General features: G+C 28.6%; 52 protein-coding genes and 1 pseudogene. 21 read left to right on the top strand and 32 right to left on the bottom strand.

The features are described from left to right. Positions 1 to 84: 84 nt before the first annotated feature. The 6 genes from CAMP5060_RS06290 to CAMP5060_RS06265 all read right to left on the bottom strand — a co-directional run bounded on the left by CAMP5060_RS06290 (position 85) and on the right by CAMP5060_RS06265 (position 8,416). Entirely contained in the window at positions 85 to 2,193 is a 2,109-nt protein-coding gene (locus tag CAMP5060_RS06290) for a polyribonucleotide nucleotidyltransferase (protein ID WP_214100440.1), read from the bottom strand. Between the two features lie 133 nt (positions 2,194 to 2,326). Beyond that, a complete protein-coding gene (locus CAMP5060_RS06285; protein WP_214100441.1) occupies positions 2,327 to 2,983 on the bottom strand; it encodes a phosphoribosyltransferase in 657 nt (218 codons plus the stop codon). Next, complete coding sequence (locus CAMP5060_RS06280; RefSeq protein WP_337218090.1) at positions 2,983 to 5,019, bottom strand: LPS-assembly protein LptD; 2,037 nt, start codon at positions 5,017 to 5,019, stop codon at positions 2,983 to 2,985. The genes CAMP5060_RS06285 and CAMP5060_RS06280 overlap by 1 nt, the downstream gene beginning before the upstream one ends. Further along, complete coding sequence (locus CAMP5060_RS06275) at positions 5,009 to 5,467, bottom strand: RDD family protein (RefSeq protein WP_214100443.1); 459 nt, start codon at positions 5,465 to 5,467, stop codon at positions 5,009 to 5,011. The genes CAMP5060_RS06280 and CAMP5060_RS06275 overlap by 11 nt, the downstream gene beginning before the upstream one ends. Then, positions 5,464 to 6,714: a phosphoribosylamine--glycine ligase gene (gene purD, locus CAMP5060_RS06270; protein WP_337218089.1), complete on the bottom strand. Its 1,251-nt coding sequence runs from the start codon at positions 6,712 to 6,714 to the stop codon at positions 5,464 to 5,466. The genes CAMP5060_RS06275 and purD overlap by 4 nt, the downstream gene beginning before the upstream one ends. A 262-nt stretch (positions 6,715 to 6,976) precedes the next feature. After that, positions 6,977 to 8,416, bottom strand: coding sequence for a hypothetical protein (locus tag CAMP5060_RS06265; protein WP_214100445.1), 1,440 nt, complete (start codon positions 8,414 to 8,416; stop codon positions 6,977 to 6,979). Positions 8,417 to 8,528: 112 nt separating this feature from the next. On the opposite strand from CAMP5060_RS06265, the gene CAMP5060_RS06260 reads away from it, so the two are divergent. Continuing rightward, positions 8,529 to 9,080 carry a class I SAM-dependent methyltransferase gene (locus CAMP5060_RS06260; RefSeq protein ID WP_087700070.1) on the top strand — a complete coding sequence of 184 codons (552 nt, stop codon included), beginning with the start codon at positions 8,529 to 8,531 and terminating at the stop codon, positions 9,078 to 9,080. Here the strand turns inward: CAMP5060_RS06260 and guaA are convergent, their stop codons facing one another. Next, positions 9,081 to 10,616: a glutamine-hydrolyzing GMP synthase gene (gene guaA / locus CAMP5060_RS06255; protein WP_039628132.1), complete on the bottom strand. Its 1,536-nt coding sequence runs from the start codon at positions 10,614 to 10,616 to the stop codon at positions 9,081 to 9,083. Positions 10,617 to 10,625: 9 nt separating this feature from the next. After that, complete coding sequence (gene nhaD / locus CAMP5060_RS06250) at positions 10,626 to 11,984, bottom strand: sodium:proton antiporter NhaD (RefSeq protein ID WP_087700072.1); 1,359 nt, start codon at positions 11,982 to 11,984, stop codon at positions 10,626 to 10,628. Between the two features lie 134 nt (positions 11,985 to 12,118). Here nhaD and CAMP5060_RS06245 point away from each other — a divergent pair, with 134 nt between their 5' ends. From CAMP5060_RS06245 to CAMP5060_RS06235, 3 genes are read left to right on the top strand one after another with little or no spacing between them, the layout of a single operon-like run. Further along, positions 12,119 to 12,592, top strand: a complete 474-nt coding sequence (locus CAMP5060_RS06245) for a hypothetical protein (RefSeq protein ID WP_087700074.1) — start codon at positions 12,119 to 12,121, stop codon at positions 12,590 to 12,592. Next, positions 12,585 to 14,378 carry an excinuclease ABC subunit UvrC gene (gene uvrC / locus CAMP5060_RS06240; RefSeq protein WP_261545244.1) on the top strand — a complete coding sequence of 598 codons (1,794 nt, stop codon included), beginning with the start codon at positions 12,585 to 12,587 and terminating at the stop codon, positions 14,376 to 14,378. The genes CAMP5060_RS06245 and uvrC overlap by 8 nt, the downstream gene beginning before the upstream one ends. Continuing rightward, on the top strand, positions 14,375 to 15,394 hold the full coding sequence (locus tag CAMP5060_RS06235) for a hypothetical protein (RefSeq protein ID WP_087700077.1): 1,020 nt from the start codon (positions 14,375 to 14,377) through the stop codon (positions 15,392 to 15,394). The genes uvrC and CAMP5060_RS06235 overlap by 4 nt, the downstream gene beginning before the upstream one ends. Here the strand turns inward: CAMP5060_RS06235 and recR are convergent. The 3 genes from recR to CAMP5060_RS06220 are packed head-to-tail and all read right to left on the bottom strand — an operon-like array spanning position 15,381 to position 17,855. Next, on the bottom strand, positions 15,381 to 15,953 hold the full coding sequence (gene recR / locus CAMP5060_RS06230; RefSeq protein WP_087700079.1) for a recombination mediator RecR: 573 nt from the start codon (positions 15,951 to 15,953) through the stop codon (positions 15,381 to 15,383). The genes CAMP5060_RS06235 and recR overlap by 14 nt on opposite strands. Position 15,954: 1 nt before the next feature. Then, complete coding sequence (locus CAMP5060_RS06225) at positions 15,955 to 17,187, bottom strand: ArsS family sensor histidine kinase (protein ID WP_087700082.1); 1,233 nt, start codon at positions 17,185 to 17,187, stop codon at positions 15,955 to 15,957. Next, on the bottom strand, positions 17,184 to 17,855 hold the full coding sequence (locus CAMP5060_RS06220; RefSeq protein WP_087700084.1) for a response regulator transcription factor: 672 nt from the start codon (positions 17,853 to 17,855) through the stop codon (positions 17,184 to 17,186). Before CAMP5060_RS06220 ends, CAMP5060_RS06225 begins: the two co-directional genes overlap by 4 nt. Positions 17,856 to 17,968: 113 nt before the next feature. Between CAMP5060_RS06220 and dnaJ the strand changes: the two genes are divergently transcribed. After that, positions 17,969 to 19,090: a molecular chaperone DnaJ gene (dnaJ, locus tag CAMP5060_RS06215; protein ID WP_087700085.1), complete on the top strand. Its 1,122-nt coding sequence runs from the start codon at positions 17,969 to 17,971 to the stop codon at positions 19,088 to 19,090. On the opposite strand, the gene CAMP5060_RS06210 is transcribed toward dnaJ, so the two are convergent. The 8 genes from CAMP5060_RS06210 to gatC are packed head-to-tail and all read right to left on the bottom strand — an operon-like array spanning position 19,087 to position 25,313. Continuing rightward, positions 19,087 to 19,869, bottom strand: a complete 783-nt coding sequence (locus CAMP5060_RS06210) for a shikimate dehydrogenase (RefSeq protein ID WP_337218088.1) — start codon at positions 19,867 to 19,869, stop codon at positions 19,087 to 19,089. The two genes, dnaJ and CAMP5060_RS06210, sit on opposite strands and share 4 nt — an antisense overlap. After that, positions 19,866 to 20,672 (bottom strand): SPOR domain-containing protein, encoded by an 807-nt coding sequence (locus CAMP5060_RS06205; protein ID WP_087700089.1) that lies wholly within the window; start codon positions 20,670 to 20,672, stop codon positions 19,866 to 19,868. Before CAMP5060_RS06205 ends, CAMP5060_RS06210 begins: the two co-directional genes overlap by 4 nt. Before the next feature lie 19 nt (positions 20,673 to 20,691). Further along, positions 20,692 to 21,237, bottom strand: coding sequence for a DUF1882 domain-containing protein (locus CAMP5060_RS06200; protein ID WP_337218087.1), 546 nt, complete (start codon positions 21,235 to 21,237; stop codon positions 20,692 to 20,694). Then, positions 21,234 to 22,475 (bottom strand): serine hydroxymethyltransferase, encoded by a 1,242-nt coding sequence (locus CAMP5060_RS06195; protein ID WP_337218086.1) that lies wholly within the window; start codon positions 22,473 to 22,475, stop codon positions 21,234 to 21,236. Before CAMP5060_RS06195 ends, CAMP5060_RS06200 begins: the two co-directional genes overlap by 4 nt. Then, positions 22,476 to 23,978: a lysine--tRNA ligase gene (gene lysS / locus CAMP5060_RS06190; RefSeq protein WP_087700096.1), complete on the bottom strand. Its 1,503-nt coding sequence runs from the start codon at positions 23,976 to 23,978 to the stop codon at positions 22,476 to 22,478. 11 nt (positions 23,979 to 23,989) lie between these two features. Beyond that, complete coding sequence (locus CAMP5060_RS06185) at positions 23,990 to 24,445, bottom strand: Fur family transcriptional regulator (protein WP_039617809.1); 456 nt, start codon at positions 24,443 to 24,445, stop codon at positions 23,990 to 23,992. After that, entirely contained in the window at positions 24,435 to 25,004 is a 570-nt protein-coding gene (locus CAMP5060_RS06180; RefSeq protein WP_087700098.1) for a CvpA family protein, read from the bottom strand. The genes CAMP5060_RS06185 and CAMP5060_RS06180 overlap by 11 nt, the downstream gene beginning before the upstream one ends. Before the next feature lie 21 nt (positions 25,005 to 25,025). Next, entirely contained in the window at positions 25,026 to 25,313 is a 288-nt protein-coding gene (gene gatC / locus CAMP5060_RS06175; protein WP_039625566.1) for an Asp-tRNA(Asn)/Glu-tRNA(Gln) amidotransferase subunit GatC, read from the bottom strand. 149 nt (positions 25,314 to 25,462) lie between these two features. Here gatC and CAMP5060_RS06170 point away from each other — a divergent pair, with 149 nt between their 5' ends. From CAMP5060_RS06170 to pyk, 6 genes are all read left to right on the top strand, one after another. Next, positions 25,463 to 26,008, top strand: coding sequence for a hypothetical protein (locus CAMP5060_RS06170; protein WP_337218085.1), 546 nt, complete (start codon positions 25,463 to 25,465; stop codon positions 26,006 to 26,008). Further along, positions 26,005 to 27,000, top strand: a complete 996-nt coding sequence (locus CAMP5060_RS06165; RefSeq protein ID WP_337218084.1) for a hypothetical protein — start codon at positions 26,005 to 26,007, stop codon at positions 26,998 to 27,000. The genes CAMP5060_RS06170 and CAMP5060_RS06165 overlap by 4 nt, the downstream gene beginning before the upstream one ends. A 1-nt stretch (position 27,001) precedes the next feature. After that, positions 27,002 to 27,334, top strand: coding sequence for a hypothetical protein (locus CAMP5060_RS06160; RefSeq protein ID WP_087700103.1), 333 nt, complete (start codon positions 27,002 to 27,004; stop codon positions 27,332 to 27,334). Continuing rightward, on the top strand, positions 27,321 to 27,944 hold the full coding sequence (locus tag CAMP5060_RS06155) for a type III pantothenate kinase (protein ID WP_087700105.1): 624 nt from the start codon (positions 27,321 to 27,323) through the stop codon (positions 27,942 to 27,944). Before CAMP5060_RS06160 ends, CAMP5060_RS06155 begins: the two co-directional genes overlap by 14 nt. Positions 27,945 to 28,053: 109 nt before the next feature. Continuing rightward, positions 28,054 to 29,400: an FAD-dependent oxidoreductase gene (locus tag CAMP5060_RS06150; RefSeq protein WP_337218083.1), complete on the top strand. Its 1,347-nt coding sequence runs from the start codon at positions 28,054 to 28,056 to the stop codon at positions 29,398 to 29,400. Positions 29,401 to 29,412: 12 nt separating this feature from the next. Next, positions 29,413 to 30,864: a pyruvate kinase gene (gene pyk, locus CAMP5060_RS06145; protein ID WP_337218082.1), complete on the top strand. Its 1,452-nt coding sequence runs from the start codon at positions 29,413 to 29,415 to the stop codon at positions 30,862 to 30,864. Positions 30,865 to 30,871: 7 nt separating this feature from the next. Here the strand turns inward: pyk and gmhA are convergent, their stop codons facing one another. Genes gmhA through CAMP5060_RS06125 form a run of 4 tightly spaced genes read right to left on the bottom strand, consistent with a single transcriptional unit; the run spans position 30,872 to position 34,253 of the window. Further along, positions 30,872 to 31,432: a D-sedoheptulose 7-phosphate isomerase gene (gene gmhA, locus CAMP5060_RS06140; RefSeq protein ID WP_337218081.1), complete on the bottom strand. Its 561-nt coding sequence runs from the start codon at positions 31,430 to 31,432 to the stop codon at positions 30,872 to 30,874. Further along, entirely contained in the window at positions 31,422 to 32,795 is a 1,374-nt protein-coding gene (gene rfaE1 / locus CAMP5060_RS06135; RefSeq protein ID WP_261530201.1) for a D-glycero-beta-D-manno-heptose-7-phosphate kinase, read from the bottom strand. The genes gmhA and rfaE1 overlap by 11 nt, the downstream gene beginning before the upstream one ends. After that, complete coding sequence (gene rfaD / locus CAMP5060_RS06130; RefSeq protein ID WP_087700115.1) at positions 32,788 to 33,741, bottom strand: ADP-glyceromanno-heptose 6-epimerase; 954 nt, start codon at positions 33,739 to 33,741, stop codon at positions 32,788 to 32,790. Before rfaD ends, rfaE1 begins: the two co-directional genes overlap by 8 nt. Continuing rightward, entirely contained in the window at positions 33,738 to 34,253 is a 516-nt protein-coding gene (locus tag CAMP5060_RS06125; protein ID WP_214126364.1) for a D-glycero-alpha-D-manno-heptose-1,7-bisphosphate 7-phosphatase, read from the bottom strand. The genes rfaD and CAMP5060_RS06125 overlap by 4 nt, the downstream gene beginning before the upstream one ends. A 129-nt stretch (positions 34,254 to 34,382) precedes the next feature. Between CAMP5060_RS06125 and CAMP5060_RS06120 the strand changes: the two genes are divergently transcribed. Further along, complete coding sequence (locus tag CAMP5060_RS06120; RefSeq protein WP_087700117.1) at positions 34,383 to 34,688, top strand: c-type cytochrome; 306 nt, start codon at positions 34,383 to 34,385, stop codon at positions 34,686 to 34,688. Between the two features lie 11 nt (positions 34,689 to 34,699). Here CAMP5060_RS06120 and ccoS read toward each other — a convergent pair whose 3' ends face one another. Further along, complete coding sequence (ccoS, locus tag CAMP5060_RS06115; protein WP_087700119.1) at positions 34,700 to 34,909, bottom strand: cbb3-type cytochrome oxidase assembly protein CcoS; 210 nt, start codon at positions 34,907 to 34,909, stop codon at positions 34,700 to 34,702. Next, on the bottom strand, positions 34,906 to 37,251 hold the full coding sequence (locus CAMP5060_RS06110; RefSeq protein ID WP_337218080.1) for a heavy metal translocating P-type ATPase: 2,346 nt from the start codon (positions 37,249 to 37,251) through the stop codon (positions 34,906 to 34,908). The genes ccoS and CAMP5060_RS06110 overlap by 4 nt, the downstream gene beginning before the upstream one ends. A 175-nt stretch (positions 37,252 to 37,426) precedes the next feature. On the opposite strand from CAMP5060_RS06110, the gene rho reads away from it, so the two are divergent. Both rho and CAMP5060_RS06100 read left to right on the top strand, forming a co-directional pair. Beyond that, complete coding sequence (gene rho, locus CAMP5060_RS06105; protein ID WP_087700123.1) at positions 37,427 to 38,731, top strand: transcription termination factor Rho; 1,305 nt, start codon at positions 37,427 to 37,429, stop codon at positions 38,729 to 38,731. A 2-nt stretch (positions 38,732 to 38,733) separates the two neighbouring features. After that, positions 38,734 to 40,266 carry a DNA polymerase III subunit gamma/tau gene (locus tag CAMP5060_RS06100; RefSeq protein WP_337218079.1) on the top strand — a complete coding sequence of 511 codons (1,533 nt, stop codon included), beginning with the start codon at positions 38,734 to 38,736 and terminating at the stop codon, positions 40,264 to 40,266. On the opposite strand, the gene cfrA is transcribed toward CAMP5060_RS06100, so the two are convergent. Continuing rightward, complete coding sequence (gene cfrA, locus CAMP5060_RS06095; RefSeq protein ID WP_337218078.1) at positions 40,263 to 42,353, bottom strand: TonB-dependent ferric enterobactin receptor CfrA; 2,091 nt, start codon at positions 42,351 to 42,353, stop codon at positions 40,263 to 40,265. The genes CAMP5060_RS06100 and cfrA overlap by 4 nt on opposite strands. Before the next feature lie 158 nt (positions 42,354 to 42,511). Here cfrA and exbB point away from each other — a divergent pair, with 158 nt between their 5' ends. Genes exbB through CAMP5060_RS06080 form a run of 3 tightly spaced genes read left to right on the top strand, consistent with a single transcriptional unit; the run spans position 42,512 to position 43,975 of the window. Next, complete coding sequence (exbB, locus tag CAMP5060_RS06090; RefSeq protein WP_039625543.1) at positions 42,512 to 42,943, top strand: TonB-system energizer ExbB; 432 nt, start codon at positions 42,512 to 42,514, stop codon at positions 42,941 to 42,943. Beyond that, positions 42,936 to 43,325 carry a TonB system transport protein ExbD gene (gene exbD / locus CAMP5060_RS06085; protein ID WP_087700129.1) on the top strand — a complete coding sequence of 130 codons (390 nt, stop codon included), beginning with the start codon at positions 42,936 to 42,938 and terminating at the stop codon, positions 43,323 to 43,325. The genes exbB and exbD overlap by 8 nt, the downstream gene beginning before the upstream one ends. Further along, complete coding sequence (locus CAMP5060_RS06080) at positions 43,322 to 43,975, top strand: energy transducer TonB family protein (RefSeq protein WP_337218077.1); 654 nt, start codon at positions 43,322 to 43,324, stop codon at positions 43,973 to 43,975. The genes exbD and CAMP5060_RS06080 overlap by 4 nt, the downstream gene beginning before the upstream one ends. Before the next feature lie 10 nt (positions 43,976 to 43,985). On the opposite strand, the gene CAMP5060_RS06075 is transcribed toward CAMP5060_RS06080, so the two are convergent. The 5 genes from CAMP5060_RS06075 to CAMP5060_RS06055 all read right to left on the bottom strand — a co-directional run bounded on the left by CAMP5060_RS06075 (position 43,986) and on the right by CAMP5060_RS06055 (position 47,570). Beyond that, entirely contained in the window at positions 43,986 to 44,438 is a 453-nt protein-coding gene (locus CAMP5060_RS06075) for a DUF411 domain-containing protein (protein WP_337218076.1), read from the bottom strand. A gap of 22 nt (positions 44,439 to 44,460) precedes the next feature. Further along, positions 44,461 to 44,925, bottom strand: a complete 465-nt coding sequence (locus tag CAMP5060_RS06070; protein ID WP_337218075.1) for a hypothetical protein — start codon at positions 44,923 to 44,925, stop codon at positions 44,461 to 44,463. Positions 44,926 to 45,038: 113 nt separating this feature from the next. Continuing rightward, a complete protein-coding gene (locus CAMP5060_RS06065) occupies positions 45,039 to 46,307 on the bottom strand; it encodes a citrate transporter (RefSeq protein WP_214100461.1) in 1,269 nt (422 codons plus the stop codon). A 12-nt stretch (positions 46,308 to 46,319) separates the two neighbouring features. Continuing rightward, complete coding sequence (locus tag CAMP5060_RS06060; protein ID WP_087700138.1) at positions 46,320 to 47,294, bottom strand: asparaginase; 975 nt, start codon at positions 47,292 to 47,294, stop codon at positions 46,320 to 46,322. A 75-nt stretch (positions 47,295 to 47,369) separates the two neighbouring features. Next, positions 47,370 to 47,570 carry a hypothetical protein gene (locus CAMP5060_RS06055; RefSeq protein ID WP_039628089.1) on the bottom strand — a complete coding sequence of 67 codons (201 nt, stop codon included), beginning with the start codon at positions 47,568 to 47,570 and terminating at the stop codon, positions 47,370 to 47,372. Between the two features lie 143 nt (positions 47,571 to 47,713). Here CAMP5060_RS06055 and CAMP5060_RS06050 point away from each other — a divergent pair, with 143 nt between their 5' ends. Then, positions 47,714 to 48,358 (top strand): S24 family peptidase, encoded by a 645-nt coding sequence (locus CAMP5060_RS06050; RefSeq protein ID WP_337218074.1) that lies wholly within the window; start codon positions 47,714 to 47,716, stop codon positions 48,356 to 48,358. Positions 48,359 to 48,362: 4 nt separating this feature from the next. Here the strand turns inward: CAMP5060_RS06050 and CAMP5060_RS06045 are convergent. Continuing rightward, positions 48,363 to 48,718, bottom strand: a pseudogene (locus CAMP5060_RS06045) (phage tail tape measure protein); the annotation flags it as partial. Between the two features lie 41 nt (positions 48,719 to 48,759). Here CAMP5060_RS06045 and CAMP5060_RS06040 point away from each other — a divergent pair. The 3 genes from CAMP5060_RS06040 to CAMP5060_RS06030 all read left to right on the top strand — a co-directional run bounded on the left by CAMP5060_RS06040 (position 48,760) and on the right by CAMP5060_RS06030 (position 50,784). Further along, positions 48,760 to 49,065: a hypothetical protein gene (locus tag CAMP5060_RS06040; RefSeq protein WP_337218073.1), complete on the top strand. Its 306-nt coding sequence runs from the start codon at positions 48,760 to 48,762 to the stop codon at positions 49,063 to 49,065. Positions 49,066 to 49,905: 840 nt separating this feature from the next. Further along, the gene (locus CAMP5060_RS06035; protein ID WP_337218072.1) at positions 49,906 to 50,622 is read left to right on the top strand and encodes a hypothetical protein; all 717 of its coding nucleotides are present in this window, start codon (positions 49,906 to 49,908) and stop codon (positions 50,620 to 50,622) included. A 3-nt stretch (positions 50,623 to 50,625) separates the two neighbouring features. After that, positions 50,626 to 50,784, top strand: a complete 159-nt coding sequence (locus CAMP5060_RS06030; RefSeq protein ID WP_337218071.1) for a hypothetical protein — start codon at positions 50,626 to 50,628, stop codon at positions 50,782 to 50,784. Positions 50,785 to 51,068: the final 284 nt, after the last annotated feature.

The raw sequence follows: 51,068 nt of genomic DNA, 5'->3' as shown, positions 1-51,068 counted from the left end.
CAAAAAATGAAATTATGCCAAAAGAATATTCTTTTGTCAAGATATAATACAAAATTTTGAGCATATTTTTAATATGCTCAAAATTTAGGCTAAATCTAAAGAGACTTTTCCGTTTTTAATTTCCGCAACCTTAACTTTAATTTCATTACCTACTTCTAACTTTTCTTTAATCTTAGAATTATGCAATAAACCATCCACGCCATCTTTAAGTTCTACAAAAACTCCAAATTCTACAACTTTTTGAACTTTTCCTATAAATTCTTCTCCGATATCAAATTTAGGCATTTCTTTTCTATCGCGTTTTTTATTAGAGCCTTTGGAATGGAGCAAATTTAATATATATTCTTTGCTTTGAGAAATCAAATCATGATTAACTCCTGCTATTTTAACTTCACCTTTATCTCTATCTAAGTCAATATTAACTTCAAATTTTTCGATGATTTCTTTTATAGTTTTACCACCTTGACCTATGATATCAGGGATTTTGTTCGGATCTACATTAAAGATCTCAATCTTTGGCAAAATAGCTTCATTAACAATGATGTTTCTATCAGCTTCTTCCATTAGTTTTAAAATATGTTCTCTAGCTTCTTTTGCTTGATATAAAGCTTCTTTTAAAACCTGTTGCTCTATACCACCAAGTTTTATATCCATCTGCAAAGCGGTGATTCCTTCATAACTTCCTGCCACTTTAAAATCCATATCTCCATCGTGATCCTCAAGCCCCATAATATCTGTTAAAATAGCATATTTTTCATCTTCAAAAACAAGCCCCATCGCCACACCTGCTACTAGTTTTTCACTTTTTATTCCTGCAGCTCTTAAAGCCAAAGCACCACCACAAACAGTAGCCATAGAACTAGAACCATTGCTTTCTAAAATTTCAGATACCAAACGAATGGTATGAGCATAATCTATATCTACGCTAGGATGTAAAGCTCGTTTTGCTAAATTTCCATGCCCTAGTTCTCTTCTACCAGGAGCTTTTATAGGGCTAGCTTCACCTACAGAAAAACCTGGAAAATTATAATTAACCATAAATTTTTCACAAATTGGATTTTTTTCTGTTAGCAAATCTGACATTTGAGCATCATTATCATTTCCTAAAGTTGCAACAACTAAAGCTTGGGTTTGTCCTCTAGTAAAAAGACAAGATCCATGAGCGTTTGGTAAAATATTTGTTTCTATGTCTATTTTCCTAACATCTTTCAAACCTCTACCATCTGCTCTTTTATTTTCATTAATAATTTGATTTCTAATAAGTTCTCTTTTACATACATGCAAAGCTTTTTCAATATCTTCAAATTTCCATTCATTTTCGATGGCTATTGCTTCGCTTTCAATTTCTTTTGCAATTTGCAAAATTTCACTCGCTCTTTCACTTTTTGCCATTTGATTAATAGCAATTTTAAGTTTTGTTATATAAGTATTTTTTATATAATCAATAATTTGAGCATTATCTAGCTCTATTTTAAACTCAAGTTTGGAATTTTTTCTATAAGCAGCAAATGTTTTTTCATATTCATTGGAGCCACGTAAAATTGCATTACCTGCAAAATCTAAAGCTTTTAAAGTATCATCTTCACTTAACTCATTCATACAATGTTTATTGTTTTGATTATTTGCCAAAGCTCTCATTTCTATCATTAAAAGCTCATCTTTCACACCTGCTACATAAAGATCTAGGGTGCTATTTTTTAGCTCACTGTTGCTTGGATTTAAAACAAATTCATTATTTATACGGCCTATTCTTACACCACAAACTGGCGCTTTAATAGGAATATCACTTAAATATAAAGCAACACTTGCAGCATTTAAGCTCATTACTTGTAAATCTACCTCAGGATCAGCAGAAAGAACCATAACTACAATTTGGGTTGGATAAGCATAGCCTTTTGGAAAAAGAGGTCTTAAGCTTCTATCTATAATCCTTGCACTTAAAGTTTCATTATCACCTGGTTTAGTTTCTCTTTTTACATAGCCACCTGGAATTTTACCTGCTGCATAAGCTTTTTCTATATATTGCACCGTAAGAGGTAAAAAATCCTCTTCTACCATTTTTTCTTCTCTTGCTACAGTTGCTAAAACTACTGCATTTTTTTCTTGCATTAAAACTGCACCTGCGGCTTGTTTTGCTACCTTATCGGTATCAAATATTTCAATATGATTATTGATATTTATTTCATGTCGCATGATTTTTCCTTTAAATTTTTATCATAGACAAAACCAAATAAGCTTTTTAAATTTTAAAAATTAAAACTTAAAAAGCCTGTTTTTATTTTGCCTATAAATTTATATCTAAACAACAAATTGTTTAGATATAAATTTACTTTTTTAAAGGAAGATAATATTTACTTTCTTCTAAAATATCTAAAATTTCATGGGCTTGCAAAATCGTTTTATTTTTAAAATAGAACTCAATATTCACAAAATGATCAATTTTTTGCGCGCAATAAACCTCATCTACAAAAACACTAATATAATCATACACATCGCTTGGCATTAAAGCAGTGGCATAAATAATGCTATTTACTTCTTCTTTTAGCAAACTTTTAATACATGAAGAAGCAGTAATCCCACTTTCACAGCCCTCATGCAGCATTAAAATATTTTTTCCTTTTAAACCTTTTAAAAGATTTCCTTTTCTATAACGATATACATTTTTTAAAATTTTTTCTTCATAAGTCCTGTTTGCCTCACCATAAATATAATCTAAGCTTATATCAAAAGCTTTAACTAAAGCCTTATTGTAAACAAGCTCTTTTGTCTCGCTAATCATAGCTATTTGACACTCATCATTATTAGGAGCTTTAATTTGCTCTGTGAATAAAAAATCATATGGAATTTCTAATTTTTGTGCCAGCGCATCAACAAAAACTATAGATTTTAAAGAAGGTGTAATGATAATATAATCTTTTAGTTTATTCAACGGCAATATATCATATAATCTCTCAAGTGCATCTTTTTCATCTTCAAAAAACATTATATAGACCTTTCATTCTCTTCCAAAGAAAAATCATAAGAAACTCCGCCCAATGGATAAAAATTAAACATAAAATATACACCGCTTTGATCTTTGGCGCTAATCCCTCCGCTAGTAAGCTTAGGTGAAATATCTTTACGATACATCAAAGAATAATTCCAACATTTTCTTTGATAAGTATAACCCACCTCCCATTTATCAGGATTTTTATCTAAATCAAACCATAATCCACCAAAAATTTGATAATTAGTGTTTATATCATATTGGGCTTTAGTTCCCAAAAAGTTATATTTTTCCTTTTCATAAATTCTATAAGCATGATTTAGGCTAAATTTCCATTTATCATAATCAAATAATACTTCACTAAAAACTTTATCAAAACGACTATCTACTCCTGAATATTCTGCTTCATTTCTAAAGCTTATATAATCATTGTAAAAATATTCTACAATATTATCAAAACCACCAAAACTACCTTCTTTGGTAAAATATTTTAATTTTAAACTATGGTATAATTTTTTTTTGCCTAAAGTATTATAAAAATACTGAAACATTGAAAAATTAAATTGTTCAGGATTGTTATCAATATTTATAAAATCTTCTGTTATTTCTCCAGACTTGGCTCCAGGTAGAAAATAATTAACTCCTAAATACAAAGTATGATAAAAATTTTCATATGGCTTAGAAAGATCTGTATATAAAGAAAAATTATGAGAATTTTGAAATAAGTGCTCTTGGTTTTTAATATCTGTATTGGAATAATCCACAAAATTAGCATAAACCCTTTCGGTAAAGGTAAAATTTAAAAAATCATCCATAAAACTTGTATGATAAATTAATGGTAAATCAAAATCTAAAGTTTTAGCATAAATACCAGTATGTCTATAATATCTATGAAAAGAAGCATCTAGACTATACTGTATATAATTATCAAAAAAACCATTTAGATATCTATGATATTGAAAAGATGGATATTCTTGCAAAGTATCTTTATTGCTAATTTTAGAAGTATCTATATAATACTTTGCATAAGCACCGTAATAATTATCATCATCTGATAAAAAATAATTTATTTTAGAAGTGACCAAAGAAGCTTCTGTTTTTGCGCTAGAACTCAAATTCATATAATCAACATCATTTAAATAAGTAGCATCAACCCATAAACCTTCTTGAAATTCATCACTCAAAAGACTTTTAAACAGAGCTTCACTTGAATATTTAATTTCTAAACCATAGTGTTCTTTGTTTTTTAAATTTTCTTCTCTTTTATAGCTTGATTTTTCTCCAAAAATACCACCACTAATTTCGCCTTGAGAATAAGGACTATCGATAAATCTTAAAGTTGAATATAGTCCATAACCTCTTTTTGTTCTAATTTGAGGTTCAAATTGTATATCTGCATTATCATCAATAACATAATAGATTGGTTGATTATAATATAATCCCTCGCTTTGTTTTAAAACTACCTGAGGAATTAACAAACCACTTTTTCTTTTGGTATCCACACTAAAACCAAAATACGGCAAATACATCACAGGAGTATTTTTAACATATAATCTTGCATTATAAAGATGCAAAAAATTAGTTTCTTTGTTTAGTTTTCCTTCATCAAAACGAATCTCCCAATCAGGATTTTCAACATTACAACTAGACACAACAGACTTTTTACTTATTATAAATTTATCATCAATTTTAGCTTGATGGCACTGCAACCAAACTTCCAAATCATTATTTGAAAAAAATAAATTTTTAAAAGCTGTTGTATTATCTTTGAGATTAATTTTAGTATAAGTAGAATTAGTTCTTTCTTTCTGTCCTCTTAAGATATTTATATCACCAAATAATTCTAAATCTTTAGTTGTTTCATTAAATTTAGCCTCGCTTGCAGTTATTAAATACAAATCAGAAACTACAACTACATTATTTTTTGCTTCTATAATATCATTTTTTTTTACAACATCTAAAGCATAAATATCTACTTTAGAAGCATATAAACTTCCTATGCAAGCCAAAGAAAGTAATATTTTACGCAAGATCTATCACCACTGTTTTTGCTGCATAATCATGCCAAGTTTTTAAAACAATGTTACTCAAAGCCCAAGCAAAACCTAAACCATATAACATATCACTAACTTGTCTTATACCTGCCCTTAAGGCACTTTGGGTAAAATTTGGCTTATCTAGTAATTCTTGATCAATCACCATAATTTTCAAAAGTATTTTTCCTAAAGTTGCACCATATAAATAAGTAAACAAGCTATGATACACAAACTGCAAAATCAAAATTCCACTAGCAAAACGCATTAAAAGATTATGAATTTCATCATAAGTTTGCATAGAGTCAATCTTATCAAATAAAATAATACTCACAATAGCTAAAATCACAAAACTATCAACAATATAAGCTAAAAATCTTTTTTTAAAACTTGCTAATTTTAGCTCTTCTTTTTCTAATTTATCAAATAATTCTTGATTTGCACTCATTTAAGAACCTGAAAAGCAATATCTTTTCTATATTGTTTTCCTTTAAAATGGACATTTTCACAAAGTAAATAAGCATTTTTTTGAGCTTCTTCAATGCTTTTTCCAGTTCCCACACAAACCAATACGCGACCACCACTAGCATATAATTTATCATCTTCCAAACTTACACCAGCATAAGAAATATGAGAATTTTGCGGGATATTGTCTATCTCAATCAAGGCTTTTGGTGAGTCCTTGTAAGGATAATTTTTACTTGCGCAAACTACGCCCACAGCAAATTCGTTTTTAATTTTTATATGAGCATTGGCAAGATTTTTATTCACACATGCTAAAAATAAATCCAAAGGATTTTCTATCAAAGGCATCAAAACTTCACACTCGGGATCGCCAAATCGCACATTATATTCCAAAACATAAGGTTTATTATTTACAACCATCAAACCTATAAATAACACACCGACAAATTCAGCACCTTCTTCTTTCATGCCTTTAAGAGTCGGTGTTATTATATCTTTTTTTACTTGCTCTAATAAGATTTCACTTGCTAAAGCACTTGGAGCATAAGCCCCCATACCACCTGTATTAGGTCCTTTATCGTTATCTAATAATCTTTTATGGTCTTGCGCAACAGGTAATAATACAAAATCATTTCCATCACAAACCGCAAATACACTTAATTCAAAACCATCGAGATATTCTTCAATTACAACAATTTTTCCAGCTTCGCCAAAACTTTCACCACTAAGCATATTTTTAGTAACTTCCAAAGCTTCTTCGTGACTTTGCGCTATAATTACTCCTTTACCTGCACACAAACCATCTGCTTTCACAACAATAGGAGGTGTTAAACTCATAATAAATTTCTTAGCTTTTTCATAATCTGTTGTATTTAAAAATTTAGCTGTTTTAATTTTATATTTTTTTAAAAAACTCTTCATATAAGATTTTGAAGCTTCAAGCATAGCAGCAGCTTTAGTAGGACCAAAAATAGCAATATTATTTTCTTTAAAAAGATCTACTATACCTTCTGCTAAAAAATTTTCACTCCCAACTATACAAAGATCAATCTCAGATGCCTTTGCATAAGCTGTAATCACCTTAGGATCTTTCATATTAAGATTAGTCCCTATTTTAGCAGTAGCACCATTTCCTGGAGCAAAATAAAATTCTAAATTATCATTTGTTTTTTGAAGAGCCAAAGCGATGGAATACTCTCTTGCACCGCTTCCTAATATTAAAATTTTCATTATTTTCCTTAAAAGTGTTGCAAAAACCCAAATGGCCGGAGTATAAGTGTCTGACCCTCAAAAAGTCAAAGTATACCATTAGGTGATTTTTAAAGGCTGCAGCTTCTCGCTTTTTTCAAAACTCAAACGAAGTCACAGAACACAGTAAATCACACATCACAGCTTATAATTAATGTGTTGGATCCTCTTTAATACCATATCGAACCATTTAGGCAATATAATTATAACTAATAAAACTTAAAAATAGGGCTTAAAAGGATTTTTATAAAATTTTAAATTTAGTTTTAGAATCTTTTTTTAAGAAATATTTCCCTTCTAAAATAACGTCAGCAACAGGTGCCCATATAGTCTTCTCATCTACATAAACTATATCAAATTCAGTATTTTTCATCAAACCTTGGTAATTTACTTTTTTAGGTGCATGTTTAACTACATAATAAGGATTCATTGCAAAAATTTGAATCTTCATGCTAACATATAAATCAGGATTAGAAGTAACTACTAAAAAACTCTTTTCGCATTCCTTTCTTACTTTTTTAACATAAGAAAATAAAAGCTGATCATTTGGGTTTAGTGCATGTTTGTTTAATCTATTTAAGTAAAGTTCAGCAAAAGAAAGAGTACAAAAAGAAATTTCACTTGCTGTTTTAAAATAAGAATTTTTTATACTTGTCGATTTTAAAGATTTTTTCCAAATTTCTATATCTAGTTTTGTAGCACAAATATTCAAGCCTTGCTTAATTTTTTCAAAAAGTTTTTCTCTTGCCATATTAAAACTATTACTAAAAATAGTAAGATTTTTTTCATAAAAAGACTTTTTCATCGCCTCTAATTTTTCTACACTTTTTGTAAAATAATCCGCTTCATTTTTAATTTCTATTAATTTTTGTTTTTTACTTTGTATTAACTCTTCAAATTCTTGGCGTTTTTTACCATTTTCAGATTCCAATCTTGCTTGTTTTGATTTTATATCTGTAATTAAAGTACTCATTTGACGATCAAGTGCTAATTTCCTATTTTTCCTATTATCAATTGAAGCCAAAAGAGCTTGATAATGACATTGATGAGATAAAAATACCTCATCATACAAACGTTCCATATTAATATGTTTTTGCTTATCTTTCATATCTTTATATGCCATTTCAAGGTGTACTATGATATTTTTCATTGCAGAAAAATCAGCTTGATTGATGGTATTATCTGAGAACAACAAAGTATCTAAAGCCTTATATAAGAAACGTTTCATAGCAAAAAAATCTATAATATATGGCACTTCATCTGTATTAATATCTTTTACTGCATTAATTGACAAGGTTTCATTATAAAAATACCTTTGAATAGCTTGTGGAATGGTTAAATTTAATGTGATTTTATCAAGATTATCATAATCAGTTTCTCTATAAAGTTCTTGAACATAAGCATCACGTCTTGTTAATCTTAAATCTTCTAATTCATCATCACTATCTGTTTTCCAAAAATCTCTTTCTTTAATAAAATCATTATCTGTAAATTCTTGGAATTTAGAAGGTCTTAAATCAGTAATATGCTTTCCATCGGATCTAAATTCAACAAACATACCAACCGTTGGCATACTTCTTTTATCATGCCATGCATGTTTATTAAATTCAAAAAATGTTTTTGCTAGATTAATTACTGTTCCTCTCCCAGTAGCATCCACGTAAACCATTATTTTTCCGTGCATATCCAAATCCTTGATCTAAAGAAAAATTAAATTCTTATTTTAACTTTGTTTTTATAAATTTACAATAATATTTTAGAATTTCTTCAAAACAAATATTTTAGGTATTTTATTTATGTTTTTATATCAATATTTTAAAAACCCAAAACAAACAGGAGCGTTTTGTGCAAGCTCTAAAAAATTAAGCAAACTCATAACTTCCCATGTTAAACATGCAAAAAATATCGTTGAAATAGGACCTGGCACAGGAAGTTTTACAAAATATATTCTCAAGCAAAAAAATCATAATGCAAGTTTTTTTGCCGTTGAAATCAACCCTCACATGGCAAAAAAATTAAAGCAAAATATAAAAAATATAGATATAGAAATCAGCTCAGCAGAATTCTTGCCTAATATGCTAGAAAAAAGAGCGATCAACAGCGTTGATTTGATCATCTCAGGAATTCCTTGGGCTTTATTAAATTCCAAAGAGCAAGATTTATTATTAAAATCTATCCATGATGCTTTAGAGGAAAACGGTTGTTTTGCAACATTTGCTTATATACTCCCAACACCAAAAGGAAGGGCTTTTAAGAAAAAACTTTTTGCTACTTTTAGCAAGGTAGAAATTTCACCTATCATTTGGCAAAATCTTCCCCCTGCTTTTGTATATTTTTGTACTAAATAATCATTCCCATTCAATCGTTGCTGGCGGCTTACTAGAAATATCATACACCACGCGATTGATTCCTTCTACTTCATTAATAATACGGCGCGAAATATTTTCTAATAATTCATAAGGCAAATGAGAAAAAGTCGCAGTCATACCATCACTTGCATTAACAACACGCACACAAACTGCGTTATCATAAGTCCTATTATCTCCCATTACACCAACACTTTGTACGTTTAAAAGCACACAAAAAGCTTGCCATGTCTTATCATACCAACCACTACTTTTTAATTCTTCAATCAAAATAACATCTGCTTTTCTTAAAAGCTCCAAACTAGGCTCATTTACCTCACCCATTATACGTATAGCAAGACCTGGCCCTGGGAAAGGGTGACGATAAACCACATCTTTACTTAAGCCAAGCTCCATTCCCAAAGCTCTTACCTCATCTTTAAAAATTTCCTTTAAAGGCTCGATGAGTTTTAAATTCATCTTTTCAGGTAAACCACCCACATTGTGATGAGATTTTATAGTTTTACTAGCTCCTACGACCGAACTTTCAATAATATCAGTATATAAAGTCCCTTGCGCTAGATATTTTACATCTTTATGTTTTTTAGCTTCTTCTTCAAAAACTTCTATAAAAGTATTTCCTATGATTTTTCTTTTTTGCTCAGGATCTCTCACCCCTGCCAAACGACTTAAGAAAATTTCTCTAGCATCAATACTAATTAGATCAATACCCAAAGTATGTCTAAACATATACTCAACTTGTTCTTTTTCACCGCTTCTTAAAAGACCATTATCAACAAAAACAACCACTACTTGATCTTTAATTGCACTTGCTAACAATGCAGCCACTACGCTACTATCCACTCCACCACTTACTGCACAAAGTACTTTATCATTTCCTACTTCTTCTTTGATTTTTTGTGCTTGAGTTTTTGCAAAAGATCCCATATTCCATACACTATCACAATTACATGCATACTTAGCAAAATTTTTCAAGATGCTTTTTCCAAATTCACTGTGTTGCACTTCAGGATGAAATTGTAAAGCAAAAAATTTACGCTTCTCATCTCCAAACACACAAAATGGACTATTTTCACTAGTTGCTAAAACCTCAAAACCTTGTGGTAAATTTTCAACCTTATCAGAATGGCTCATCCACACTGTTTGCTTTTTAGGTAAGTTTTTAAACAAATCACTATCATTTTGAATATCTATAGTTGCTTTACCATATTCTTTATGACCTGCTGGAGCGACATTTGCTCCAAAATGATGTGCCATAAGTTGCATACCATAGCATATCCCTAAAATAGGTATATTTAAATCAAAGACACCCTTATCACAAAAATAAGCATCATTTGCATATACACTAGCTGGTCCACCACTTAAAATAATACCCTTAGGCTCTTTAGCCTTAATCTCATCTAAACTCACATTAAAAGGTAAAATTTCTGCATACACACCCTGCTCTCTTAATCTTCTAGCAATGAGTTGTGTGTATTGTGAACCAAAATCCAAAACTAAAATATCTGCTTTTTTCATCTAACTCCTTTATAAATTTAACAATTGAAATTGTACATACCAAACTATAATAGATATTATATAACCAACCAAAATCGTCCATGCATATTTTAAATGAGCATTAAAAGTATAAATTCCTTTCATTTTACCCATTACTCCTACTCCGGCAGCCGAACCAAAACTTATTAATGATCCCCCTATTCCTGCTGTAAGAGTTACTAAAAGCCATTGAGTATCATCCATGCTTGGATTTGCTTTTAATACCGCACTCATAACCGGAACATTATCTACAATAGCAGATAAAAATCCTACGCCTATATTAATACTAGTAGCTCCAAATTTTGCATAAAGATCAGAAGCGTAAGCAAGCCAACCAACAAAATGCAAGGCGCCAACTGCAGATAAAATACCAAAGAAAAACAATAAAGTATCCATCTCTATACGCGTCATATAATGAAAAATATTTAAGTCTTTCTTTTTTTGCTTTCTATTAAAAAAATATACATATAAGCTAAGCAAAGAAAGGCCAAATATCATACCCCACATCGCAGGTAAATCGCAAATACTATGAATAAATACTGCTAAAGCAATAGTTAAAAAACCAAGTACAATAAAAACTTTACCACCTGGTTTAATCTCAATTTTTTCTAGATTATTTTTGTGAAAATTTGGCTCAATATTAGGCACATAACGCGATAATAAATAAGCAGTAAGCAACCAACCAATAAAAGAAGCAGGAAAAAGAGCAAAAAATTCAAAAAATGTAGCTTTTTTTGCCGTCCAAACCATTAAAGTAGTAATATCACCAAAAGGCGACCAAGCTCCACCTGCATTAGCCGCCACTACAATATTTATAGCACCCGGGATTAAAAATTCTTTGTTATGCTTATCTATGGTTAAAAGCACGGTAGATAAAATCAAAGCAGTTGTAAGATTGTCTGCAATTGGGGAGATAAAAAAAGCTAAAATTCCTGTTAGCCAAAATAACTTTCTATAAGTATAACCCTTGCTCACAAGTTTGTATTTTAAAGTTTCAAAAACTGATCTTTCTATCAAAGCCTCTATAAAAGTCATAGCAGCTATTAAGAAAAAGACAATTTGTGCAATTTCTAAAATAAGGTGGTTAACACTTTCTTCAAGTATCTGCGTATCTAAATCATTCATTACCATATATATACCTATGATAACAAAAGACAAAGTTCCTATAAATAAAGCGGGTTTGGTTTTATTAATATGATATTTTTCTTCTGCTGCAATAAAATAATAGCCTAATATAAAAATTATTAAAACGCCTATACCCAAAGTACTAAAAGCTAAATTTAACTCATGTGTTTGACTAGCTAATAAAAAACTAACGCCAAAACAGAGTAAAAAAAGTATTTTACTCATATTTCACTCTCCAAAGATTGGAATTTTTTAATCTCTTTTACACTACCATTATTATCTTTTATTTCATAAAACGGAGCAGCTTTATAGCCACACGCACTTAACAATATTAATAAAAAAAATGTTACAATAATCAAATGAAAGTTGAAAATAAAATTAAAACAAGTCATGATGTTATCAATGCACTTGCCAATTCTGAAAAATATAAACATTATAGACCTTTAAAAGTACTTTTACAATATAAAGAGTTTTTAAATTTGTTAAACCTTAATCACCAACAAATGATTACTAAACTCTTTATAAAAAATAATACTTTGGTTATTTTAGTTAAACACCACATTGCATATATGGAGCTTAATCACGATAATACCAAAAAAATGATTAAAAGTCTCATAAAAAACTATACTTTAGCTAAGCCAATGAGTAATTTTGCAAAAGTAGAAAACATAAAAATACTTAATGATAAAAACTTTACATCTAAAAATAGTATTTTTATTGAACATAAAAATACTCATCTAGAACTTTCTAATGGAGATTTTAGAAACCATTTTAAAAATCCTATTTTATATAATAAATTTGAAGAACTGCGAAAGCTTATAAAAAATGCTTGAAAACGAACTCAAGACTTTACCCAATTTACCTGGCGTGTATCAGTATTTTGATATACAAGGTAAGCTTTTATACGTAGGTAAAGCCAAGAATTTAAAAAACCGCGTTAGAAGTTATTTTAATTTCACTCCAAATCTTTGCCCAAATCCCAACAATAGTTTAAGAATTCAAAAGATGATCAGTCAGACTCATCATTTAGAATTTATTACCACAAAAAGTGAGGCCGATGCTTTAATATTGGAAAATTCTTTTATAAAACAGCTTCATCCAAAATACAATATACTATTAAGAGATGATAAAACCTACCCTTATATTTATATAGACTTAAATGAAGATTTTCCAAGATTTGAAATTACAAGAAAAATCATCAAAAAAAATAAAATAAAATATTTTGGTCCGTTTTTTAAAGGAGCAAAAGAGCTTTTAAATGCTTTGTATTTATCATTTGAACTAAGACAAAAAAAATCTTGCAAAGAGCTTTGTCTTTTTTATCAAATTAAGCGTTGCAAAGGACCATGTGAGCAAAAAATTTCTAAGCAAGAATATGAAAAAATTATCCAAAAGGCTACTCAAGCTCTTTTAAATCCTCTATCTTTAACAAAAAAATTAGAAAATAAAATGCTAGAGTATGCAAAAAACGAAAACTACGAAGAAGCAGCTATTATAAGAGATCAAATCAAAACAATAGAAGATTTAAGCGTAAAAATACAAATAGACCTTGCAAAATTAGAAGATTTTGATGTTTTTGCCATATACCATGAAGCAAATATACTCTCTATGGTGCGTTTTGTCATCAATAATGGTAGGATAATTAGCTCAAACCATAAAGTGCTAACCCTAAATCATCAAGATGAATTTGACTTAAATGCGGTATACAAGCAATACATATTAGAAAATTACACCCAAGATAGCCCAATAAATTCAACCCGAATTTATACACATGAAGAATTTGAAGATATGAATCTTTTGCAAAATTTACTTAGCGAGAGATTTTCTAAAAAATTTCACCTTAAGACTCCAAAACTTGGTGAAAAAAAGGCCTTGTGTGAGCTTGCATTAGAAAATGCAAAAATAAATATACAAAAACACTTAAAAAGTGATGATTATTTATTTTTAAAAGAATTAAAAGAATTTTTTAACCTACAAAATTATCCTAATCATATAGAAATTTTTGATAATTCTCACATGCAAGGTGAAGCAAATGTCGGTGCTTTGGTAGCCTATAAAGATGGAAAATTTGACAAAAGTTCTTATAGGCACTACCATTTATCCTATAAAAATGATTACGATCAAATGCTTCAAACTCTTAGTAAAAGAGCCATGTCGTTTGATAAAAATCCTCCGCCTGATTTATGGTTAATTGATGGAGGAGATACTTTATTAAAGCTAGCAAATAATATCATCAAAAGTTCTGGAGCAAATGTAGATATTTTAACAATTTCTAAAGAAAAAATAGATACAAAAGCTTATAGGGCAAAAGGAAATGCAAAAGATAAAATTTATACTCAAGAAGGCAAAATTCAACTTTCCACCGATGATAAAAAATTACAATTTTTACAAAAATTGCGCGATGAAGCACATCGCTTTGCAATTAGTTTTCATCAAAAAACAAAAAGAAAGCAAGATTTGCAAAGTTCTAAGCTAATGCAACTTGGAATTTCCCAAGGATATATTAAAAAATTTTTAGATTATTATGGTAGTTTTGATAAGATTAGTAAAGCTAATTTTGATGAGTTAAAATCACTTTCTAATGCAAAAATAGCCAAATTAATCAAGGATAATTTATGATATTACTTATTAGTCTTTTGACTTTAATTTTATGCTTTTTAAATTATTATTTTTTATACCCTATTGACCAAAAACTATTCTTCGTTTATACCTTTGTGAGTATTTTGATTTTTATCATTGCGTGTATTTGTATAACTCTAAAAAATCAGAAAATCAAAAAAAATAAATTTTTAACTCAGGAGATTGAAAAATATTTTTCTTTGCCAAAATCAAATTCTTTGGAAGAGTTAAAGGAAAATTTAAAACTATTATTTGATTCAATCAACAAGCAATTACAAGATCAAAAACTACAAAATAAACTTGTACAAAAAAATTTCCAGTATCTTATTCAAGGTTTAAGTTATTTACAAGCAGATAATTTATCTACACTAAAGCCAATTTTACAGCAATATCACCACAATAAAATTTCCACAAATAATTGTTTTGAAAATATTCATGTGGGTATTATAAACAACAATGTTATTGAAAATTTTCTTTTACAATGTATATTATTAAATATAGGAATTAGCAGTGAAATTATAAATGATTATAAAGAAAGAAATTTTACTTTTATTATCTCAAAAGAAAGAGTTGATGATATTTTAAATTTTACTTTTACTGAAATTTACACTGAAGACATAATTAATTTTTTAAATGTTAATTTTGCGCAAGAGAACTATAGAAAAGAAAATTCTAATGTTTTGATTTTTAAATCTACTAGTTTTGAAAATAATCTTATTTTAAATATAACCAATCAATTTTGTCCAAATAATCAAGCTGTAAACAATTTAAGTGATTTTAAAAAGGCTTTACAATTAAATTTCAAATTGATTTTAATAGATTATGAAGTTATTAAATTTGATTTAATACATATTAGCCAAATACTACATGAATACAAAATAAAAAATCCCAAAAATACCATTTTGCTTTTTTCCAAAGATAGGATTAAAAACTGTGACTTTGCCAATATGGTCTTAAATGACATTAACAAAATTGAATGGTTAGCACTGTTAAAAAAATACATCAATCAAGCTTAGTTCTATGATTTACTGCCTTATGCAAAGATATAAAATCCACATTTTCTAAACTTACACCACTTGGAATACCTTGGGCTATTTGTGAAAAGCTTAAATTTAAATCTTTTAGTTTTTCCTCTATAAAAAAAATAATAGCATCAGAATTTAATCCTTGTGTGAAAGCAAAAAATATTTCTTTTACATTTTTACTTTCAATTATTAATCTTAATTTTATAATATTATCCTCACTAGTATTCTCTAGTACAAAATAAAGTCCATCATAACTTCCACTATCTTCTAAAACCAAAACATCTTTTGGATCTTGTACTATACAAACTATATTATTATTTCTTTCTATATTAGAACATACTTCACATAATTCATTTTCGCTTAAAGATCCACATTGGATGCATTTTTTAATTGCTCTAATAGATTCTTCAATATGATAAGCAAGTTTTGAACCAAGTAAAGGATCTTTTATACACACATGATATGCAAGCCTTAAAGCCGTTTTTTTACCTATAGTGGGAAGAGCAGAAAAAATCTCTACTAACTCATTGAATTTTTCTATACCCTTCAAGCTATTTTAACCTTGAAAAAACAATTTTGAAGGTGTGATATCCATCTTCATAACTATAGGTTAAATTATAACCATGAAGATTACAAATATTATTAATAATATAAAGTCCTAACCCCATGCCCTCAACTTGGGTATTTTGTTCTCTTACAAATGGCTTTAAATAATAATCAAAAGTTTTTTTAAGCTGCACACCCTTATTTCTAACAATTATATAATCTCCAGAACATATAATTTCACAGCTTTTATCATCAGAATATTTAATAGCATTATCAATTAAATTTTTAAGCATTAAAGAGAAGAGTTCTAAATCTGCCACAATCATAACATCATCTTTATATACAATCTTAACCTTCTGATAAAAATCATCTCTCATCAAATAATCTTCAGCTTGTTCTAAAATTAAACTAAGATGGTAGGTTTGCAAATTGAGTTGACAATTTCTTGATAAAACCTTTTCAATCTTTCCAAATTCATCAATCAATAGTTCAAGCCTTTCAAAAATCGCCACCAAGCGATCTTTTTGTTTTTGGTTGTCTAACATCTCACAAACTATCCTACCCTTTCCAATAGGTGTTTTAAGTTCATGCATAATCATTCTTAAAAAAAATTGTCTAGATTTTACAAGTTCTTGTATTTTATTAATTGCGTGATCAAATTCAAAAGAAATTTCAGAAATTTCATCATTAATTTGAGAATACTCAGATAAAGGTTCTATTTTACCTGTACTAATATTTTTAATTTTTTTCTTTAAAATTTTTAAAGGTGTTAGTGATTTTAATACAGAAAAGTATAAAAATATAATTAAAATCAAACTGAAAAAAAAGCTAAGCAAAAACAAATATTCTAAACGTGTGGAAGAATTTAATTCATAAAGCCATCTTGTTTTATCTTGCTCAACATAAAAGTAAATTTGATTATGATAAACAATAGAAGCAAAGTTGCCATATAAAGAATTGATTCTAAAAACCTTTTCACCTTTTGTAACAATATGTTTTATACTACGCTCACTTTCAACCAAGACAAAGGACTTAGAAAGAAGATAATCATGAACAGAAAATTTCTCCTTTCTTTCCAAATTATAAATAATCTTTTCGATAATATCTTTTTGTCTATTTTGCTCACTTGTTAAATACGAATCAATTTGAATTTTTCCAAGCAAAACAAATAATGCACAAACAAACAAAAAAGCTGTTGCAAAAAGAGCAGTAATCTTAAGATTAATTGTGATTTTCATCCTATCAACTTATACCCTATTCCTCTAACAGAAAAAATATGCTTTGGTGCTTTAGAACTATCACCGATCTTAGTTCTTAACCTACCAATAATTACATCTAGACTTTTGGAATCTTTATCTTTTAGGCTTTTACAATGATACACAAGCTGCTCTCTACTTACTGAAAAGCCATGCTGTCTTATCATATAACTTAAAATTTCATACTCAGCAGGTGTTAATATTAAAACTTCATCATTATAACTTATCTCATGTCTTTTTTCATCAATTTTAAATGCTGAATTGATTATTTTTTCAGGAGTTTCATTAGTTCGCTTAGAACGACGAATCAAACTCATAATTCTTGCATGCATTTCTTTTGGATCATATGGTTTTGGTAAGTAATCATCTGCGCCTATTTGAAGGCCTACAATTTTATCACTTAAATCACTTCTAGCTGAAGAAATAATAATAGGAATACTATATTTTTCCCTTATTTCACGACAAACTTCAAGACCATCAAGTCCAGGTAAAGTTAAATCAAGAATTAAACAATCATAGTTTTTTATACCAGCACTCATTCCCAAATATGGATCTTCATAATTAGTAACTTTTATATTAAACTGGGCCAAATATTCTGCCAAAAACTCTGCAAAATCTGGATCATCTTCGATCATTAAAACATTAATCATCTCTACCCCTTTAGTGAAAATATGTTACAAACTTAACATTATAACACATAATTTAACTATTCATTTATTTTTTTGCTAAAATTACAATATTAATTTTTCAAGAGAGGAAAAAAGTGGAACTTAATTACTATGAAATACTAGAAATTTCTCAAACTTCAGATAAAGAGACCATAAAAAAAGCTTATAGAAAAATGGCATTAAAATATCATCCTGATAGAAACCAAGGAGATAAAGAAGCGGAAGAAAAATTTAAACTTGTTAATGAAGCCTATGAGGTGCTTAGCAACGATGAAAAAAGAAGCATATACGATAGATATGGAAAAGAAGGACTTAAAGGGCAAGCAAGTGGATTTGGCGGTTTTGGAGATGTTGATTTAGGAGATATATTTTCAAGCTTTTTTGGAGAAGGATTTGGTTTTGGCAGTTCAACACGTAAAAAGGAAAAAGAAAACAAATACCCCCATGACTCAAAGATAACAACAAAAATTAATTTTAAAGAAGCTGTGTTTGGTTGTAAGAAAAAAATTGATTTTACCTATAAAAGTTTTTGCAAATCTTGCAAAGGAAGTGGCTCAGAAAATGGAAAATTAAATACTTGTTCTCATTGTGATGGGAAAGGTCAAGTTGGTATTAGGCAAGGCTTTATGACCTTTGTACAAACTTGTGATCATTGTAAAGGTAGCGGTCAAATTATAAAAGATAAATGCAAAATATGTCATGGTAATGGTTATGAAGAAATTAAAGATTATATAGAACTTGATATACCAGAAGGTATAAATAGCGGTATGAGTCTTAGAGTGCAAAACAAAGCCAACGAGCTTCCAAATTATTCTCAAAGAGGTGATTTATATATCAAAATCATTGTAGAAGATGATGATAAATTTATCAGACATGATGATGATATCTATACTATAGTACCTGTATTTTTTACTCAAGCTGCTCTTGGAAAAACTATTAAAGTTTCTACCATAAGAGGAGAAGCTGATCTTAAGCTTCCAATAGGTGCAAAAGATAAGCAAAAATTTGAATTAACTAATGAAGGTGTTAAAAATATTCACAATGGAAAACTTGGTTCGCATATTGTACAAATTGAAATAAAATTTCCAAAAACTCTCACCGAAGAACAAAAAAATCTATTGTTACAACTTGAAAAAAGCTTTGGCTTGGCAGATGAAGAAGCTTTTATAGAACAAGAAAGCTTGTTTGATAAAATCAAATCCTGGTTTAGTCATTAAGGAAGTTTTAAAGCCATCTCCATGGCTTTAAAAATTTCTTCTGTTTTTTGACATTCCAAAAACAACTCAAAAGCAAAAACACCTTGCCATAAAAGCATTTGTGTACCATCTTTTATTTTCAAGCCATTTTCTCTTGCTAATTTTAAAAAAGGTGTATTTTTACCATAAATCACATCAAAAGCATATTTGGCTTGTTGAAAAACACCTTTTAAAATCCCTTCTTGACAAGGTAATTTTTCATCATTTAAGCCTGCGCTAGTTGTATTAATAATTAAATCAAATTTTTCATTTAAGTCAAGTTGATCATATAAAAAACACAGATAATTACTTAAATTTTCAAACCTAGCATTAGAGCGATTTGCTATTGTGACTTTAATATTCTTAGATTTTAAAGCATATGCCAAAGCCTTGGCTGTACCTCCAGCACCCAAGATCAAGGTATTTTCAACAGAAGAAAAATCTTCAATCGCTTTTAAAAATCCTAGATAATCTGTATTATAAGCATAAATTTTATTATTTTTATTCAATAAAGTATTAGCAGAGCCTATATGCATAACGCTTTCATCTTTAAAATCAGCGATTTCGCAAGCTACTTCTTTAAAAGGTATGGTAATATTAGCCCCATCTAACTTCTGAATAGTTTCTTTTAATTTTGTTTTATCTTTTAGGTGACATCTTATATAAACTGCATCCTTTTTGAGAGCTTGCAAGGCATTATTATGCATTCTTGGGGATTTAGAATGCATAATAGGATCGCCTATAACTGCAAAAATTTTCATTTTACTCTAAATGTAAAAGCACCTTTTGCAATTTTAGAACGTACTTTTTCTAATTCAGCCTTTAATTCACTTTCTTTATAAGGCCCAACTAAAACTTTTGTTAACTCTTTACCATTTACTGTTGTTTTATAAATTTTGTAATCATATCCATTTTCTTTAAGTATATTCAATTCTTTTGATTTAGGATCCAAACTATTTAAAGAAAAAACTTGAATATACGCACCTACAGGAAGTTGCGTTTGAACACTTGGAGTTTTTATACTCTCAAACAATTCATTTGTATTGCTTTGCTCTGGAGCTTTTGGCTTTTCAACTACATTATTTTTTGGTTTTTCAGAAGGTTTTTGAATTGGTTTTTCTATAGATTTTTCTACAGGCTTAATCTCTTCTTGTTTTTCTTCTACCTTAGTTGACTCTTCTTTTGATTCTACTGTAGCAATTTGATCTAACACACTATTATTTGGAACTTCTTGCTTTTCCTCTATAGTAGTATTTGTATCAACCAAAGAGCTTTCTTCTTTTAATTTTCTAGCCAAAGCTTCAAATTCATCTTCTTCTTTAGTACTATCTGTAATAGGTAAAGAATTAAAATTATTTTCATAAGCAGCTTGTTCTTGTGGTTCTGATGGCATTTGCAAAGTTTTTTCTTCACCTGGATCATTAATTAGCTTCATTACTATCATAACAACTAAAAATACAATGATTAAAATAATCGATCTAAGTAAAATTTTTTTGAGTTTTTCGCTTTTATTGCTTTTTTGCAAAATAATATCATCAAATTCGTTTTTATTGTTTTCTTCCATTTTTCATCCTTTCAAAAAATTACATATGTTTAGACCAAGAAGCACCACGTTCTTTTTGATAAACTTCATAGGGTAGGGTTAAAATATTAAATTCTCTAGGTATATCCATACTAGGAAAAACTTTCCACTCTATAGGCATTTTTTGAGAAAAAAGTAAAGATAATTTTGAACCCAAAGAACAAGCCTCATTAAAGGTTGTATGTCCTTTATGGATATATAAATGCAAATGATTATTAGTTCTTGTTCTATAAGCAGTAAAATTAATAAAACCTTCTTCTCTTAAAATAAGTTGTGCTCTATGCCAAAAACGCTCCGCATTAAAACCATTATAATCAAATACAATATTTTCAACTTTATCAAAACTATTGATCAAAGAATGTGCCACGATTATCTTTTTTTCCATATGCTCTTGTATAACACTAGCAGTTAATGGAGCATTGACTTTCTCAAATTTGTCAAAGAAAATTCTACCCTTGTATTCGTATTTATTTACTATAGTATCACGCTTTATATAATAATGGCTTGTAACCATTTTAATTAAAGCTAAATCCATTGTTGTAATCAAAATAAAGCCCTTTCATAAATAATAAAATTACTTGCTAAATCCTTCAGTTTAACCTTGATTTCTTCTTGTAATTTAGTATTTTGTATATCATCTAAAATATCAGCTATATAATTTGCAACAGTAGCAATTTGCTCTTCTTTAAAGCCTCTTGCCGTTAAAGCTGCTGTCCCAAGTCTTAAACCACTCGTTACAAAAGGACTTCTAGTTTCACCCGGAACAGTATTTTTATTAGCTGTAATACCTGCTCTTTCTAGCGCTAAATCTGCATCCTTACCGCTAAATTCTTTATTTAAAAAACTTAATAAAATCAAATGATTATCAGTGCCACCACTGACTAAATCATATTTTCTATCTATTAAAACCTGTGCTAAAGTAGCAGTATTTTTAATAATTTGCTTAGCATAAATTTTCCACTCATCACTTAGGTTATATTTAAACCCAACAGCCTTAGCAGCAATTACATGCATTAGTGGACCACCTTGAATACCTGGGAAAATTGCAGAATTTATCTTTTTAGCAATTTCTTCATCATTACACATAATAATCCCACCCCTTGGACCTCTTAAAGTTTTATGTGTAGTAGAGCTTACAACATGAGCATAAGGGAATGGACTAGGATGCTCGCCTGCTGCAACCAAACCTGCAATATGTGCAATATCAGCAAACAAGTACGCACTAACCTCATCTGCTATTTCCCTAAATTTAGCAAAATCAATCACTCTAGGATAAGCACTAGCACCACAAACAATAAGTTTTGGCTTAACTTCTTTTGCTATCTCTCTCACTTTATCATAATTAATTCTTCCATCAAGCTCAACTCCATAAAAAAAGCTTTCATAAACCTTTCCAGAAGAACTTACTTTAGAACCATGAGTTAGGTGTCCTCCATGGCTTAAATCCATACCCAAAATTCTATCACCAGGATTTAATAATGCCATATACACGCCCTGATTTGCTTGTGAACCTGAACTAGGTTGTACATTGGCAAAATTACAATTAAAAAGTTTTTTACATCTTTCTATAGCAATCGTTTCAATCTCATCTACAAATTCACATCCGCCATAATATCTTTTACCAGGATAGCCTTCTGCATATTTATTTGTTAAAATGCTACCCATTACCTCCATAACTTCTGGTATGGTAAAATTTTCACTTGCTATCATTTCAAGACCATCGCATTGTCTTGCTAACTCTTTTTGGGTTAAATCAAAAATTTCTTTATCAAATTTTTCCAACATTTACTCTCCTTTTATCTCATTTTTAAGTGGTCTCATAGCTGGGAAAAGTACTACATCACGAATTGATTTTTTATTAATTAAAAGCATAACCAATCTATCTATTCCTATACCTTGACCTGCGGTTGGCGCCATAGCATAACCTAGCGCATTAACAAAATCTTCATCCATTTCACATGCTTCTTCATCGCCTGCATTTTTTGCTTCAATTTGCTTTAAAAATCTCTCATATTGATCTAGTGGATCATTAAGCTCATTAAATCCATTAGCAATTTCTCTACCTGCGATAAACAACTCAAATCTTTCAGCAATATCTTTGTCTTTATCACTTCTTCTAGATAAAGGACTTATAGAAATAGGAAAATCTATCACAAAAGTAGGATCAATCAATTTATCTTCAACATAATTATCAAAAAGTTCAGCTTGTAAATGACCTAATTCTAATTTTTCATTAGCTTCAAAGCCGTCTTTTTTTAGCTTTTCTAAAATTAATTCTTTATTGTTAATAAGCTCATCATCTAAACCACCATATTTTTTTAATGCATCTTTATAAGTAATTCTTTCAAATGGCTTAGAAAAATCAATTATTTTTTCATCAAATTCAAGTTTTTTATCTAAATTTAACTTATCTAAAAGCATTGCAAAAAGCTCTTCTGTCAAATCCATTAAATCATGATAATTATGATAAGCCCAATAAAACTCGATTGTAGTAAATTCAGGATTATGCGTTAAATCCATCCCTTCATTTCTAAAACATCTATTAATCTCATAAACCGCCTCAAAACCACCTACAATCAAACGTTTTAGATATAATTCTGGGGCAATTCTTAAAAATCTTTCCACGCCCAAAGCATTGTGATAAGTCACGAAAGGCTTTGCGTTTGCTCCCCCTGCAATAGGATGCATCATTGGTGTTTCAACTTCCAAAAATCCTTTATTATCAAAAAAAGATCTAATATAAGAAACAATTTTAGAACGCAAAATAAAATCTTTTCTTACCTCACTATTCATAATCATATCAAGATATCTTTTTCTATATCTTTGCTCAATATCTGTCAATCCATGATATTTTTCCGGTAAAGGCACTATGGCTTTTGTAGCTATTTGAATTTGTTCTACATGAAGACTAAATTCTCCTGTTTTAGTCATAAAAGGAAAACCTTTAACCAAAACAATATCCCCTACTTCAAGATATTTTTTCAAAATAGCAAAGTATTCTTCCCCTAAAATGTTTTGATTAAAATAAATTTGTAAATTATCTTGCTCATCTTCTATATTAGCAAATACCGATTTACCAGCTATTCTAAGAAGTTTTAATCTTCCTGCTAATACTCCATGAGCATTTTCATCGCGCTGATTTTCCATATCTTTAACGTAAGCAAATTTAACCTTATACTCATCTATACTCATTTCTTTTTTTAAAAAATGCGGATAAGGGTTGATTCCTAGTTCTTTTAGTTCTTGCGCTTTTTGAATTTTTTGTTGCTCTAAAATATTATCAAACATTAAATATACCTTTATTTTTTACTACATTGTGGACATAGACCATAAAGTTGCATTAAATGTCCTGTTAATTTAAAATTATATTCTTTTGCGATTAACATTTGTTGTTGTTCGATAATAGGATTTTCAAATTCTACAATCTCACCACAACTTTTACAAATTAAATGATCATGATGAGGTTTATTTGCAAGTTCAAATTTCTTTCCTGAAGCACCAAAAGATATAGAAGTAGCCATACCTGATTCTTCTAATAAATTTAAAGTTCTATAAACTGTTGCAATGCCTACATTTAATTCGGGATTTTTTTGCTTTATTTCTACATATAGACTTTCTGGAGTATAATGCATATCACTATTATATAAAGTTTTTAAAAGCACCTCTCTTTGCTTGGTATATTTTAGGCCATTGTCTTTAAGTGTTTTTTTAAAACGCTCAAGCAAAACATCGTATTCTATATTTTCAATTTGCATTGTCTACCTCCGAATTTAGACTTATATTAGAATCTATAAGTTGTTCTTGTATTTTATCTAAACCATTTTGAGTAAAATTAGTATTCATTATATATTCACCTGTTTTTCTAAGTAAATCCAAGGTTTGACTATTTTTTGCATATTTTTCTAAACTTGAATTTAAAAATTCTATATTATTAATGCAAGCCACCAAAATAGCAAAAATTAAAAATATTTTAGCACTACCAAATAAAAATCCACCAATACGATCTATAAAACCAAGACCACTCATGCTAAACATTTTTGATAATATATTTCCCAAAGCCATACATGCTATCCATATCACAATCAATAAAGCTAAAAAACCTGCAAAAATTGCAAGATTTTCATTTTCAATTGCATAAAAATTATTATTGATAATTTCTGCTACTTCTTTAGCATATCTTGAAGCAAGTAAAACCCCACCAACTATACCTAACAAGCCAAAAATTTCTTTAAATAAACCACTTACTAAACCTTTCAAGCCTAAAATCACAGTTAAGCCCAAAACAAATACATCAAACCACGAAAAATTTTCCATCTACACTAAACTCCAAATATTTTATTCAATTATTTTAGGAACTATAAAAAATCCATCTTGAGAATTTGGAGCATGCTTGCTAATTACATCAAATACTTCAGATTTTATACTTTCATCTAGTCTAAATGGCGTTCCACCTTTTGTAGTGCTTGTCATAGCTTCCACATCATCAAGTTTTAATTCATCTAATTTTTCTACAAAATTAACAATTTGACTTAATTGTTCTTCTAATTCTTGTCTTTTCTCATCAGCAATTTTTAAAGCACTTAGCTTTTCAAGTTTAGTCAATAATTTATCATCAATTTGCATGATTTACCTTAATTTTTAATTTATATCCAAGAAAACTCTTTTTAGATTAAAAATTATAACATAAAATCATTTATTTTTTCATTTTTATATGTTACAATTATAGACTTAAAACAATAAATAATGTTTATTCTTGCTAAAAAAGGGAAAATATGGCTTTAAAAGAAAACTTAAAAGCAGTCCAAGAAGAATTAAGCTCTCAGGAGCAAATGATGGAAAATTTTATTAAATCCGAACGCTTTATAAAAAAATACAAATACTATTTCATTGCAATTATTGTGCTTTTAATTGCATATTTTGGTGGAAGTTATTTTTATAATCTAAAACAAGAAAGTAATATTCAAGAAAGTAATATAATTTTTAATAATTTATTAAAAAATCCTTTAGATCAAAAATTACTCGAAGAATTAAAACAAAAAAATGCAAATTTATATACCATATTCATCATGGGTCAAAACAATCAAGATCTTAACCAAACTTTAAATCTTAATATAGATCCTTTGTTAAAACAAATAGTACTTGCTCAAAATAATCAAAAGTCAGAATTTTTAAAAGATTATAATACCTTGCTAGTAGGTTTTGAATTTCTAAAACAAAATGATTTTAAAAATGCAGATATAGAATTTAATAAAATACCTATAAATTCTCCCTTATGGCAGATTATTACAAGCTTAAAACATTATCAAGGAATAAAATGAAACACTTTTATTTATTTATTATCACTTTAATATTTTTTAGTGCTTGTGGCACAAAAAGAGAGTATTATCAACCAACACAAACAGAACAACTTCCTTATAGTTCTCAAAATGTTAACGGTAAAATTATCAATTTCAATAACAATATAGCACAATTAAGCAATAATTCCTTTGTAGATAGCATGGGTAATATTATTAATTTTAAGTTAGATAAAAATTATCATATCCTAAATGCGTATTTAGAAGAAATCATCATAGCTGATGATAATGGAAACTTTAAAATCTTAAATTTACAAGGTGAAGAATTATTTTCTCATAAATTTAACGAAAGTGTGGTAAGCGCTAGTATAGATGGAGATGATATAGCTTTGGTTTTAGCTAGTAATACTTTAGTATATGCAAATAAAAACCTTGGTATCAGAATGCTTCAAAACTTAGGCACATCCTATGCTCAAGATAGTCGTTATGCTAATCCTTATTTTTTAAATACTATTATAATATATCCTATGCTTAATGGAAAATTAGCTATACTTAACAAAAGCACATTAAAAGTTAGCAAAGAGATTTTAGTAAGCAGTGAAGAGTTTTTTAACAATATTATTTATCTTCATGTAAAAAATGATACAATGGTTGCTGCAACAGCACAAAAAATCATTGTTGTCACTCCAAATAGAACCTTATATTTAAACGAAAATATTAAAGAAGTAAATACCAATGATAATGAAATTTTCATACTTACAAAAGATGGAAGAATTCTTAAAAATGATTATAATCTTAGAAAAATTGATGAAGTAAAATTTCAATTTGCTCTATTTTCTAAAAGTACCTTATATAACAACTCTTTATATATTTTTGAAAAAACAGGCTATTTAATTAAACTGAATACAAATTTAAAAGATTACATAGTATATCCACTCAATGAAGCTGTTAATGAGAAAAGTTTTATGGTTAATGGTAAATTTTTCTATCAAAATAATTTTTTACAATTAAACTAAAATGAATCAAGAACTTAGTGATATTCTTATAAAACATGGGATTATTTTAAAAAACACTAAGTCTTTAGATATTCATGTTTTTAGCAAAAAGAAAAAAACAATTTGCATTTATGGAGAAAATACAAGTAAGCAATACTGCTTAATTTTATTTTCTTTTGCGAAAAGTAAAATTTTAACAAAAGAATGTCTAGAATTTGAAAGTATTTTTCAAAATATAAACCAAACTCTAAATTTAAATTTCAAAAATTATTTTATTTTTCATCAAGCTTTAATTTGCTCAAAAGCAAAAGAATATTTAGCTACCAAAGGGATTAAAAGCTATGCTTTTATGTGATATTGGCAATACAACCGCAAGTTTTTTAAACGAGCAAAAATTTCATTCTATGAGTATAGAACAGTTTTTACAATATGAGCCAACACAGAAAGTATTTTATATCAATGTTAATCCAAATTTAGAGCAAAGATTGAAACAAAATCCCTTATTTATCAATCTTGCTCCATATTTTAACTTTGATACTATTTATGATAATTTAGGGGTCGATAGAATAGCAGCTTGCTATACTATAGAAGATGGTGTTGTAGTTGATGCGGGTTCTGCAATTACTGTAGATATTATCTCTAATTCTATTCATCTTGGCGGATTTATTCTTCCTGGTATTGAAAGCTACAAAAAATCTTTTTCTAATATTTCATCACGTTTAAAATATGAATTAAATACCCAAATAAATTTTGATGCTTTTCCCCAAAGAACTGTTGATGCTTTAAGTTATGGTGTGTTTAAAAGCATATATTTACTCATAAAAGATAGTGCATATGGTAAAAAATTGTATTTTACCGGCGGTGATGGACAATTTCTCGCAAATTTTTTTGACTATGCTATTTATGATAAATTTTTAATTTTTAGAGGTATGAAAAAAGCTGTTTGTGAAAATTTTATACTTTAAAATTTATTTCTGCACCCCTACTCTTAAAATTATAAGCTTTATTTAAACTCAAAACAACTATATTTTGATATCATTAGCAAAAGTAAACATACAAAAGGAATTGACAACAATGGATCAAAAACATTTTGATACCGTAGTAATTGGCGGTGGGATTTCTGGCGCTGCGGCATTTTATGAGCTAGCTAGATATACAAATATTCAAAGTATTGCTTTATTAGAAAAATATAATAATGCCGCAACTTTAAATAGTCATAGCACAAGCAATTCGCAAACTATCCACTGTGGCGATATAGAAACAAACTATACCTTAGAAAAAGCAAAAAAAGTCAAAAAAACTGCAGATATGATTGTTAAATACGGTCTTTTGCAAAATGCACAAAATAAATTTATGCACTCACACCAAAAACTTGCACTTGCAGTTGGAGATAAAGAATGCGAGTATATGAAAAATAGATATGAAGAATTTAAAGAATTATATCCTTATATTAAATTTTATACCAAAAATGATATTAAACAAATAGAACCCAATGTTGTCTTAGGTGAAGATGGCATCAATGATAGAGCAGATAATATAGTAGCTATGGGTGTAGAAGAAGGTGAAATTTACACCACGGTAGATTTTGGATTGATGAGTCAAAATCTTATAGAACAAGCTTGCAAACAAGGTAAAAATACCCATGTAGCTTATAATCAAGAAGTTGTTTTTATAGAAAAAAAAGATGATATTTTTTATATAAAAACAAGAGATTTTAAAGAATATAGTGCAAAATCGATTATAGTAAATGCAGGAGCGCATTCTTTATTTTTAGCACATAAAATGGGTATAGGATTAGATAAATCTTGCTTTCCTGTTGCAGGAAGTTTTTACATGGCAAAAAGAAAAATTTTAAATGGTAAAGTTTATATGGTACAAAATCCAAAACTCCCATTTGCAGCGCTACATGGTGATCCTGATTTATTAGCTAATATGAATACGCGCTTTGGTCCTACTGCTTTAGTTATCCCTATGCTAGAAAGATATCATGGCTTTAAATCACTACCTGAATTTTTCAAAACATTAAATTTGGATATGAATGTAGTTAAAATTTGTTTTAATCTTTTTAAAGATTCTACTATTAGAAATTATATTCTTTATAATTATTTGTTTGAAATTCCTTATATCAATAAAAGACTTTTTGTAAAAGATGCCAAAAAAATAGTTCCTAGTTTAAAAACAGATGATATTTACTATGCTAAAAACTTTGGCGGAGTACGCCCTCAAGTGCTTGATAAAAAAGCAGGAGAATTAATGCTTGGCGAGGCAAGCATCACTGAAATTCCAGGTATAATTTTCAATATGACACCAAGTCCAGGTGCTACAAGCTGTCTTGGTAATGGCTATAGAGATGCAAAACTTATTTGTCAATATTTAGGTGCTAATTTTAATGAGGATTTATTTACTAGCGAACTACTATAAAAAGGATAATAAATGTTAAAAAAAACAAAAATAGTTGCAACGATTGGGCCAGCAAGCGAAAATGAGGCTACAATAAGACAAATGATTATTAATGGAGTGAATGTTTTTCGCTTAAATTTTTCACATGGAACCCATGAGTATCATAGTAAAAACTTAACTACTATTAGAAAAGTAGCAGCTGAACTTAATGCAAGAATTGGAATTTTACAAGATATTAGTGGGCCAAAAATTAGAACCTTAAAGATTCCAAAAGCTTTTGAGCTAAAAAATGGAGATAGACTAGACTTTTACAAAGATACTTTTGAAGGTGAAAAACTTTCTAATGAACATTATAAGGTCTGTATTAATCATCCTGAAATTCTTTCTATGCTAAAGGTTGGGGAATATATCTACCTTTGTGATGGCTCTATAAAAACTAAAGTTATACAAGTTGAAAAAGATTTTATCCAAACCCAAGTAGAAAATAGCGGGGTGCTTAGCTCAAACAAAGGAATTAATTTTCCAAATACAAAAATCAATATCGATGTTATCACTCAAAAAGATAAAGACGATCTTGCGTGGGGTATTAAGAATGATGTTGATTTTTTAGCCATATCTTTTGTGCAAAATGCTCATGATATTGATGAAGTTAAAAAAATACTTGATGAAAATAATGCTAAAATTGCTATTTTTGCAAAAATAGAAAAATTTGATGCTGTTGAAAATATCGATGAAATCATAAATTGTAGCGATGGGATAATGGTTGCAAGAGGAGATTTAGGTATTGAAGTGCCTTATTATAGAGTGCCAAATATACAAAAACTCATCATTAAAAAAGCCAACGAGGCTAATAAACCTGTCATTACTGCTACTCAAATGCTTTTTTCACTTGCAAAATCAAAAACTGCCACAAGAGCTGAAATTTCAGATGTTGCTAATGCAGTACTTGATGGTACTGACGCAGTTATGCTTAGCGAAGAAAGTGCAGTAGGGATTGATCCGGCAAATGCAGTTGATATTATGACTCAAACTATCATTGAAACAGAAAAAAATTATCCTTATGAAAAATTTGAAAATTTTAAATGTTTTAATGAAACTGATATCATTGCTAAATCAAGCACGCAACTAGCAACCGATTTAAATGCAAATGCAATTTTTACCATCACAAGTAGTGGTGCTTCTGCAGTTAAAACAGCAAGATATCGTCCAAAAATGGATATCATAGCTATTACTCATTCTAAAAAAGCTTTAAATTTTTTAAGTATAGTTTGGGGAGTTCAACCTGCTATACTAATAGAAAAACATGAAAATTTAACAGAGCTTTTAAACAATTCTGTAAAACTTGGAGTTGAAAAAGGCCTTATGAAAAAAGATGGAGTTTACACTCTTACCGCAGGATTTCCAGTAGGTGTCGCAGGAAGTACAAATTTAATTAGAATTTTACAAAAAGATCAAATTGAATATTATTTAAGTTTGGGAAAATAACCCAAACTTAATATTCTTCTTCTATCAAATCACATAAGCAGTGTATAATTAAAATATGCATTTCTTGGATTCTAGCCGTATCATCACTTGGAATGACTATATTATATTCACATAATGCATTCATCACTCCACCACCCTTTCCACTAAGCCCTATACACTTAGCACCAACTTCCTTGGCTTTTTCAAAAGCTTTGATCACATTTGGACTTTTTCCACTAGTAGAAATTCCAATCAATACATCATTACTATTAGCTAAAGCTTCAACTTGTCTTGAAAAAACAAATTCAAAACCATAGTCATTTCCTATAGCACTTAAAGCAGAAGTATCAGTGCTTAGAGCAATAGCAGCCAAAGCTTTTCTTTCTTTTTTATATCTTCCGCTAAGTTCAGCTGCAAAATGTTGGCTATCTGCAGCGCTTCCACCATTTCCACAAATTAAAATTTTCCCACCGCTTTTCAAACATACTTTTAACTCTTGAGCAACCATAGCAATTTGCTCTTTTAAATTCAAACTTTGTTCTAAAGTTTTTTGATGTTGAATAAATTCCTTTTCGATTTTATTTATCATTTGCAATCCTATTAATTATATTAGTAGTGCTAAATCCATCTTCAAAGTCAATCAATTCTACTTTTTTTACTAAATTTGAACCCACTACTTCTTTGTCTTTATAATCAGCTCCTTTAACTAGCACATCAGGTTTTAAAAACTCTATTAATTCATAAGGAGTATCCTCATTAAAAATCACTACATAATCTACAAAATACATGCTCGCAAGCATACATGCGCGTTGAAACTCTAAATTTATAGGTCTTGAGTTTCCTTTTAGTCTTTTTACGCTTTCATCTGAATTTAAACCTACAACTAAGATATCTCCTAATTTTTTAGCTTTTTCAAGATATTTTATATGGCCATAATGCATAATATCAAAACAACCATTGGTAAAAACTACTTTTTGATTTTGCATCAATTTTATAAGTTCTTCTTTGTTTTTAATTTTATCTTCAAAAGAAGCTTTTTTTAGGTTTTTTATCTCTTCTAAACTTACACTCACACTTCCTACTTTTGCTACTACAACAGCTGCTGCATCATTTGCTAGCTCGCACGCTTTTACAATATCAACTTTTAAAGCCAAAGCATAAGCAAGCATAGCTATAACACTATCTCCAGCTCCTGTTACATCATAAACCTCCAAAGCTTTTGCAGGAATAATATGTAATTTTTCATCAAAAAGCGCTATTCCTTCTTCAGATAAAGTTATAATAGAATAGGTTAGATTTAAATCATCTTTTAATTTTTTTAAAGCTTTTTCTAAATTATCAATTTTTTCTACACCCAAAGCTTGAATAGCTTCTTTTTTATTTGGAGTTAACAAGGTTGCATTTTGATATTTACTAAAATCACTTCCTTTTGGGTCAATCAAAATAGGTAAATTTAAAGTATTTGCATACTCTATCAAAGCCTTTGTAACTTTTGAAGTTAAAGCTCCTTTAGCATAATCACTCAAAATAATCGCATCATAATCTTTTGCGATTTTTTTATACTCTTGGATAATTTCATCTTCTAATTTAGTATCAAAATCATTCTCATCATCAAGTCTTAAAACTTGCTGAGAATGTGATAAAACCCTGCTCTTAAGAGGAGTTTTTCTACCTTTTTCTACTAATAATTTTGCATTTAAATTCTCTTTTAAAAATCTCCCACTCTCATCATCACCCACAAGTCCTAGAGCAAAAACCTCAGCGCCAAGACTTTTTAAATTTGCATATACATTACCAGCTCCACCTAGTCTTTTATCTTCTTTTTGTGATTTCATCACCATTACAGGAGCTTCTGGGGAAATTCTAGTGCAATCACACCATATATAATGATCCACCATAAAATCCCCAACAACTAAAATTTTTGGCTTTTTAGAACTCAAAAAATCAAGCATTTACTTCCTTTTCATAAAGCCTTTTAATCTCATCTAAATAATCTTTTATTCCCTCTTCAAGACTAAATTTAGCTCTATACGAAAAGCTCTCATCTAGTTTTGCTTGGGTATGGAATTGATAAGCGTTTTTATAAGGATTAGAAATATATTCACAAGGATAATTAGTATTTAATTCTTTTTGTAAAATATCAACTATATCTTGAAAAGTTCTTGCCTTGCCTGTAGCTACATTATAAATTCCACTTTTTGCTTCTAAAGCTTGCAAATTTGCACTCACAACATCTTTAATATACACAAAATCACGATAAATTTGATCGCTTCCTTCAAACAAACGCGGACTTTTACCCGCTAAAATTTGATGTCCAAATTGCAAAATCATAGAAGCAGTGCTATTTTTAAAAAATTCTCCCTTACCATATACATTAAAATATCTAAGTCCGACTATATGTATTTTATCAAAGTATTTTTTTGCTAATTTATCCATCATTAGCTTTGAAAACGCGTAAGGGTTTTTAGGGGCTTCACTTAAATTTACAGTTTGTGGGCTTGGAGCATCTCCATAAACTGAAGCCGAACTTGCATAGATTAGTTTTGCATTAAGCTCCAAAGCAAGTTCTATAAAATCTTTAAAAGTGTTTAAATTAGTCTTTAAAACTTTATTTTGATCATAAACAGTTGTATCTGAAATTGCAGCCTTATGAAAGATCACATCAGGTTTAAAAGCTTTTATAACTTTTAAAGTTTTTTCATCATTAATATCACCTACATAAAGCTCACCTTCAAAATCTAAAATATTCTTAAAATGACCAAAACTTTCTAAATTTCCATTTTCAAAAGTAGCGCTTGAGCGCATTTTATCTACAATTAAAACTTCATGTTTATCTTGAAGTTCTAAAGCAAGTGCAGAGCCTATAAAACCTGCTCCACCTGTTATCACTATTTTCATTTTCTATCCTTTAAATAATGCAAAAGTTCTTTTAAATTTTTAAACACTCTATAATTTTCATCATCATTATAATTTTCATTGATTAAAAATAGATTTTTTATACCAGCATTAATTCCAGCTTGCATATCACTTAAATTATCCCCTATAAAAAAAGATTGAGAAAAATCTATATTAAATTCTTTTTGTGCTTTTAAAAACATACCAGGTTTTGGTTTACGACATTCGCAATTTTCTAGATGTGGGCAGTGATAAATTTTTTCTATTTTAATATTTCTTTTTAAAAATTCACCTAACATATATGAACTTAAAATTTCAAAATCTTTTTCACTATAATAAGCCCTTGCAATACCTGATTGATTAGTAGCTACAAAAATTAAAAAATTTTGCTTTTGAAAAAATTCGCAAAGTTCAAAAATACCATCACAAAATTCAAAATCACTGATCTTATGAACATATTTTTTATCAGTATTTATAATACCATCTCTATCTAAAAATAATGCCTTAGTTTCCATAAAAAAATTATAATGTATTTTTTTTAAGATTTTATAATTTATCAAGTAAAAAAGTTTTTTAAGCGACTTTAAATAAAAAAAGCTTATAATTAAACGCATTTTATTTTCAATTTATATAGGAGTGATATAATGAAAAAGCTACTTGTTTTATCAGCTTTAGCGTGTCTTGGTGTTTCAGCTTTTGCTGCAGATGGTGCTACACTTTATAAAAAATGTGCAGTATGTCATGGTGCTAAAGCAGATAAAGTTTATCTTAACAAAGTTCCTGCTTTAAATACTTTAACTGCAGCTGAAAGATTACAATACATGAAAGATTATGCAGCAGGTAAAAGAAATGCTTATGGTCAAGGAGCGATCATGAAAATTAATCTTAAAGGTTTAACAGAAGCAGATTTTAAAGCAATTGAAGATTATATCGAAAGCTTAAAAAAATAATTTAACAGCCTTTATGGCTGTTTTTTGTTCTTTTCTAAAGCTTCTTTTTTTCTTTTTTCTAAAATCACTGCATCATTTAAAGCGTCTTCACTATCATTTAAAATAGTAAATTTATAATCATCATCAAATTGCTTATTCTTTATACCCCAAAGCAAAGCACAAATTGCCAAAAATAAAGCAATCAAAGAAACACCTATCATCATCATTAAAACACCATTCATTTTTTAATCCTTAAAGCATTTAAAATCACTATTATACTACTAAAAGACATCGATAAAGCCGCAATTAAAGGATTGATCAAACCAAAAAAAGCTAAAGGCATGCTCAAGGCATTATAAAATAAAGAAAAAGCTAAATTTTGTTTAATAATTTGATAAGTTTTTTTAGCTATTTGTATAGCCTTTTGTAAGCTTTTTAGGTCGTTTTTTAACAATATAATATCACTATTTTCCATAGCAAGCTCAGAACCTTCTTTTAAAGAAACCCCAACACCTGCATAAGAAAGTGCTAAAGCATCATTTACCCCATCTCCTACCATTAAAACCTTACTTGTTTGATTTAAGTTGGCTATTGTTTGCATTTTGTCTTCTGGCATACATGAAGCTTTGAAATTATTTATTTTTAATTTTTCGGCCACCTTACTCACAGCAGGTAAATTATCACCACTTAACATATAAATTTGCATTTTGCATTCTTTCATAAATTCAATCAACTCTTCAGAACTTTCTCTCATACTGTCTTCTAATTCAAAAACTGCTAATATAATTTTATTTTTAGCAAATATAAAATGCGTGGTTTGAAATTCTTGTACTTGCATATGATTTTCTTTAAAAAATTTCTCATTTCCTCCCAAAAATTCATCTTTACCCAAAAAAGCTTTATAACCTCTTGCTTGAAAATTTTGAACTTTTTCAAATTCTATTCTACTATCAATTTTTTCATCTAAAAATTTCAAAATACTTTTAGCTACTGGATGGTTAGTTAGGTGTAAGAAATTTAATAACTCATTTTTATCTAACCTTTCATCCAAAAAGCTTTTTTTAACTTCCAAACTAGCCTTTGTCAAAACCCCTGTTTTATCAAATACAGCCACATTACACTTACTCAAATCTTCTACAACGCCTGCTTCTTTAAATAAAATTTTTTCTTTCAAACCAGCACTAATTGCCACTAAAGAACCCACCGGAGTAGCCAAAGCCAAAGCACATGGACAAGCTATGATTAACACAGAAACCATACGTATCATAGCCTCCTCAAAACCTAAATTTAATACAAAAAAAGTAAAAGCAAAACACAGCACAGCACAAGTTAAGATAATAGGCGAAAAATACTTACTTACTTGTTGCACTATTTTTTCTATTTTAGCTTTTTTTGAACTTGAGTTTTCGAGTAAATTAATAATTCTAGCTAATTTAGAATCCTTATAAAGTGCATTTGCCTTATATAAAGCATTCCCGCTTAAAACCAAAGAAGCAGAATAAATCATATCATCTTTTTGCACATCAAGCGGTAAACTCTCTCCGCTTAAACTAGACATATCCAAGCTAATATTACCACTAATACACACTCCATCTATTAAAACCCTATCGCCTTCTTTTAACTCTATAATATCTCCTATTTGCACTTCTTCTATATCAATATTTTCTATTTTGTCATTTTTTAATACCCTTACTTCATTACTTAAAAATGATCGTAAATGATCAAGCGTATCAAGAGCTTTTTTCTTACTTAAAAGCTCTAAGTACTTTCCTATAAAAACAAAACAAATAATCATCGCCACAGAATCAAAATACACTTGCGAAGCTCTTGAAAACATTGCCCACACTGAATATATATAAGCTAAACTTGCTCCACTAATTACCAAAGTGTCCATATTAACGCTTTTAAATTTCAAAGCATAATAGGCATTTTTATAAAAAATCGAGCCTGTGTAAAAAAGCACAGGAGTGCAAAGTAAAAATTCAGCAAAATGTAAAATATCCTTAGTATCAGCTTCCATGCCACTAAAAAATCCAGCATACTTAGCTACAGATATCCACATGATATTCATCACGCAAGCTATAGCAACTATTAATTTTGCATAAAAATCTCTTTTGGTTTGAGTTGCTCTTTGTTCATTTTTTGTAGGCAAATACACACTAACTTTATAACCTATACTTTCTATACTTTGGATAATTTTTGCTAAATTTATGCTTTTTTCATCAAAAACAATTCTAGCCTTATGAGTAATAGAATTAATATCAACTTCTATCACCCCTTCACTTTTAATGAGAATTTTTTCATTAAGCCAAACACAAGCGGCACAATGAATTTCTTCTATAAGTAAAAAAACCTCACTAAAACCTTCTTTGGTTTTTTGTATGTATTTTTCATAATCTTTAACATTGTGTTCTATTATCGCAGGGGTTAGGGTTTGATTGCCAAGTTTTTCATAAAATTCCTCCAAATTATTTTCTTGTAAAATCTCATAAACACTCTCACAACCTTTACAGCAAAAATAACTTCCATTTTTTTCTATCATTTGATCTTGTCTAAAGCTTAATTGGCAGTGTTTGCATTTCATCTTATACTTTCTTTAATAATTTTTTACAATATTTTATCATTTTTTTAAAATCACTATTTTAAAAATTATTTACAAAGCTATATTATAATTTTAAAAATTTGACAAAGAAGCATTTTTTTGAATAAAATCTCTTATTTATTATTAAATACTACATTTTCTACATTTTAGAGGATACATGGAAAATACAAAAGAAAAAAAACAACATCAAAGAACACACGTTCCAGTGGAAGGTTACAAGATAGAAGATTTAAAGTTGCTTGATCTAGAAAGCTTAGTTAAAATCGCCAATGAAGCAGAAATAGAAAATCCAAGAGAATTTAGAAGACAAGATCTTATTTTTGAAATTCTAAAAGCACAAACCAAAAAAGGTGGCTTTATACTCTTTACGGGGATTTTAGAAATTTCACCTGAAGGCTATGGCTTTTTACGTGGAATGGATTCAAATTTAAGTGACAGTGTAAATGATGCTTATGTATCAAATTCACAAATTCGCAAATTTGCCCTGCGTGTTGGGGATATAGTTACTGGTCAAGTTAGAGAACCAAAAGATCAAGAAAAATACTATGCTTTATTAAAAATCGAAGCGATTAATTATCTTCCATTAAAAGAAGCTAGAGAAAGACCTTTATTTGACAATCTTACTCCAATTTTTCCAACTGAAAAAATCAAATTAGAATACGATCCTTTAAAACTAACAGGTAGAATGCTTGATCTATTTGCTCCTATAGGAAAAGGTCAAAGAAGCTTAATTGTGGCACCTCCAAGAACTGGTAAAACTGAGCTAATGAAAGAACTAGCTACTGCTATTGCTAAAAATCACCCAGAGGCTCATTTGATTGTACTTTTGGTAGATGAGCGTCCTGAAGAAGTTACAGATATGCAAAGATGTGTTAAAGGTGAGGTTTTTAGCTCTACTTTTGACCTACCTGCTTATAATCATGTTAGAGTGGCTGAACTTGTTATAGAAAAAGCAAAAAGAATGGTAGAAACAGGTAAAGATGTTATTATTTTGCTTGATTCTATTACAAGATTAGCAAGAGCTTATAACACTGCCACACCAAGTAGTGGCAAGGTTTTAAGTGGTGGGGTTGATGCAAATGCCTTACATAAACCAAAACGCTTTTTTGGTGCAGCTAGAAATATAGAGCATGGTGGCTCATTAACCATTATAGCAACTGCTTTGATAGAAACAGGCTCAAGAATGGATGAAGTAATTTTTGAAGAATTTAAAGGAACGGGAAATAGTGAAATCGTTCTTGATAGAAATATTTCAGACAGAAGAATTTACCCTGCAATTAACATCATAAAATCAGGAACTAGAAAAGAAGAATTGCTCCAAGGTGTCGAAAAACTTCAAAAAATTTGGGCAATTAGATCAGCTATTTCGCAAATGGATGACATAGAGGCTTTAAAATTCTTATACTCTAAAATGCTAAAAACCAAAAGCAATGAAGAGTTATTATCTATCATGAATGAGTAGCAATGCTTCAAGCTCTTGCTGTTAAATACAGACCAAAAAATTTCAATGAACTTGTAGGGCAAAATACTGTTTCTACAAGCTTAAAATACGCTCTTGAAAATAATCGCTTAGCACATGCTTATTTGTTTTCAGGACTACGTGGAAGTGGAAAGACTTCAAGTGCAAGAATTTTTTCAAGAGCCCTAGTATGCGAAAAGGGACCAAGTGCTAACCCTTGTGGAGAATGCTCTCAATGCTTATCTTCGCTTAATGGTTCTAATATAGACATTATAGAAATGGATGCAGCAAGCCATAGAAGCTTAGAAGATATACAAGAGCTTATCGAGCAAGTCAAATACGCTCCATCTTTAGCTAGATTTAAAATTTTTATTATCGATGAAGTGCATATGCTCACCCCGCAAGCTGCAAATGCTTTACTTAAGACCTTAGAAGAGCCACCAAGTTATGTAAAATTTATACTAGCAACAACCGATCCTTTAAAACTTCCTGCTACAGTTCTTTCAAGAACACAGCATTTTAGATTTAAGCAAATTTCTACCCATGATATCTTAAATCATCTTGAGTGGATTTTGGAAAAAGAAAATATTAGTTATGAAAAAGAAGCTTTAAAACTCATTGCAAGAAGTGGAAATGGTTCTTTAAGAGATACCCTAACCTTACTAGATCAAGCCATAGTATATTGTCAAAATGATATACAAACACAAAAAATCACTGCAATGCTAGGCTTTTTGGATCCAGCTAAAATTGAAGAATTTTATCAAGCCATTTTAGCTAATGATAAAGATAAGGTTCTTGAGTTTTTAAAAGAATTTGAAGATTATGAAGCAAGTAATGTCATTGATGAGATGATATTTTTTCTAAAAGAAGCGTTTTTTGCCAAAAATAATCTTTTTTCTATGTTAATTTATGAAAGATTTTTTAGAATTCTTTCACGCGCTAAGACTATGTTAAATTCTAGTGATGATGATAGCTTTGTACTTTGCGTTATGGCTTTCATGCTTATTGAAGCAACTTATTTAAAAAGCATTGATGAGGCTATTAAAAGCTCAAAACAAGATAGCATGCCAAGTCCAAAACAACAAGAAATTCCTTCTATTCAACAAACTCCTAAAGAAGAAAAACTTAATCCTTATGAAAATCTCTTAAAAGCAATATATAAAAGAGATTATGACTTAGCTGAAGTTTTCAAAAAAACCACGCAGTTTATTTCTTTTGAAGGTAATATTTTAAGTATTAGTTCACATGCTAAAGATGATGATAGAATGGTTTTAAACAATGGTTTTAAATTAATCAAAACATTACTTCATGAGCTTTTTGGAGAAAAAACACAAATTAAAATTCAAAAAATAGAAACCATAGATACTCAAAAACTACAAGATATATTCAAAACCCCTATAAAACAAGAAGTAAAAAGCACTCCAAATTTAAATGAGCATTTTGAAAATTTTAAAAAAGACGCTAAAAAATATGATCCTAAAGATGAAACCAAAGAAGCTCTTAACAAGCTCTTTGGTCCTCCGACAATACAAAATTAAAAACTACCATTGATTGAAATATAAATTCTTCTTCCCTCTTCTATGCGATTATAAGTATTTACCCAAACATCTTTGCCATCACTCTTATAAGAATCCCAATCATTTGTAAAACTTTTATCAAAAAGATTATAAATTGCTGCATTAATGTTCCATTTTTTATTAATATCATAACGCACACCCATAGAAGCTAAAAAGACATCTTGATAATATTCTCTATTAATATTTGTATCACCCATATAACGATCTATTTGCCATTCACCTTTTACCCATGAAGTGAATTTATTAAAGATATTATAACTTGCTTTTAACACGATATTGTGTTTTAAACTATCAATTTCTGGTTTTCCTATCACAGCCTTATCTTGTGCATCTTTTACTTCACTATCAAGATAAGTATAAGCTAGATCTAAATTTAAATGCTCTATAGGAGTAATCCCCGCTCCAAGCTCTATACCCTTATATTCAACCTTGCCATGATTAATCGCTTGATAGCATGTATCAGCCTCGCATTTTCCAATACCCGAAATCATACTATCTTTGCCGAATTTTTGACTAGAAATTTTATCTTTAAAATTTGTTAAAAAGCCAGTTGCTGAAATATAAAATAAATCATTATTATAAACAGCAGCTAGTTCATAATTAAGCGAGGTTTCTTCTTTTAAATTCGGATTTCCATACATAGGATATTTACCCTGTCCGCTATAATTATAAGCACCAGCTATCAATCTATTAGCATATGGGGTTCTAAAGCCTGTTGAAACACCACCTTTTAAAGTAAGTTCGCTAGTGGGATTATAAACCAAATAAGCTCTTGGAGAAATATTATTTCCAAAAATTTCATGATAATTATATCTTGCACCAAAAGTAAATCTTAAATCATCTCTTATACTATACTCATCTTCTGCAAAAAAAGCTAATAAATACTGATCAAAATTCGTAGGATTAGCGATTTTATCTTGCATTTTTTCAAGTCTATATTCACCACCCACGCTTAAAATATGGCTTTGACCTAAAGGAATAACTGATTTTGTATCTAAAATAATATCTTCAGCAACTATATTTCTATTTTGTCCTAAAAATGGTTGTGTTTTTTGACCAACCACCTCGCGTCCATCATTACTTACACGGTTATACTGCAAGGTAGAAGTAATCGAAAAATCTTCATACACACCCTCATGACTTAGGTAAGTTACCAACTTATCTACTTGCATAGTGTCTGTATAGCCACCTGTTAAGGCCCCATTATCACCAGATGGTTTAGTCAGCGTTCCTAGTTGTCCTTTTTTATTATCATAATGATTTCTTGAAAAATCAATATCAAATATCAAGGTATTATAATCATCTACTAAATAATTTAACCGAGTTCCTAAGTTAAAATTATTAGATTTTGTAGGGCTTTGTGCTTGATCACCTTGTACTCTTTGACCACTCCCATTACTAAATTCAACGTTAGATTGCTCCCTATAAAACTCTCTAAAGCGCAAGGTTAATCCTAGACGATCATTCATCAATGGACCACTTGAATATATACTTGTACCATAAGTATTACCCCATTCTTTATGTGCATTAAAAATACTATCTAAACTAACTGATGTTTCCCATTTATCGCTTACTTTTTTTGTGATGATATTTACAACACCACCTAAAGCTTCAGAACCATATAAAGTACTCATTGGTCCTTTTATCACTTCTATTCTTTCTATACTAGAAATTGGAGGTAAGAATGAATTTGAAATTTCATTAAAACCATTAGGCCCGACTTCTCCACCTATCCCTTGACGGCGCCCATCGATTAAAATTAAAGTGTATCCGGTAATACCTCTCATGGTAATGTTATAAGATCCAGTTTTTCCCTTGCTAGCAAATAAATCCACACCAGGAATATCAGCAATAGCTTCGGCAACATCTCTATAAGGCTTACTTTCTAAATCTTTTTTGCTAATCACATTTATAGTAGCAGGAGCTTCTTTAATATCTTGAGAAAAACCAGAAGCACTTACTATGGAGCTATCTAATAAAACTTCTTGCGATAAAGCATTACAGACCAAAAAACTAGCAACACAAAACGATAAACAATGTTTTTTCATTATTTCCTTTCTTAAATAAACAAAATTTTCAAAATTGGTATATTATGATAATAATTATTAATTTAAAATAAATTTATTGTATCAATTATGATAATTGTTATTAATAAAAAATTTAACTTTTAGTAATATAATCACAAAAAATTTAAAATGAGGATATGATGGAATTTTTAAAAACTTATATTGACTTAATTATATTTGTAGTTTTAGGGATAATGGCATTTATTGCTATATGGTGTACTATAGAACGTATATTGTTTTTTAGAAAAATTAAACTAAATGATTATCAATGTCAAGAAAAATTTGATGATGCAATTAGTGAAAATCTTACTATGCTTTATATCATTTACACTAATGCTCCTTATGTAGGACTTTTGGGAACTGTAGTGGGGATTATGATTACATTTTATGATATGGGTGCAAGTGGGAATATTGATGTTAAATCTATTGTTATTGGTTTATCATTGGCATTAAAAGCTACAGCATTAGGAATTTTAGTTGCCATTCCTTCTTTAATGGCTTATAATGGATTGCTTAGAAAAATATCAACCTTGAGTAATGCATATCGTATTTTTAAGGATAAAAATGCTTAAATTACCAAAAAATGAAGGTTTAAACATCATTCCTTTTATAGACATAATGCTTGTTTTACTAGCTATTGTTTTAAGCATATCCACTTTCATAGCACATGGTGAAATCAAAATCAATCTACCACAAAGCGAAAATTCAAATTCTATAAATGAAAACAAAGACAAAGTGAGTATTTTGATTGATAAAGAAAATAAATTTTATATTGATGGAAAAGCAATCTCCCTAGAAGAAATAAAAGTAAAATTTGACACTATAGATTCTAAAACCTTAGTGGAATTAAAAAGCGATAAAGAAGCAAAATTTGAAAGTTTTGTAAAAATTATTGATATTTTAAAAAATAAAAATCATGAAAATTTTCAAATTTTAACAGAGCAAAAAAGATGAAAACATTTATAAATAATCATAAAAATCAGTCATTTTTTATCACTTTATTTCTTTTTTTACCTTTATTTTTTGTTTTTATTCATACCAAGAATTTTTTGCATATACAACACAGCACTACAAAAGAGGCAAAATTTAATATAGCTATAAAACAGTTTTTACAAGATTCCCCTAAGCCAAAAACCGAACAGCCTAAACAAGAAAAAATAAAAAAACTAGAACAAACAAAAGAAAAATCTGTTATTCAACCTAAAAAAGTAAATACTTTAACTAATACCAAGATAACAAATCAATTAAATGAAGAAATAAAACCTCAAAAAACTTTAACCCAAGAAAAAAACACTCCAACAACTTCTCAAGAAAGCATATCTTTAACTAATAACAATGAACTTTTAAAAGAAGTCAAACAAGCTATAGATAAAGCTTTAATCTATCCTAGACAAGCCAAAAAAATGCAAATGAGTGGTGAAATTTTAGTAGAATTCACATGGACTAAAGATAAAAATCTATTAAACTTAAAAATATTAAAACCATCAAAATATAAATTATTGAACGATAGTGCCTTAGAAACTATACGTATAGCGTCTAAGAATTTTCCACAATATGAAAAAACTTTTCATATAAGAATACCCTTAATATATAAAATAAACTAAGCAAAATTGCTTAGTTTGTCGTGATTAAATTATGTCCTTTATAGATCCCATAAATTTTATAATCTCCATTTTTAAGCATTAAAACTACAGGATATTCTTCTTCGTAACCTTGCTCCATCCCAGGACTTCCTTGAGGCATACCAGGAGCAGAAATACCTATAACATCTTCAGGTTTATTTTTCAAAAGCCAAGCAACTGCATCTTCAGGAACATGTCCTTCTATAGCATAACCATCAATTACGCCAGTATGGCAACTTTGATACATAGGCTGAATATTCATTTTTTCTTTTGTTTTTAAAAAATCCTCGCTTTTATGTATTTGCACTTTATAGCCTTTATCTTTCATATAATTAGCCCAAAGATCACAACATCCACAAGTAGGACTTTCGTAAATATTTAATAATTTATCTCCACTCATTAAAGCTATACTTGATAACACTAAAACACTAATAATTTTCTTCATAATATTCCTTTATCATAAATAATTACATAAAAACGTCTGATGTTTTAAGAGTCGTTTTTTGCTTTTCTTCAAATTGCGCTTGTGCTATTAACTGTTTAGGACTCAATTGAATATTGATATGAGAAATTTTATCTTGCAAACTACTTTGTATATTTTCTTTAATTTGCTCTTCTACTTTCTCTTTTATCTTTTCTTTGTATTTTTCATTACTTTCTGTAAATTTTTTCTCATATTTACCGGTCTCTTTATTATAATACATTTCCTCTCTGTATTCTTTCAAGGCATTCTCTGAAGCTTCTTTTGCTTCTTGAAACAATCCCTTTAAAGGTCTATCATACAAGCTATTTTTTTCTTGGATACTTGAATTTAATTCAAGTGAAAATGCTTGTTCTTGATGGGATTGCATAGTTTGTTTTTCATTTTTTTGTTTTGAACTAAAAATATCATATGAGTGATTAAAAAATCGATTTTCCTCTATACGAAACATCTTTATGCTCCTGAATAAAATTATAAATCACAACAAGCAAAAAATATTCCAATATATAAGTTACAAACCTATAAAACAATAAATTTTTATAGGTTTAATAACATATGTCAAAACTAAAACTTAATAAAAAAAGAAATAATGAAAATTAAAAATAAAGCAAACAGTTGCGAAGGTCTTTGAAATTTATTTGAATCCTTTAAATTTGATCCTTCAACCAAGGGTATTACAGTTGACAAAGCAGCAACGGGTCCTCCTGTTAAAAAGTATTGAGCTATAGAAGCTCCACCCGCTGCTACAAACGCCAAAGCAAAATTATAATCACAAACCTCCATAGTAGCTTGTAAGAATGGCAACAAAATAGCTGAGCTCGCACCATAACTTTGTGTTATAAATCCAGCAAAAACAGCTACTATAAACATTGCTTGAACTGGAGCTACATTTAAAATTGGCTCAAAGATAGTTGCAATAGTTTTTGCTAATCCTATTTCTTTAATCACAGCACTCATAAATAAAAATGTTATAGTCGCAACCAACGGAATAGCTATCTTATTAACTCCATCTATCATATTTTTTTCTGCATTAAAAATATTGACCCTGCTAAGTACAATTGTTAAGATACTAGAAAATACCCCCAATAAAAAAATAGGATATCCTAAAATAAAACCACCAAATAAAACAATAAAAGGCAAAAAAATAACATAGACACTATGTTTACTATTTTGATTTTCTATTTCTTTTACTATTTCTTGTATTTTATTCTTATCAATAACTACAAAATTTTTCCTCTGATAAATTTTAGACCGAAACGCTGAACATAAAATTAAACTCACTGTAACAAAAATAGCAAAAATATTAATCAAACCAAAACCAATATTAGTAGCCCCAATAATCGCAACTTGCGTTGGGTGAGTAAAACCACCAAAATTACCAAGGTGGCCAGCATGCCCATGTATAGCAGCAGAATGATTCGGATTCATACCTAATAATACTGATGGTTTTGCGGTAATTACGGCTGTTACAGATGGTTGAGTAAAACCTGTCAACATTCCTATAACTCCAGCACATATAGCACTAGCAGAAGCAATTCCTTCTCCTCCACCAATTCTTCTACCAAATTTTATGATAATTTTTATAATATCATCCATAAATCCACTTGACTGCATTATACCTATAAACATCAAAATACCAGTCATATCTAAAATAACAGGATTTAAACCTGCAAGCAAAAGAGAGTTTATAAGAATATTATCTGAATCTAACATTGCAATCAAAACGCTTATTGTTGTACCAACAACAGCAGTTAAATACAATGGGGTCTTTCCAATTACCATTAAAAAAAGAGTAATACACATAAATATTTGTGAAATAAACAAATAGCTCATATTATTTCCTAACTAAAAATACATATAATAAGAATTAAATTCTTTTAATATGTCTTCTTTATTAAAACCAATTGATAACAATAAAGTTAGAAATATTCTAGCTTTCATACAGTCAAAAAAACCACCCATAATAAAACCATTTTTTTGCAAATCAATTTCACTACCCTTATATGAGTATGTATTATAAGCAGTAGGACCGCTTCCTGTTCTAGTTGTAACAATGCATGGTATATTTAAATTTAATGATTTTACTTTTTCAATAAAGTCAAATGAAACATGTCCCGCACCAAAGCCATTTATTATCAAGCCATGAAAACCAGATAAATTATCTAGAAAATAATCATCCCCAGATAAACAAGTAGGTATAATAGCAATTTTTTTATCCATTTTGTTTGGAATTTTATAAATTTTATATCTATATATTGGTGCAATATATTTTACTTGTTTTTCATATATGTATCCAATATTACCCCCATTGATGGATTTAAAAGTTTCAAGAGAAAAAGAGTTACTTTTATGTAAAAATCTTGGCAAATATATCACATGATTAAACACAACTAAAACACCTCTTTTTCTAGATAAGTTACTACTTGCAACAAGAATTGATTGGTATAAATTACTAGACCCATCACTCCCAATCTCACTTGGATTCTTCATAGCTCCAGTTACAACTATAGGAACTTCTTCATCCCACAATAAGCTTAATAAAAATGCACTTTCCTCTAATGTATCAGTACCTTGTGTAATTACTATCCCATCTGAGCGATTCTTAACTTCATCTTTTGCTATTCTAATAATCTCTAAAACATTCTCAAATTTTAAAGATGGACTCGGAATGGATAATATGCTTTTTGTTTCTATACTTATATTATCCGTCATACCAATACCATCAACTAAGGCTTTTGCATTTAATTTAGGACTAACACCTCCTGATTCATCTTTCAACATACAAATAGTACCACCAATACTTAAAACACTAATTTTCATCAACCCCTCCTTTTTTAAAGTAAGCTAAATGTAAATCAATTATACAATTGACTTAAAATTAACTTATTCTCATTATTATTTCAAAATATCAGGAAGCTCATTAATAATATTGAGTTCTAAAAGTTTCTTATAAACAGCTTTGGTATTTGCTTTAGCTGTATATTTTTCAGAATAATAACCATTAACAACTCTAAAAAGACTCATGTAGTCTAAATCATATTTTTGAGCAAACTTTTTAAGATTAATATTATTATCTTCAAAATATTTTTTTAACAATTACTATCCTTTCATTTTGTAATTTTTATTTCAAATTGATTTTTTTAAGATACAATTTAGAAATATATTTTATACATTATATAGTTATTTTATTTATATGTCAATAATTTATAAATAAAATAACTATATTTAGAAAGCGGTGAATGGAAAATTTTAAAACATTAGTAGAAGAAATGAAGCTTTATTTTAATGTTACTAGTTTAGAAATGGTAGCTGAGAAATTAGGTCTTAAAAAATCTACTGCAATAGGCTGGAGACAACGAAAAAGGATATCTTCACATGCTATATTAAAATTTAATCAACTAAAATATAAACAAAATAACTATATAAATTCAGTTGATAAGAATTTACAACAAACTGAAAAAATAAACAATAAAGATACAATATTGATTCCATTTTATAAAAACTATTATCTTTCATCGGATTTTATTAGTAATAGCAACATCATTACACAAACCATACCTTTTAATAAAAATGAATTAAATCACATGTTTAATTTACAAGAATTTTTAAAGATAGGTATTGTCTCTATGATAGGGAATAGCATGGAGCCCACGATAAAAGAAGGAGAAATGATTGTATTTCAAAAAGATAACTCGAGTATAGAAGGTGGTATATATATTGTTGAATATCAAAAAGAAATTTTAATTAAAAGATTAAAAAAAAGACCCTTATGTTTGATTAGCGATAACAAAGAATATCCTAATATCAACATTAAAAAATCTAACGAATTAAAAATCATAGGAAGAATTATTGGAGCATATAAAATTAATTATAAAAAATTATAAATAAAATTTTATTTATATTATTACTCTCATCAAAATTTACAATACTCCTAATATCAGCTATAGTATATTTAAAGTTAATAGCTTCCCTAAACCTTTACCAATAATTCCACCTCTAATGACATTACCTAGACTTAAAAACTCATCTTGCAAACCTTTTCTTTGAGCTTTTAATTCCGCTCTTAAATTGGTATTGAGTTTAAGAGTGTTTAATTCTTTTTGTAATCCACTAATACAGAGTTTAGTTTTTGCTGCTATTTTTTCTAAATTACTAAAATCTTTAACCACCTTACCAACAGCACTTGCATTTTTAATTGCTAAACCTAAAACAACACCAATTCCAATACTTCCAGCATTTTCCACATTCAACCCTTTTTAAGTGTTTGTATTTTAAAATCTTTGCTATGAAAGTTTTAAAATTTATTAACGATGATACAATTTCGCACATTGCTTTATTGCTAACAACACTTATACCTACTTTTTTAATAAGTTATCAAAGTGCAAATGATGGTTTTTTCAATACAATAGCTATTTTTATCTTTTCTTATTTTATAGGCATTATCATAACTGCTATTTTAATGATGATTGTGCCACCTATTGCCTTATTGCTTATTTTACCCACTTGGCTAATTGTAATAAGTTTAGATTTTATTCTTTTTGTTATTTTAAAGATTTATTCTTTTAAAAATAAAACAATTAAAAACTCTTAGTTTTTAACAACTCTTTTGCTATTTCTAAAGCTTTTTCAAATTCTTCCAAATCTAAATCTAACACCTCATTTAAACCCCAATTTAAACTATGGCTTATAAGAGCTATAGCTTCTAAGCTATAACTCCTGCTTCTTGCAAAAAATCTTTAAGAGCGTTTTCTTATTTTATTTATAAATGCAACTATCGTATAAATACTTATTCCATTTCTTTATTCGCTTTTATTGGTAGTATTTTAATTTTTCGCTCAAATATTTTCTTATATTTTAATTACTTACATACAAATATCAAATTATTGTAATAAAATACAAAAATATAAAATAAATCACAAAATAAAGAATGAGCTATCACTTAGAAAAGTAGATAAAAACAGAAAAGATCTTAAAACTTGAAAAATAATAGAGTAGTGTGAAAACTTGCACCCTAATACAATGTATCCTAGAATTGATTATCACACTCTCAGTTACTACATTATAACCATCAATTTTATCTAATTAAAATAATTCTAGCTTTACTAAACCAAAAAGAAGTTTAAATGGCCTTAGTCTTGGTAGAATTTGAATTTAAAGTTTTAAATTTTGATAATTTAGAAAGAAGTTGCGATTGCAAAATTACTAATTAAATAGAATTAATAACCATAGTGCTTTATTTATAAGTTCTAAGAAAAATAAGAAATACAAGGTAAAACCCTACTTTAATTACAAAAAAATTATAGAGGAGGCTAAGAGTTTATATAAGCCTGATTTAGAGCAATTATTATCTAGAGTTTGGCTTAAGAATGCAAAATTAATAGCTGATAAATTAACAGAAGAAAACGATTTTTTTAAAAAACAAACCGATCAAATGATACAAGAAAAAATAAAAGAAGCGTATCAAATTTTATCATTACCACTAACTATTAAGCAATATAATATTAATAGAAAAAATGCATCATATTTTAGCAATTCATTAATAGGATTAATTTCAGATAATTCTTATAATACGCTTGAGAATTTAGATCTTGTTTTTAATTTAGAAAAAGAAGAGCACGAAGTTTTTAATTATATAAGAGAAAATGTTGATTTTTTAAATCTAATAAAAAAATATTATACTTATATATCAAGACTTGATTTTTTGCAACATTTTGAAAATTTGGTATTCAATGAAGGAAAGACAGAAACAAAAGAAAGAACAGAGTTGCATAAAATTGTAGAAAATAATTTATGGTTATTTGATGAAGAATATTTAAATATTGATTTTTTTAGCGATCAATCATTAAAAGGAATTTTTACTGAAATAAAATTGCCAATAAATACAGATGATGAAAAAGAGTTAAATAAAATTTCGGATATTTTCATACCTCGCACTAAAGATAATGAGTTGATACTTATTGAATTAAAATCGCCAAAAACAAAAATTACTTTATCAACACTTCATGATGTGTTTAATAAATATATTATTAAAATTCTTAATTCACTATCAAAGCAAAAAAGTAATATTAAATACATAAGAGCCATATGCATTTCATCAGAAAAGCAAGAGTATCTAGGAAAGATGGATGACAGTAATTATATCGTATAGGCAATGACTTGGAAAGAAATAATCAGTACAAGAAAAAAAGAACTAGAATATCGTATAAAAGATATTAAAGGTTGTTTATCTTTGTCAAAATATCAAAATATTTACGATTTTAAAGAAAAGGAAATAAATAAAGAAAGAGTTGATAATTTAAAAAGAATATAAAAGTTTAAATATTTATCTAAGAAAAATATTAAGATGCAAATAAAATGTATTTATATATTTTACACATAAAAAAATAGTTTTCTACAATCTTTATAAAAATTATTATATAGTTTTTACTTTAGAAATCAAAGTGGAAAAACGAGACTTTGATTTGAAAAGCGGTTTTAATAATCCTAACCCAATTAAAAAATTAAAACCAAATTTAGAAACTATACTAAAAAATAAAAACATAATTTATCAGATTAATAAAAACCAAAAATACAAATCAATAACAACCAAAAACC

The organism is Campylobacter sp. 1569 (genome assembly GCF_024723675.1).
Classification (GTDB): Bacteria; Campylobacterota; Campylobacteria; order Campylobacterales; family Campylobacteraceae; genus Campylobacter_D; species Campylobacter_D jejuni_C.
This window is presented reverse-complemented; position numbering and strand designations above follow the sequence as displayed.

Coding starts and splice junctions, on each gene's coding strand:
- CAMP5060_RS06290 (WP_214100440.1), bottom strand. CDS start 2,193: ATGCGACATGAAATAAATATCAATAATCATATTGAAATATTTGATACC.
- CAMP5060_RS06285 (WP_214100441.1), bottom strand. CDS start 2,983: ATGTTTTTTGAAGATGAAAAAGATGCACTTGAGAGATTATATGATATA.
- CAMP5060_RS06275 (WP_214100443.1), bottom strand. CDS start 5,467: ATGAGTGCAAATCAAGAATTATTTGATAAATTAGAAAAAGAAGAGCTA.
- purD (WP_337218089.1), bottom strand. CDS start 6,714: ATGAAAATTTTAATATTAGGAAGCGGTGCAAGAGAGTATTCCATCGCT.
- CAMP5060_RS06265 (WP_214100445.1), bottom strand. CDS start 8,416: ATGCACGGAAAAATAATGGTTTACGTGGATGCTACTGGGAGAGGAACA.
- CAMP5060_RS06260 (WP_087700070.1), top strand. CDS start 8,529: ATGTTTTTATATCAATATTTTAAAAACCCAAAACAAACAGGAGCGTTT.
- guaA (WP_039628132.1), bottom strand. CDS start 10,616: ATGAAAAAAGCAGATATTTTAGTTTTGGATTTTGGTTCACAATACACA.
- nhaD (WP_087700072.1), bottom strand. CDS start 11,984: ATGAGTAAAATACTTTTTTTACTCTGTTTTGGCGTTAGTTTTTTATTA.
- CAMP5060_RS06245 (WP_087700074.1), top strand. CDS start 12,119: ATGAAAGTTGAAAATAAAATTAAAACAAGTCATGATGTTATCAATGCA.
- uvrC (WP_261545244.1), top strand. CDS start 12,585: ATGCTTGAAAACGAACTCAAGACTTTACCCAATTTACCTGGCGTGTAT.
- CAMP5060_RS06235 (WP_087700077.1), top strand. CDS start 14,375: ATGATATTACTTATTAGTCTTTTGACTTTAATTTTATGCTTTTTAAAT.
- CAMP5060_RS06225 (WP_087700082.1), bottom strand. CDS start 17,187: ATGAAAATCACAATTAATCTTAAGATTACTGCTCTTTTTGCAACAGCT.
- CAMP5060_RS06220 (WP_087700084.1), bottom strand. CDS start 17,855: ATGATTAATGTTTTAATGATCGAAGATGATCCAGATTTTGCAGAGTTT.
- CAMP5060_RS06210 (WP_337218088.1), bottom strand. CDS start 19,869: ATGAAAATTTTTGCAGTTATAGGCGATCCTATTATGCATTCTAAATCC.
- CAMP5060_RS06205 (WP_087700089.1), bottom strand. CDS start 20,672: ATGGAAGAAAACAATAAAAACGAATTTGATGATATTATTTTGCAAAAA.
- CAMP5060_RS06195 (WP_337218086.1), bottom strand. CDS start 22,475: ATGTTGGAAAAATTTGATAAAGAAATTTTTGATTTAACCCAAAAAGAG.
- lysS (WP_087700096.1), bottom strand. CDS start 23,978: ATGTTTGATAATATTTTAGAGCAACAAAAAATTCAAAAAGCGCAAGAA.
- CAMP5060_RS06185 (WP_039617809.1), bottom strand. CDS start 24,445: ATGCAAATTGAAAATATAGAATACGATGTTTTGCTTGAGCGTTTTAAA.
- CAMP5060_RS06180 (WP_087700098.1), bottom strand. CDS start 25,004: ATGGAAAATTTTTCGTGGTTTGATGTATTTGTTTTGGGCTTAACTGTG.
- gatC (WP_039625566.1), bottom strand. CDS start 25,313: ATGCAAATTGATGATAAATTATTGACTAAACTTGAAAAGCTAAGTGCT.
- CAMP5060_RS06170 (WP_337218085.1), top strand. CDS start 25,463: ATGGCTTTAAAAGAAAACTTAAAAGCAGTCCAAGAAGAATTAAGCTCT.
- CAMP5060_RS06165 (WP_337218084.1), top strand. CDS start 26,005: ATGAAACACTTTTATTTATTTATTATCACTTTAATATTTTTTAGTGCT.
- CAMP5060_RS06160 (WP_087700103.1), top strand. CDS start 27,002: ATGAATCAAGAACTTAGTGATATTCTTATAAAACATGGGATTATTTTA.
- CAMP5060_RS06155 (WP_087700105.1), top strand. CDS start 27,321: ATGCTTTTATGTGATATTGGCAATACAACCGCAAGTTTTTTAAACGAG.
- CAMP5060_RS06150 (WP_337218083.1), top strand. CDS start 28,054: ATGGATCAAAAACATTTTGATACCGTAGTAATTGGCGGTGGGATTTCT.
- pyk (WP_337218082.1), top strand. CDS start 29,413: ATGTTAAAAAAAACAAAAATAGTTGCAACGATTGGGCCAGCAAGCGAA.
- gmhA (WP_337218081.1), bottom strand. CDS start 31,432: ATGATAAATAAAATCGAAAAGGAATTTATTCAACATCAAAAAACTTTA.
- rfaE1 (WP_261530201.1), bottom strand. CDS start 32,795: ATGCTTGATTTTTTGAGTTCTAAAAAGCCAAAAATTTTAGTTGTTGGG.
- rfaD (WP_087700115.1), bottom strand. CDS start 33,741: ATGAAAATAGTGATAACAGGTGGAGCAGGTTTTATAGGCTCTGCACTT.
- CAMP5060_RS06125 (WP_214126364.1), bottom strand. CDS start 34,253: ATGGAAACTAAGGCATTATTTTTAGATAGAGATGGTATTATAAATACT.
- CAMP5060_RS06120 (WP_087700117.1), top strand. CDS start 34,383: ATGAAAAAGCTACTTGTTTTATCAGCTTTAGCGTGTCTTGGTGTTTCA.
- ccoS (WP_087700119.1), bottom strand. CDS start 34,909: ATGAATGGTGTTTTAATGATGATGATAGGTGTTTCTTTGATTGCTTTA.
- CAMP5060_RS06110 (WP_337218080.1), bottom strand. CDS start 37,251: ATGAAATGCAAACACTGCCAATTAAGCTTTAGACAAGATCAAATGATA.
- rho (WP_087700123.1), top strand. CDS start 37,427: ATGGAAAATACAAAAGAAAAAAAACAACATCAAAGAACACACGTTCCA.
- CAMP5060_RS06100 (WP_337218079.1), top strand. CDS start 38,734: ATGCTTCAAGCTCTTGCTGTTAAATACAGACCAAAAAATTTCAATGAA.
- cfrA (WP_337218078.1), bottom strand. CDS start 42,353: ATGAAAAAACATTGTTTATCGTTTTGTGTTGCTAGTTTTTTGGTCTGT.
- exbB (WP_039625543.1), top strand. CDS start 42,512: ATGGAATTTTTAAAAACTTATATTGACTTAATTATATTTGTAGTTTTA.
- exbD (WP_087700129.1), top strand. CDS start 42,936: ATGCTTAAATTACCAAAAAATGAAGGTTTAAACATCATTCCTTTTATA.
- CAMP5060_RS06080 (WP_337218077.1), top strand. CDS start 43,322: ATGAAAACATTTATAAATAATCATAAAAATCAGTCATTTTTTATCACT.
- CAMP5060_RS06075 (WP_337218076.1), bottom strand. CDS start 44,438: ATGAAGAAAATTATTAGTGTTTTAGTGTTATCAAGTATAGCTTTAATG.
- CAMP5060_RS06070 (WP_337218075.1), bottom strand. CDS start 44,925: ATGTTTCGTATAGAGGAAAATCGATTTTTTAATCACTCATATGATATT.
- CAMP5060_RS06065 (WP_214100461.1), bottom strand. CDS start 46,307: ATGAGCTATTTGTTTATTTCACAAATATTTATGTGTATTACTCTTTTT.
- CAMP5060_RS06060 (WP_087700138.1), bottom strand. CDS start 47,294: ATGAAAATTAGTGTTTTAAGTATTGGTGGTACTATTTGTATGTTGAAA.
- CAMP5060_RS06050 (WP_337218074.1), top strand. CDS start 47,714: ATGGAAAATTTTAAAACATTAGTAGAAGAAATGAAGCTTTATTTTAAT.
- CAMP5060_RS06040 (WP_337218073.1), top strand. CDS start 48,760: ATGAAAGTTTTAAAATTTATTAACGATGATACAATTTCGCACATTGCT.
- CAMP5060_RS06035 (WP_337218072.1), top strand. CDS start 49,906: ATGATACAAGAAAAAATAAAAGAAGCGTATCAAATTTTATCATTACCA.
- CAMP5060_RS06030 (WP_337218071.1), top strand. CDS start 50,626: ATGACTTGGAAAGAAATAATCAGTACAAGAAAAAAAGAACTAGAATAT.